A 56,541-nucleotide genomic window follows, 5' to 3' on the forward strand; every position below is an offset into this window, starting at 1 on the left:
CAGGTCACCGGCACCCTGACCAACGGCTGGCTCAAGATCGCTGGCGGGCAGTACATCAGCTCCGTCGTGCTCTCCTCCACCCCCGTCGACGGCGGCGAGAACCCCGGCGATGTCACCCGCTACGTCAGCGCGAACTACGCGGCCAACGTCCGCTCCGGCCCGAGCACCGGCTACGGCGTCGTCGACACCGTCCCGCGCGGGACGAAGGTCACCGGCACCCTCACCTCCTCCGGCTGGCTCAAGATCGGCAGCAACCGCTACATCGGCCCGTCGGTGCTGTCCAGCACCCCGGTCTGACCGAGGCGCTCAGACCCAGCGGTCCTGCGCCAGACGGACCGCGTCCACCACTTCCTCGGACAGGCCGGGCGGCCCGTTCGGCCTGCCGAGGGAGATCACCGGCCACCACCGCACGTCGAGCGACTCGGCGCTGACCGCGTGCTCCGCGCCCGGCGGCGCCACGGCGACGAAGCGCACGTCCAGGTGGTGCACGCCGCCGCGGTCCCCGCAGAACGGCACCGGGTGCTCGTCCAGGTGGATCGGGACCTCGTCGATCTCCAGGCCCGCGATCCCCGACTCCTCGGTCGCCTCGCGCAGCGCCGCGTCCACCAGGCGGGCATCCTCCGGCTCGCAGTGCCCGCCGAACTGGAACCACCGGCCGGCGCGTGCGTGCAGCGTGAGCAGCACCCGCAGGCCGTCCTCGGAGAGCACGACGGTGCTGGCGGTGATGTGGTCGGGATAGCAGGAACGCTCCAGCCCGTCCGGGAAGTCGTGCAGGTGCCCGCCGAACCGGTCCCGCAGCGCCGCCTGCCCGGCGTCGGGCGGCACCCAGGCGGTCAGGGTCGCCAGGGCGTCGCGATGCAGTCCTGCGTTCCTCACTCGGGCAGTATGCCGTGCGCTCGCGCCCGTGCGCTCCGGCCCGTGCGCTCTGGCCCGTGCGTTCGAGCCCACGCGCTCTGACCCGCTCACTCGAGCCCACGCGCTCTGACCCGCGCACTCGAGCCGCCGACGCCGACAACCCGCGCCCTCCCGACGTCTTCGAGCGCCCCGCGGTTCTTCGGGCCGACTGCAACCAGCCCGAGGATCACCGAGGCGCTCGAAGACGCCCGGGTGAGGCCGCAGCGCACGCTCGGTCGACGGGTCGTCAACGGGTCAGCGCCAGGCTCACCCAGACTACGAGGGCTCCGGCAGCCAGGCCGGCCAGCGACTGGGCGGGGTGGGTCTGGTAGCGGCGGGCGGCCGGGATCAGCTCGCGCAGGCTCAGCGCGATCATCATGCCGGCGACCAGGGACAGGGTCAGCACGAGCAGCTCGGGCGGCAGCAGGGCCCGCAGCGCGAAGTAGCCGATGAGGGCACCGGCGGGCTCGGCGACGCCCGCGACGGCGGCCCACCCGAGGGCAGGAGCGCGCCGACCGGTGGCGGCATAGAGCGGTGCCGCGACGGCCATGCCCTCGGGGATGTTGTGGATCGCGATCGCGACGGCGAGTCCGACCCCGAGCTCGGGCGACTCGAGCATCGCCAGGAAGGTCATCAGACCCTCTGGCGCGTTGTGCGCCCCGATGACCAGCGCGATCAGCAGACCGCTGCGCAGCAGGCCGTGGCTGCCGGTGAGGTCCCCGTCGAGGTCCAGGGCGTCGGCCTGGACAACCCGCTCCGGCAACAGGGCGTCGATCAGCAGCACCGCGCCGCACCCCGCGAGGAACGCCCCGGCCGTCCACCACACCGCCGCGTCCACGCCCGAGTCCCGCAGGGTGGACAGGCTCAGCGGCAGGATCTCCACGATGGACAGCACGATCATCAGCCCGGCGGCGAAGGCCAGGCCGACCGCCAGCGGCCCCCTCTGTCGCATGCCCGGGTGCAGCGCCAGGAACCCGCCGACCACGGTGGCCGACCCGGCCAGCGCCGTCGCCGCGACGGCCCAGATCACCTGAGTCCCGGCATACTGCGTGCGCTGTGCATGCGGTCACTATCTCACCGGCTCCGACGGGCCGCGGATCCCCCGACCTGGGATGATGGCGACCATGACCGAGCTGCTGCCCGTCGACTCCTGGCTGACCGACATGGACGGGGTCCTCGTCCACGAGGAGCGGGCCCTGCCCGGTGGTGCCGAGTTCATCGCCGAGCTCATCGCCTCCGGCAGCCGGTTCCAGCTGCTCACCAACAACTCGATCTTCACCCCGCGCGACCTGCGCGCCCGGCTGGCCGCTGGCGGCATCGAGGTGCCCGAGGAGGCGATCTGGACCTCGGCGCTGGCGACCGCGCAGTTCCTGGCCGAGCAGCGTGAGGGCGGCTCGGCCTACGTGATCGGCGAGGCGGGGCTCACCAACGCCCTGCACAACGTGGGCTACGTGATGACCGACCGCAGCCCGGACTACGTCGTGCTCGGGGAGACGCGCACCTACTCGTTCGAGGCGATCACACGCGCCATCCGCCTGGTGCAGGACGGCGCCCGGTTTATCGCGACCAACCCGGACCCGACCGGCCCTTCGGCGCACGGCCCGCTGCCGGCGACCGGCTCCGTGGCCGCGCTGATCACGCGGGCCACGGGTGTGGAGCCCTACTTCGTCGGCAAGCCCAACCCGCTGATGATGCGCAGCGCGCTGCGCCGGATCGAGGCCCACTCCGAGCACACCGTGATGATCGGGGACCGGATGGACACCGACATCATCAGCGGGCTGGAGGCCGGGTTGCGCACCATCCTGGTGCTGACCGGGTCGACCCGCGCGGACCAGGTCGAGCGCTTCCCGTTCCGGCCGACCCGGGTGTGCGACTCGATCGCCGACGTGGTCCCGCTCGTGCGGGAGTTCGCGCGGGACTGACGCCGGCGGACCCGGCCCGCACCTCGTCACCCTTTAGCGTATTCCGCTGACCTGCACGTCTATGCCCCAGATTGACGATGTCGCGGTTCTTTGCATAGGTTAACTGAGGCGCCCGTGGGGGGCGTCAGGCAGATTCGCTGGCAAGGGGCACGTCTCGCGACGTCTCGGCGTCAGCACGATCGAATGGGGATATCTTGTCCAACAAGAAGAAATTCACGCGCGGCTCCGTAGCCGCCGTCGCGGGGATCGGGGTGGTCGTCGGCATGATGCCGGCGGTGACCGCGAACGCCGCTCCGGGACAGAGCGACGACAGTGGCCCGGAGATCAGCAGCGAGGTCACGGCCGAGCTCAAGGCGACCGGCTCGGCCGACGTCTGGCTGACGCTCAGCGACCAGGCGGACCTGTCCGCCGCCTACACCATGTCGTGGGAGGACCGCGGTCACTACGTCTACGACACGCTCCGCGCGCACGCTGCGGAGTCCCAGGCCGACCTCGTGGCCGACCTGGAGGCTCAGGGCGCTGACTACCAGACCTTCTGGGTCAACAACTCCATCCTGGTCAAGGGCGCCAGCGCTGACCTGGTCAGCTCGGTGACGTCTGATTCCACCCTGAGCGCCGTGACCCCGGACCGGACTCCCGAGCTGATCGACGGGGCTCCCGCGTCGAGCGAGGTCAACTCGACTGCTCCGCTGGCCACCGAGTGGGGCCTGGACTCCATCGGCGCCCCGGAGGTCTGGGACACCTACGGGACCACCGGTGAGGGCATCGTCGTCGGCACGTTCGACACGGGCGCCGACACCACGCACCCGGCGCTGAACGCCGCCTACCGCGGCACCGCGACGGGCAGCCACGACTACAACTGGTTTGACAGCACGGGTGCCAGCGCCACCCCGGTGGACCACGGCATCGACATCGGTGTCCCGCACGGCACGCACGTGACCGGAACGATGGTCGGCGAGGACGGCGCGAACCAGATCGGTGTCGCCCCCGGCGCCCAGTTCATCGTCGCGGCCGGCTGCTGCGTCGACGAGGCTGACGTCTTTGAGAGCTTCGAGTGGTTCGTGGCTCCGACCCCGGTCGGCGGCACCGAGGGCGACCCGGACATGCGTCCGCACATCGTCAACAACTCGTGGGGCTTCGTGGACTACCAGGGCACGGACCCCGTGCTCGAGGCCTCCCTTGACGCCTGGGACGCCGCCGGCATCTTCGGCACCTTCGCCTCCGGCAACGAAGGCCCCGGTGCCCAGTTCCCGGGCCCGGACTGTGACAACGTCATGTCCCCGGCCTGGAACGACGCGGCGCACTACGTCGTGGGCAACCACCAGCAGAACGGCGCGATCAACCCGAGCTCCAGCCGTGGGCCGGGCGAGGACGGTCAGCCGGCCGTCGACATCGCGGCACCGGGCACCAACGTCCGCTCCTCGGTCCCCGGTGACGGCTACCAGAACTGGGACGGCACGTCGATGGCCACCCCGCACGTCTCCGGCGCCGTCGCGCTGCTGTGGAGCTACTTCCCCGACCTCGTCGGCAACCAGGCGGCCACGGTCGCCGCGCTGGACGCCACGGCGATCGACAAGGCCGACCCGACCTGTGGTGGCGACGCCTCCAACAACGAGACCTGGGGCGAGGGTCAGATCGACCTCGTCGCAGCCTTCGAGTCGCTGGAGGAGCCGCCCGCGGATGGCCCCTCGGTGTCCCGCGCTGCTGGTGTGGACCGCTACGCCACCGCCGGCGCCGTCTCCGAGCTGTTCGAGGCCGAGGTCGACACCGTCTACCTCGCCTCCGGTCAGAACTACCCTGACGCTGTGACCGGCTCCCCGGCCGCTGCCCAGGGCAAGTTGGCCGTGGCCGGCATGCTGAACACTCCGGACGGCAACCCGGCTCCGGTGCTGCTGTCCAAGTCCGGCAAGCTCACCAACGCGACGACTGCCGCGCTGACCGAGCTGGCCCCGAGCAACGTCATCATCCTGGGTGGCGAGTCCATCATCAACGCCGACGTCGAGGCCACCCTGGCCGAGGACTACACCGTCACGCGCGTCGCCGGTGCGGACCGCTACGAGACCGCCGCCAACCTGGCGGCCATGTTCACCGGGACCGACACGGTCTACGTCGCGGCGGGCACCGACAACGCCTTCTCCGACGCGCTGACCGCCTCGGCGCTGGCCGGTGCCGAGAACGCACCCGTCCTGCTGACCAAGCCGGACTCGGTGCCGAACGTGACCGCGGAAGCCATCGCGGAGCTCGCTCCCTCCCAGATCGTCGTCATCGGTGGCAGCGCGACCATCAGCGACGAGGTCTACACCGAGCTGGGCGCGACCGGTCGTCTCGGTGGCGCCAACAAGTTCGAGACCGCTGCGCTGATCTCGGCCGAGTTCGGTGCTGACGTCCCCGTCGTCTACGTGGCTTCGGCCAACGACTACCCGGACGCCCTGGCGTCCTCGGCGCTCGCTGGCTCGCAGGGCGCGCCGGTCGTCGTCGTCAAGGGCACGCACGACGCCGCTGAGGACAAGATCCCGGCCGTCATCGAGGACGCGTTGAAGACCCTCTCCCCGGAGCAGGTCGTCATCGTCGGTGGCGACAACGCCGTGGACGACAGCGTTCAGGCCTGGCTTGAGGACCCGGCCAACTGGGGGTGATCACCCCTTGGGTGACCAACCCTTGACGCTATGAGCCCTCGGGCCTAGCACCTCACAAACCGCCGGTCGGAGCATCAGCTCCGGCCGGCGGTCTTGTGTGTGCGGGCGCCTACGTTCGGGTGCAGCCACGCGACTTCTGTCGGGCACCGCCTGCAGGTGCGGACCAGCCCCGTCTTCGAGCGCCCTCGTGTTCTTCGGGCTGGCTGCAGTCGGCCCGAGGATACGGACGGCGCTCGAAGAAGGCGGGCAGGCCAGCGGAGTGCATCCGCGCGCTCGGTGGGTGGAGGCGCTGCGGGAGGAAGGCTCGGCGAGAGGGAAACGGTGGGAGGGGAAAGCGGCGCTCGGCGCTCGGCGGGGCGGCACGGCGCTCGGCGGGGAGGCGGGGCGGCACGGCGCTCGGCGGGCGGCACGGCGCTCGGCGCGGCGCTCAGAAGGGCAACGGACGCCAGAGCGCGACGGCGGTGGTGGTCGACTCCTGCCGGGGGCGGGTGCCGGGGCGCATCACGACGGCCTCACCCGACGGCCCGGCGGCGAAGACGCGGCTGCGGACGTCCAGGGCCTCCCGGAGCACGCGGTTCTGCTCGAGCAGCTCGGCGGTGCGCTCACGCAGCGCGTCCACCTGGTGCTCCAGCACCATGATCCGCTGGATGCCGGCCAGGCTGACGCCCTCGTCCTGGGACAGCCGCTGCACCTCGCGCAGCCGCGAGACGTCGCGCGCGGAGTACCGACGCACCCCGCCCCGGGTCCGCTGCGGCGTCACCAGGCCAAGCCGGTCATACTGCCGCAGCGTCTGAGCGTGCATCCCCGCGAGCTCGGCCGCGATGGAGATGACATAGACGGGGGTGTCCTCGTCCGGGTTGCTCTGCCGTGCCATCGCCTGCCTCCTTCGCAGTATGTCGTCGGGTCTGGTCTCAGGGGCAACTCGCCCACGCAGGTGGTTACTCCCGGGCGCGTTGCAGCAGGTCGGCGCGCGGGTCGGCGCCGTCCTCCTCGGCCGCGAGCACCTGCACGGCCTCGCGGGCCGCGTCGGACAGGCGCTGCGGGACCACGATGCTGACCCTGGCCAGCAGGTCCCCGGTGCCGTTCTTGGTCTGGATCCCCCGGCCCTTCACGCGCAGCACCCGGCCGGACGGCGTCCCCGGGGCCACCTTGACCCGCACGGTGCCGCCGTCGAGCGTCGGCACGGTGACCGTGGCGCCGAGGGCCGCCTCGGCGAAGGTCACCGGCAGGTCCACGGTCAGGTTGTTGCCGTCCCGCTCGAACACGGGGTGCGGCCGGACCGTGACGACCAGCATCAGGTCGCCGTTCGGCGCGCCCGGATCGCCGGGCATGCCCTTGCCGCGCAGGCGGATCTTCTGCCCGTCCTTGACGCCGGCGGGGATCCGGGTGGTGATGCGCCCGCCCTCCGGGGTCTGCAGGGTCACCGTGTCGCCTGTGGCGGCCTGCGTGAAGTCGATCGTCGTCCGCGCCTCCACGTCCCGGCCCCTGCGCGGGCCGCGCGTGGCCCCGAAAGGCGAGCCCCCGGCATACTGCCCGCCACCACCGAAGCCACCCAGCAGGTCCTCGATGTTGATGCCCTGCCCACCGGAGGTGGTGAACCGGGTGCCCCCACCGCCACCGCCGCCGAACATCTGGGCGAAGACGTCCTCGAACCCTGCTCCGCCGCCCCCGCCCGGACCGCCGGCGGTGAACCGGGCGCCGCCGCGGGACATGGCGCGGACCGCGTCGTACTGCTTGCGCTGCTCAGGGTCGGAGAGCACCGCGTAGGCCTCACCGATCTCCTTGAACTTCTTCTCCGCCGCGGTGTCGCCGGGCTTGGCGTCGGGGTGCCACTCTCGGGCGAGCTTGCGGTAGGTGCTCTTGATCGTCTTGTCGTCCGCGTCCGACGGCACACCGAGGATCGCGTAGAAGTCCTTCTCGAACCAGTCCTGGCTCGCCATGTGCCCTCACCTCCCTGACAGCATCCCAATTTTCGTAGTGGTTTTGTCGGTCCCACCCGCATTTTTGTAGTGGTTTTGTCGGTCCCGTGCGCCGGGCCGACGGTGTCCTGCAGTATGCCGTGCGCCCGGTGAGCGGTCGCCGGGGCGGTGCGGGTGGGCACCGCCCCGGCCACCTAGCTGCTCACGCGGGGTCGGCCACCGCGACGCGCGCGGCGCGCACCACCCGGTCACCGACCTTGAAGCCCGGCTGCATGACCTGGACGATCGTCGTCTCGGTCGCGCCCTCGGGCAGGTCGGCCTCCGGCAGGTGCATCAGCGCCTCGTGCACGGTGGGGTCGAAGGTCTCGCCCACCGCGCCCAGCCGCACGACACCGAACCGGCCGAGCGTCGCCTCGAGCTTGTCGGCGATGGCCAGCAACGGCCCCTCCGGCAGCTCACCGTGCTCCTTGGCCATGTGCAGGTCATCGAGGACCGGCAGCAGGGCCTCGACCACGGTCGCGGCACCGGCCTCACGGTCGAGTGCCCGGTCCCGGTCGACGCGGCGCTTGTAGTTGACGTACTCCGCCTGGAGGCGGCGCAGGTCCTCGAGCCGGTCGGCCGCGAGCTGGGTGTCCGGGTGGGCCTCGTCGTCGGACCCGGCCGACCCGTCCTGGGCCTCCACGTCCGCCGCACCGGCCTCACCCGGCAACGCCTCGCCCACGTCACCAGCGAAGGCGTCGTCGCCCTCGGCCAGCACCTCGGCGTCCACCTGCTCCGCAGGCTCGGCGGGCCGCCGGACCTGACCGGTCTCGGGGTCCAGCCGCCGCTTGTCCCGGATCACCGGGCCGGTGGGGCCTTCGGACTCGGGGTCCCGCGGCCCACCGGCACCGGTGTGCTGGGTCACTTGGCCTCCTCGTCGTCGACTACCTCGGCGTCGACGACGTCGTCATCCGCGGAGCCCTGGGCACCGGCGTCACCGCCGGCGGCGCCGGGGAAGCCGTCGCCACCCGGGAAGCCACCCTCAGCACCGGGGAAGCCACCGCCAGCACCCTCGCCACCCTCGGCCTGCGAGGCGGCGTAGATCGCCGAGCCCATCTTCTGGCTCTCGGTGGAGAGGGTCTCCATCTTGGCCTTGATGTCCTCGACGCTGGCCTCGGACTCCGGCTTCAGCGCCTCCTTGAGGTCGTTGAGAGCGGTGTCCACCGTGCCGCGCAGGTCCTCGGGGACCTTGTCGCCGGAGTCGGTCAGGAACTTCTCGGTGGAGTAGACCAGCTGCTCCGCGGTGTTGCGGGTCTCGGTCTCCTCGCGCCGCTTCTTGTCCTCCTCGGCGTGCGCCTCGGCGTCCTTGACCATGCGCTCGATCTCCTCCTTGGGCAGCGCGGAGCCGCCGGAGATCGTCATCGACTGCTCCTTGCCCGTGCCGCGGTCCTTGGCGGAGACGTGCACGATGCCGTTGGCGTCGATGTCGAAGGTGACCTCGATCTGCGGGATCCCACGCGGGGCCGGCGCGATGCCGGTCAGCTCGAAGTTGCCCAGCGGCTTGTTGTGCTGGGCGATCTCCCGCTCACCCTGGAAGACCTGGATGCCCACCGACGGCTGGTTGTCGCTGGCCGTGGTGAAGACCTCGCTGCGCTTGGTCGGGATCGCGGTGTTGCGCTCGATCAGGCGGGTCATGATGCCACCCTGGGTCTCGATGCCCAGGCTCAGCGGGGTGACGTCGATCAGCAGCACGTCCTTGCGCTCGCCCTTGAGGACACCGGCCTGCAGGGACGCGCCGACGGCGACGACCTCGTCCGGGTTGACGCCCTTGTTGGGCTCCTTGCCGCCGGTGAGCTGCTTGACGAGCTCGGTGACCGACGGCATACGGGTGGAGCCACCGACGAGGACGACGTGGTCGATCTCGCTCAGCGAGATGCCGGCATCCTTGATGACCTGCTCGAACGGCGCCTTGGTGCGCTCCAGCAGGTCTGCGGTCATCTGCTCGAACTGCGCGCGGGTGAGCGACTCGTCCAGGTGGATCGGGCCGTTCTCGCTCATCGACAGGAACTGCAGGTTGATGCTGGCGTTGGTGGAGCTGGACAGCTCCTTCTTGGCCTGCTCCGCGGCGTCGCGCAGACGCTGCATGGCGATCTTGTCCTTGGACAGGTCGACACCGGTGGTGTTCTTGACCGTGGTCAGCAGGTGGTTGACGATGCGCTCGTCCCAGTCGTCGCCACCGAGCTTGTTGTCACCGTGGGTGGCGCGGACCTGGATGGTCGCGAAGCCGTCCTCGGCGTCCTTGCCCACCTCCAGCAGGGACACGTCGAACGTGCCGCCACCGAGGTCGAAGACGAGGATGAGCTCGTCCTCCTTGCCCTTGTCCAGGCCGTAGGCCAGCGCAGCCGCGGTCGGCTCGTTGACGATGCGCAGCACGTTCAGGCCGGCGATCTCGCCCGCCTCCTTGGTCGACTGGCGCTCCGCGTCGTCGAAGTAGGCCGGCACGGTGATGACCGCGTCGGTGACGTCCTCGCCCAGGTAGGACTCGGCGTCCCGCTTGAGCTTCATCAGGATGCGCGCGCTGATCTCCTGCGCGGTGTAGGTCTTGCCGTCGATCTCCGGGCTCTTCCAGTCGGTGCCCATGTGGCGCTTGACCGAGCGGATGGTGCGGTCGACGTTGGTGACCGCCTGGCGCTTGGCGATCTCACCGACGAGGATCTCCCCGCTCTTGGCGAAGCTGACAACCGACGGCGTGGTGCGCCCGCCCTCGGCGTTGGCGATGATGTGCGGCTCCCCGCCCTCAAGGACGGCGACCGCCGAGTTGGTGGTGCCCAGGTCGATTCCGACTGCACGTCCCATGCGTGACTCTCCTGTATGTCGTGTGGCTGGCCGCAGCGTCTCGCCCCGGCCGGGTCTTCGGTCACCAACTTGCTCCTTCGACCCGGTCATTGTCAAACCGAGACTCAGTGAAGTTGAGTACATCACGCTCAACTTACCCCCGCGACGGTTTGTTCCCCTGCCGACCGTCCAGCCGGTCCACCTGCTTGTAGGTTCCTGCGCATCTTGTCGGATTCCTGATTACTTGTCGGCCGCGTGTCGGATTCCTGGCATCTTGTCGGTGGGTGCCGTCTGGACGTGTGGAGCAACGCAGGCAACGGGCGACGGGAGCTGAGCTCTTGCAGCGCCGGCTGTACGCGCGACCCACGGCAAGAGCGGATGGTTGGCGACAGGGCCCAAACCGTATTACGATTTGAGGGTGGAGAAGATCAAAGGAGTGCCGGTCACCGACCAGATGATCCAAGAGTGGGCCGACGAGGCTGAGCAGGGCTACGACGTCGAACAACTTCGCAAGCGGGGCCGCAAGCCGATGGGCGACGGACCCGCTCGGGTGGTGCCCGTCCGCCTCGACGACACCCTGCTCAGCGCGCTGGACGAGCGCGCGGAGCGAGATCACACCACCCGCTCCGAGCTGATCCGTGCTGCCCTTCGTGCCTACGTCGCGTGAAGGTCAACCCCTCCGCACTCAAGCATGAACTGAGCGAACTCGACATCCTCTACGCGGCCGAGAACTGGGCCTACGCCAGCGAACCGGACGATGACATACCGGCCAAGCAGTTCGTGTTGGGCTTCGACCGAAGCGGCCGCCTCCTCGAGATGGCGATTCTGACTTTCGACAACGGGCACCAACTCGTCATCCACGCCATGAAGGCGCGGCGCCAGTACCTGCATCTCCTCGAATGACCATTGGGCCAGCGATAAGGGCCGACCGACCAGCAGAGTTTTCGGCGATGCGGTTCCCTGACGCGACGTACGTCCTGAGTTTGTTGCGTCCGCGGACCCGGAGCATCACGAACTCTGTCCGAAGAGTCGTTTACGTTCCACACGGGTCATCGCGTCAGTCACGCCCAGACACTATCTGTGCGGGTCAAGTTCGACCGCGAGGTGGCGGCCACCACGCTCACGAGACGCGGCATGTCCCGTGATCAGCTTGCGCCCCAACTAGGCTGGCACGTGTCCAGAAACTACTCACTCTCCGCCGCGCGGCGGGGTAGTTTCCGGCCACGTGCCCGCGTGGCTGTGACCTGAGTGGCGGGTGTGGCTGGTGTGTCGTTAGTTGGCTCGCCCACATCGGCATGAGCGCGAGATACCGCGCAGCGGAGTGGAGGGCGAGACCGCCCGAGGATCTCGACAAGTTGGCAGGACTGGCGTGGCCCACGATCTTGTCGGACCGCAGGTCAGGCGCCGGCTCACCCGACAGATCGAGTGAGAACCTACAGTGGCACAACTGGAGTTGTGCCCAAGGTTTTGGCTACACTTGGGCATGACTGCTGTACCCCTTGGCGACGCGCGAGACCGGCTCTCAGAGTACGTTTCGGAGGTCGAACGCACCCATCAACGCGTGACAATCACCCGTCACGGCCATCCGGCCGCGGTCCTCATCTCCGCGGACGATCTCGCTGCCATCGAGGAGACCGTGGAGATCCTTGGAACACCTGGCGCCGCCGAAGCCATCAATGAAGGCCTCGCCGACGCCGCCGCCGGCCGCTTCGCCGACAACGACGCCATCAAGTCCCGCTACGGGATCGCCTGAGTGGAGGAGCGGTACTCGATCCGAGTCACGGCTCGAGCCGAACGCGATCTACAGCGGTTGCCAGAGAAGATCGCCACGGCCTGCGTCGAGTTCATCTTCGGGCCTCTCGCCGACAAGCCACGGCGAGTAGGCAAGCCCCTCCGGGGCAAGCTTGGCGGCCTGCACTCTGCTCGCCGGGGTGACTACCGGGTGATCTACGGCGTCGTTGAAGACGCCCGCACCGTGGAGATCGTGCATATAGACCGACGCAGCGACATCTACAGGCGATGAAGGGACCTTCGCCGTCCCGCTCACCGATCCACTTGCCGAACACCGTCGGCTCAAGCTCAACTGCGAACAGCCCTCTCGTGCGAGGATCCGGACAAGATACTGAGAATCTGTGAGCGCCACAAAGGTGTCACACTGCTGGTCACGGCGGTCTCCCATCTGACAAATCGCGCGAAAACCTACAGGCTGCGGCTGTGCGGCTCTCGTCGCAGCACTGGATGCGGCCCACGCCAACCCGGAGTCGCTGCTTGAGTGGACCGACGTCCGCAAGACTCTCCCAGGTCGACGTTGAGGATTGTCCTCACCCGGCATGCGGTAGGTGACGTCGAAGAGGCCCCTGACTACTACGCCGGAATCGGCCGGAAGCTCGGTTCACGCTTCGCCGGAGACGTCGACGCGGCCTGCGAGCGGATCGTGAAGTTCCCCGAGGAGTATCCCCCGTTGAAGGATTCGACGAGCTCCCCAGGGCCCGGATGAGCCGGTTCCCCTACGCAATCTGCTACCAGCAGACCCCTCGCGACCTGCTTGCCGTCCGCGTGCTGCATTCCGGCGCCAACAGCCCTCGCGGCATTCTGGGCCGAGGCGCTTGGCTACGCAATGGCGCCGCCTCCCGACGGCTTCGAGAGCAGGGCGGCGTGGTTCGCCGAGCACGCGGTCCCCGAGGGCGAGTGGGACGACGGTGCGTTCCTCCACGACCCGAGCGTGCGCGGGCCCACGATCTGGTTCCTGCGCGTGCCCGAGGCGAAGACGGTCAAGAACCGGCTCCATCTCGATCTCCAGGTCGGTGGAGGTCGTCAGACGCCATGGGAGCAGCGGTGGCCGCGCGTGACCGGCGAGGTTGCGCGCCTGGGCAGGCTTGGCGCACAGGTCGTCCAGGAAGTTCCTCCGGGCGAGCGGCCAGACCATGTGATCATGGTCGATCCAGAAGGCAACGAGTTCTGCGTCGTCTGATCCCCGAGATGTCAGCCCACCACAGAGGAGTCACGAGCCATGAGCTTTCAGGTCTATCTTTCTGGCGAGATCCACACCGACTGGCGTGAGGAGATCCAGCGCGGCGCCGAGGCCGCCGGGCTGAACGTCACCTTTACCGCGCCCGTGACCGACCACTCCGCGAGCGACGCCGCGGGCGACTACCTGGGAGAGACCAGCAACGAGTTCTGGCGTGATCACCAGTCCGCCAAGGTGAACGCAATCCGCACTCGCACCCTCATCCAGCAGAGCGACCTGGTGGTGGTGCGCTTCGGGGACCAGTACAAGCAGTGGAACGCCGCCTTCGACGCCGGCTACTGCGCCGCGCTGGGCAAGCCCTACGTCACCCTGCACGAGTCCGACATCGTCCATCCCCTGAAGGAGGTCGACGCGGAGGCCCAGGCCTGGTGCACGACGACCGACCAGGTGGTGGAGATCCTGCGCTACGTGCTCACGGCCTGAGGCGTTCGACCGCCACGTCAACCACGTCGGCGGTCGGCTCGGGGAGCGGGAAGTCGGCCAGCCGGACCCAGCGGGCGAAGTCCGTCGTCCCGTCCTGCTCGGTCGTGCCCAACCGACCTCCCACGATGGTCGCCTCGAAGAGCAGTCGCTGGGAGCGGAAGGGGCGCGACGCCCGTCGGCTCGCCGGCCCCGTGAAGTGGTGCGTCGCCAGGAGCGGCCCGACCTGCACGTCATACCCCGTCTCCTCGTAGGTCTCGCGCACCACCGCGTCCTCGATGCCCTCGTCGAACTCCACCCCGCCCCCCGGCACCGACCAGCACGCGTTGGCACGGTCTGCCCCGCCGTTGAACCAGGTCAGCAGGATCTCTCCCGCGTCGTTGACCAGCACCGCATAGGCGGCGAGCCGGGTGTCGTACTCGGTGAAGTGCACCCGGTGACCCTACGTGAGTCGCCGCACCAGGGTCAACGCGTGCGGGTCCGCGCCACCGATTGCGGCCGAGATGTCCCGCACCTCGCCCCCGCTGAGCACCAGCCGACCACCGACGTATGCCGTGGGGCCGGACACGAGCAGGAGCCGTATGCCGTGGAGCCGGACAGCGCGAAGGCCCCCGACTCTGCGTCGAGGGCCTTCGTCAGGGTGAGCGGCTCAGGCCGCGTCGGTCTCCTCGGAGACCTCGCCCTTCACTGGCTCGTCCAGGCCACGCTGGCCCTCGTGGGCCACGGTGATCTTGCGCGGCTTGGCCTCGTCGGCGACCGGGATGACCAGCCGCAGGACGCCGTCGGCGTACATCGCGTCGATCTTGTCGGTCGCCAGACCGCGACCCAGGGTCAGCTGCCGGGCGAAGGAGCCGGTCGGGCGCTCCCGGGTCAGCCACTTGCCGTTCTCGGTGGAGCGGCCCACGCGCTCGGCCCGGATCGTCAGGCTGCGGTCGTCGACGTCGATGTCGATCGTGCTCGGGTCAACGCCCGGCAGGTCGACCTCGACGACGAAGCGGTCCCCGTCGCGGTAGAGGTCCATCGGCATGCCCGGTCCGGCCGGCCCGCGGCTGACCGAACCGAAGACGCGGTCGATCTCGCGGAACGGGTCGAAGGTGCTGAAGGTGTTCACGGTTCCTCCTCAGTGATCAGCCAATCCGCCACCCTGGCGGGTTAACTTGAGTCTATATCAGTCAACTTTCTTGATGCCGCGCGTATTCCGCGACTGGTCGGGCAGCTTCGAACCGTCAGCGGGCGGCCGGCTCCCACGAGCGGTGCGGGCGTTCCTGGTCGACGAGGACGACGCGCGACTGATGCGGACGCGCGAGGCGTGTCAGCGGACGGGCGAGGCGTGTCAGCGGACGGGCCCGCGCGACCCGCCACCGCCGGCAACTTCGAGCGCCTTCCGGTTCTTCGGGGCGACTGCAGTCGTCTGTAGGAACACGACGGCGCTCGAAGACGGGGCGAGGTCGCCCTCGAAGACGATGCGCGGTCGACCGACCTGGCCAGACGCTGGCCAAGCGCTGGGCGGGCGGAGCGTCCGGGACTGGCAGCGGCGCGGCCACCCGCTGCACTACGGTCGGAGACATGACCTCCCCCTGGCCCGAGATGCCGCTCGCGAAGTGGCAGCCGACGAAGGACACCTTCCTGCTGTGGACGCAGGTCATCGGGAAGATCCGGCTGGCCCGCGAACCCCTGCTGAACCACTGGTGGAACGCCCCGCTCTACGTCACCGGTCGCGGGCTCTCCACCTCGCTCATGCCGGCCGGACCGGGGCGGGGCTTCTCCATCGACCTCGACCTGCTCGACCACCGGCTCGAGGTGACCACCACGACCGGCCCGAGAGCCGCCATGGAACTCGAACCCATGACCGTCGCGGACTTCTACGCCCGGCTCGCCGGCCTGCTGGACCAGCTGGACCTGACCACAGAGATCTGGCCGGTGCCGGTGGAGCTGCCTGACGCCATACCGTTCGCCGAGGACACCACCCACAGCGACTACGACCCCGAGACGGTGACCAGGTTCTGGCACAGCCTGGTCGAGGCCCAGCGCGTCTTCGCGACCTTCCGGACCGGCTTCGTCGGCAAGTCCAGCCCGGTCCACCTCTTCTGGGGCGCGCTGGACCTGGCGACCACGCGCTTCTCCGGCAGGACCGCGCCCCCGCACCCCGGCGGCGCGCACAACTGCGGACCGCACGTGATGCACGAGGCCTACTCCCACGAGGTCAGCAGCGCGGGCTACTGGCCGGGTGGTGCAGAGGAGGGGATCTTCTACTCCTACGCCTACCCCGAGCCGGCGGGCTATCGCACGATGCCGGCCGGCCCGGCCGGCGCGCGCTTCGACGAGGAGCTCGGCGAGTTCGTCCTGCCCTACGCCGCCGTCCGCACCGCCGTCGACCCCGACGCGGTGCTCCTGGACTTCCTGCAGAAGACCTACGAGGCGGCCGCGGTCGCCGCCGGCTGGGACCGCGCGGCGCTGGAACGCCCGCGGTCCTAGAACGTCTGGCTGCGCGCCGGCTCCCGCACCAGAGGGACCAAGACCCACGCACTCAGCGTCCGGCGGGGTTCACTGCGTGGGATTGTGTCCACCAGAGGGATCAAGACCCACGCAATGAGCGTCACAGGCCGGCACGAGTGCTGCCTGTGCGCAGGCTCCCGGTAGCGTCCCAGCGCCCGCAGCGCCGCGGCCCGGTAGCTGCCGCCGAGCAGGATCGCGTGGACCAGCAGCGGGCCAGCTGGTACCACGCCACCCGGTCGCGCCAGCCGTCTGATCGCCGCCCCCGCCGCGGCGGCGCCTCCGGGGCCATCGGGCTGACCTCCTGGTAGGCCCCCAGGCACTTCGGCCCGAACCTGGCAGTTAGTGTCAGGCACATGGACGAGCCGATGGAGCCAGTGCCCTTCGAGGTCTACCAGACCGGTGTGTACCTGCACGGCACGAAGGCGGACCTTGACGTCGGGGACGTTCTGACTCCCGGCCGGGAGTCGAACTTCGAGGCCGGTCGCGTCATGAACTACGTCTACTTCACCGAGACCCTGGACGCGGCGACCTGGGGTGCCGAACTGTCCGCGGGTCAAGGGCCTGGCCGCATCTACATCGTCGAGCCGATGGGCGACTTCGAGGACGATCCCAACGTCACCGACAAGAAGTTCCCAGGCAACCCAACTCGATCCTTTCGGTCCCGCGAACCGTTGCGAGTTGTCGGTGAACTGCGCAGCTGGGTCGGCCACTCCCCCGACGCGTTGCAGGCCATGCACGACGGTCTCGCTGCGTTGAAGCGGGACGGCGAGGCCACCATCGACGACTGACGCGGGCCAGGAGGTCAGCCGACGAGGTCCTCGAGCGTCGGCTCAGGGCACTTCGTGCGCATGGCGGGCACCTGAGCCGGTGGGACCGCGGCGTGGGGACGCCAGGTCTCGACATTCGTCCCCACCGCCGCGGCATGGTGTGCCTCCACGAAGACGTCCTCGGAGGGAGGCGCAGGGACAGTGATGCCCTCGGCTTCCAGGCAGGCCGCGACCTCCAGGTTGAGCGCGAAGTATGCGCGGACCTCGGCATCGCTGAGTGGCTGAAAGGTCGGCAGCGGCCCAGCCTCCAGCGTGCATGCGTCGAGATCCTGGTTGTAGCGTTCGCCAACCTCGGGTCCCGGATCCACCCCGTCGTAGCTGATGCCTGCGCCGTCATCGGTGCGCTTCACTGGCCAACCACGCACCCCGGCCGGGTGGTCGATCAGGTGCACCGCAGGGCGCACCGGGCGTCTCTTGAGGTTGCCGCCGCAGTTGGGGCAGACCCCCTCCAGGCAGGTCTCGACGCAGGTCGCGCACCACGTGCACTCGAAGGTGCAGATCAGCGCATCCGGCGACTCGGGGGGCAGGTCGACGTCGCAGCACTCACAGTTGGGACGCAGCTCCAGCATGAGCAGAGTGTCGCAGGGCGCAGCCGACGCACCACGGTGACCGAGTCTGTGACGCACGGTTCACCAGCAGGACTACGACGAGGCAGTATGCCGTGAGGCCGGGGCCGGCCTGCCCGCTCGCGGGCGGCCAGGGGTCGACATAGGTTCCGCAGATGGGCGTCCTCCTGGCCCTGGCCTCAGCAGGTGCCTACGGAGTCGTCGACTTCGCGGGCGGGATCCTGTCGCGGCGCGTGCACTACGCCCTGGTGACGTGGCTGGGGCAGGTCGGCGGTCTGGTGTTCGCCGTCGTGGCAGCGGTGCTGATCCCGGCCGAGCGCGTCACCGCGGTGGACCTCGGCTGGGGTGCACTGTCCGGAGTTGGCAGCGCGGTCACCATGCTGTTCCTCAACCGGGCCCTGTCGCGCGGCTCGATGAGCACGGTCGTGCCGATCAGTGCTGTCACGGGCGTCGCGCTGTCGGTGCTCTGCGGCGTCTGGTTGCTGGGTGAGCAACCCGGTGCGGCGGCCTGGTGGGGGATCGTGCTCCTGCTGCCGTCGCTGTGGCTCATCTCGCGCACCACCGACCACGACCCGGCGCACCTGGGGGCCGTCCGGGACGGACTGGTCGCGAGCACCGGGGTCGCCGTGCAGTACATCGGGCTGGCCATGGCCGGGCCGGAGAGCGGGCTCTGGGCGGTGGCGGCCGGTCGCCTCCTGGCCGTCCTGATCATCTCGCCCGTTGGTCTCCGGGCGAGGGACCACGGGCACCTCACCTGGCGGGACCGGGCCAAGGCCCTGGCCATCGGGGCCGGCGCCGCGCTCGCCCTCTCGCTCTACCTGCTGGCCACGCGGGAGCAGCTGCTCGCCGTCGCGGGTGGTGCTGCTCAGCATCGCGTAGGCAGCACTGACTCAGGAGGACTCGGCCAGCACCTGCTCGATCGCGGCGAGAACGACGTCCGGCTCGTCCAGATAGACGTAGTGCGTGCTGTCCTCCGCGACGACCAGCTCGCTGTTGCTCGACAACGTCAGGAGGTCCTCCTGCAACCCGCGCCAGATGGTGTCGAAGCGGTCCAGCACCTCCGGGGTCAGCCCCACCGACCCCAGCGCCTCCGGCGGGAGCTGTCCCTCCAGGCCGATGCCGCGGGCGATGACCACGAGCGGCGTGTCGCCGAGAGCGCCCGGTCCACCGACCGCGGCCATGCCCTCCTCGAGCGCGGCGTACTCCGCCACCGCCGTCTCCAGCGACTCCGGCTGCGCCCGGTGCAGGGCCCACAGCTCGCGCGCCTTGCTCGGCAGCTCCGGGGCGGCCGACCGCAGCTCGTCCGGTCCCGACACGCCCGCCTCGATCGCGGTCGCGAGACGGGCCAGCCCGGCGATCTCTGCCTCCTGGACCGCGACGACCGCCGGCACAGCGGCCAGCGCCTGCCCCTGGTTGGGATGGGAGGAGTCCACCAGCACCACCCCGGCGGTGTCCTCGGGGTTGGCCTGCGCGAACGCCAGCATGGTCAGGCCGCCGAAGGAGTGCCCGACCAGGACAAACGGCCCCTCCTCGTCAGCGTTGTCCAGCAGCGTGCCCAGCTCGGTCACGATCTGATCGATCGACCGGGGCTCCGGGCCGGGTTGGCTCCATCCGTAGCCCGCCCGGTCGTAGCTGCACACCCGCACGGTCCCCGTGAGCTGCGCCTGGAGCGGCCAGAAGTTGACCGAGGTGTCCCCCAGCCCGGCATCCAGCAGCACCGTGGGGCTCCCCTCGCCCGCGCAGTAGAGGTGCATCGTGTGCCCGTCCACGTCCACCAGCTCACCGGGCGGCGCCGGCAGGTCGGGGTTGTAGGCGGCCTCCGGTGGAGCACTGGTGGCCGTGGAGTCCGGGGCGCCCGTCTCCCCTGCCGCGTCGGCGCCTGCCGCGTCGGTGCCGGCCGCGTCGCTGCCGGCCGCGTCGCTCTCCGCCGCCGCATCCTGCGTCCCGGTGTCCTCCCCCGTGTCCTCCGCCACGTCGGAGGTCACGGCTCCCCCGTCGTCCGGGCCGGCCGTCGGTCCGGCCGGGTCGTCCCCCTCGTCAGAGCTGCAGGCGCCCAGGGCCACCGCCATGAGTGCCCCGGCACAGGCCAGGGCGAGAGTCTTGCGTGCTGCACCGACAGGCATCGGCCCACCTCCGTGGTGTCGTGACCAGGAGCGGGTGCTCCGTGGCCCCCGACGCTAGAGGGATGGCGGACCGGTGGCAAGACCCGCGGCGTCGGGTGCGGGCCGGGCGCCAGGGTGGCAGCGTGGGCAGTATGCCGCACAAGCAGGGCCGCTCCCCGGCTCCGGGGGACTCTCAGGAACCGCTGGCGAAGTACCGCCGGATGCGCGACTTCGCCCGCACGCCCGAGCCCAGCGGCGCCCCGCCGGAGCGCTCCGAGGGAGGGGACCGGGTCTTCGTCGTGCAGCGCCACCGGGCCACGGCGCGACACTACGACTTCCGCCTGGAGGTCGACGGGGTGCTGGCCAGCTGGGCGGTGCCGAAGGGCCCCAGCCTGGACCCCGAGATCCGTCGGCTGGCCATCCACGTCGAGGACCACCCTATGGAGTATCTCCACTTCGAGGGCGTGATCCCCAGCAAGGAGTACGGCGGCGGCGACGTGATCGTCTGGGACACCGGCACGTGGGAGCCGGGGCACGACGAGGACCCGGCGGCGGCCATCCGCGCAGGCACGCTGCACGTCATACTGCACGGCGAGAAGTTGCGCGGCCAGTTCATGCTGGTGCGCACCGCGCGCCAGCAGGGTGACAAGGAGCAGTGGCTGCTGTTCCACAAGCACGACGAGCACACGGTGCAGGGTTGGGACGCCGAGGACTTCCCGCGCTCGGTCCTCAGCGGCCGCACCAACGAGGAGGTGCTCGCCGACCCCGACGAGGTGTGGCACTCCGACCGGCCGGCCGACCAGGCGGCCGAGTCGCTGCGGGTGGACGTCCCGGACCCGCTCACCGAGGACGAGCTGTCGACGCTGCGCGACCTGGGCACCTCGGGGACCTGGGAGGTCTTCGGGCGCACGGTGCGGCTGACCAACCTGGACAAGGTCATGTTCCCGGGCCGCGAGGGTGCGGGGCCGGTCACCGCCGAGGAGCCGGTCACCAAGCGCGAGTTCATCGAGTATGCCGGGCGCGTCGCCCCCGTGCTCCTCCCCTATCTCGCGGGTCGGGCGGTCAACCTGCACCGCTATCCCGACGGCGCGCAGGCGAAGGGGTTCTGGCACAAGGAGGTCCCGAAGCACGCGCCGGAGTGGCTGCCGCGGTGGGACAACCCGGACGCCGACCCCGGCGAGACGAAGACCTACCTGGTGGTGGACGAGGCCGCGGCGCTGGTCTGGGCGGCCAACTACGGCGCGCTGGAGTGGCACCCCTGGACGTCGCCGACGGACGCTCCGGACTGTCCGTCCTACGTCATGTTCGACATCGACCCGGGTGAGCGGACCTCCTGGGAGGAGACGCTGGAGCTCGCGCGGCTGCACCGGGCCGCGTTCGAGGCGCTGCAGCTGCGGGCCTATCCGAAGGTGACCGGTCGGCGCGGGCTGCAGGTGTGGGTGCCGATCCGGCGCGGCCCGAGCTTCGCCGACACCCGGGCCTGGGCCGAGAAGGTGTCCCGGAGCATCGGCGCGATGGTGCCCGAGCTGGTCAGCTGGCGCTGGGAGGTGCGGGCGCGCAAGGGTCTGGCGCGGCTGGACTACACGCAGAACGCGGTGAACAAGACGCTCGTCGCGCCCTACAGCCCGCGGCCGTCGGCGGGTGCACCGGTGTCGGTGCCGATCACGTGGGACGAGCTCGACGACCCCGACCTGCGGCCGGACCGGTGGACGATCCGCACCGTGCTGGACCGGCTGGCCGAGACCGGTGACTCGTTCAGCGGCGTGCTGCACCACGACCAGACGCTGCCGCGCGTGCGCTGAGCCGTCCCGGCAGCCCGCCGGTGGTGTCGGCGAAGCTACCCGCCCGCCACGTGTCGGGGACCTCGCACACCGCCGCCGTAACCGAACGGTCGGCTCGGGGGCCGGCGGACCAGGTCACGGCGGAACCCCGCCCGCGCGACCAGCGTCAGGGTGCAGGCCACCAGGAAGGACCCCGCCGCGACCAGCCACGCCTCACGGAAGCCCAGCCCCGAGACGACCAGCCCCAGCAGCACCGGCCCGATCGCGCCGCCGGTGAAGGCCCCCGCCTGCACGACCGACGAGGCCCGGGTGGGCGCGTCCCGGCCGACCCGCGCTACGGCATACAGGAAAAGCCCGGGCCAGGACCAGCCGAGCCCGAAGGCCAGGAACCCGAAGAGGACGACCGCCCACGGCACCGCGAACACACCGATGAGGAAGAGGCAGACCGCACCCGAGGCCATCTGGAGCGCGACCCACAGCAGGTTGCCGCCGTAGCGGCGGTCCGCCCGGTGACCCGCCACCACCCTGACGAGGATCGAGCTGCCGGAGCCGGCCGCCATCAGGAGCCCGGCCTGGCCGACCGTCAGCCCCACGTCATGGGCCCAGCTGGCCAGGTAGGCCCCGAGGAAGTTCGCGGCGGCGCTGGCGAAGGTGATCGCGATGCCGCACAGCAGGAGCGGCCCCCACGGTGCCCGGTCCACCGCGCCGCCGACGAAGCCACCCCGAGGCACCGTGCGCCCCACTCGCGGTTGCAGCAGCGCCAGCACGATCACCACCAACCCGGTGGTGCCCGTCACGACGAAGGTGCTCCGCCAGCCGAAGAGGGCGGTCATGGTCGGCACGGCCAGCCCGCCAAACATGATCGCGGCCGGCACCGCACTCTGCTTGATGCCGAAGCCGAGACCCCGCCGGTGGGCCGGCAGGACCGTCGCCACCGTCTGGTTCGCGGTGCCCTGACAGGCCGCATTGGCCAGGCCGAGCACCGCCATCACCGCGATGAGGGTCTCCCAGCGGTGCACGAGGAAGGCGAGCCCAAAACCTCCCAGCGCGACGAGGACGCCAGAGGTGATCTGGCCCTGGCGGCGCGTCCACCTCTCCAGCAGCCCTCCACCCAGGATGGTGGCCAGCGCGGCGACGGCGAAGAAGGTGCTGACCACCAGGCCGAGCACGGACGGACCGAAGTCGAGGTCGCGTTGCATCAGCACGGCCTGGGCACCGACGAGGAACGGCGGGATGGCCCCGAGGGTCGTCAGCGCGCTGGCACCCAGCATCACCATCGCGGTCGGCGACCGGTGTGGGCTCTGGACCACCTGGGCGCCCACCTCCTGACCAAATTGTTATCTACATGACATTGACGAAATGTACTGCCCTTTGCGATGGTAGTCCCCATTGTCTGCGCCGGACACCTCGTGCGCGCCACCTTGAGTCAACGGAGACCAGAGTATGTCGAGCAGCTCGCGCCGCGTGGAGGAGCCAGGTTATCGCCGCCTGGCCGGCCACCTTCGCGACGCGATCAAGGAGAAGCGCTGGGCCGAGGGCGAGGCGCTGCCCACCGACGGCGAGCTCGGCAGCGAGTTCAGCGTGAGCCGCCAGACGGTGCGCCGCGCCTACCTCGAGCTCGTCAACGAGGGCCTGGTCTATCGCGTGCCCGGCAGCGGCACCTTCATCACCCCGTCCCACCTGCGCTACCGGCGCCCGTTCGAGACCGTGGACGACCTGCTCGGGCTGGCCGACGACACCGAGCTCGAGGTGGTGCAGCCCCTCGAGGGCACCTTCGACCCCGACGCGGCCCGCGAGCTCATGCTCGACTCCCGGCTGATGTATGGCATGCAGTTCCTGCGCCGGCACCAGGGCACTGTCTTCTGTCACACCTCGGTCTTCCTGCCGCCGGAGATCGGCCGGCTGCTGGACGGCGAGGAGGCCTTCACCCAGGCCGGTGCCACGAGCACGGTCACCGTCATCGGAGCGCTCACCGCGCGGGGCATCCAGCTGAGCGGGGCCGAGCAGTCGATGACCGCGCGGTCCGCTACCGAGCTGGACCAGCAGCGACTCGGGTGCGCCATCGGCCACCCGCTGCTGCACGTCGAGCGCCTCTACGTCGACCCCAGCGGCCGGGCGGTCGAGTGGGCCGTCTCAGACTTTCTGCCCGAGCACTACACGCACCGGATCCACCTTGGACGCCGGCGCAGCAACCCTTCGTCGATCACGGCGGAGCGGATCACCAGGAAAGGAACACCCTCATGACCTCTCGCTCTCTGCGCACTCTCGCCATCGTCGCCGTCGGGGCACTGACGCTGGCTGGCTGCGGCGGCGCTCGCGGTGGTGGCGGCGACGGCGGTGACGCAACCGGTGGTGACGGTGAGACCTTCACGCTGAAGTTCTCCCACGTGACCACCGACAGCACCCCCAAGGGCACGGCGGCGCTCTGGTTCGAGGAGGAGCTCGAGAAGCGCACCGATGGTCGCATCGACGTGGAGGTCTACTCCAACTCCTCGCTCTACGGCGACAAGGACGAGATGCAGGCCATCCAGCAGAACTCGGTCCAGATGCTGGCACCCGCCTCCGCGAAGTTCACCACCGTCGCACCGGCGCTGCAGGTCCTGGACCTGCCGTTCCTGTTCGACACCCCGGACGACATCCCCAGCGTGGCGGCGCCGGACACCGAGGTCGGCAAGGCGATCTTCGCCAACCCTGACCTCGAGGCCAAGAACATGAAGGTCCTCGGCCTGTGGGACTCCGGCATGAAGCAGATCCACTCCAACAACCTCACCCAGTCGCCGGCCGACATGGAGGGCAAGAAGTACCGCATCCAGCCCTCCGACGTGCTCAAGAGCCAGATCGAGGCCTGGGGTGGCTCGGCCGAGGCGATCGCCTTCGCCGAGGTCTACTCCGCCCTCCAGCAGGGTGTCATCGACGGCGGTGAGAACACCTACTCCAACATCGAGTCGCAGAAGATGCACACGGTGCAGTCCAACATCGCCGAGTCCAACCACGGCTACATCGGCTACATCCTCGTGGTCAACACCGAGTTCTTCAACAGCCTGCCCGCGGACCTCCAGGAGATCCTGATCGAGACCGCCGAGGAAGCCTCGACCTACAACCGCGACAACGTCGTGGGGCTGAACCAGGAGTCCAAGGAGACCATCGAGGCCGAGGGCACCACCGAGATCAACGTGTGGACCGACGAGGAGCGTCAGGCGTTCAAGGACGTCGTCGTCCCCTCGATCTACGAGCAGTACCGCGATGTGATCGGTCCCGAGATCATCGACGAGCTCCTGGCCAACCAGTGACCTCTGCCCACCCTGCCGGGGCGGTCAGCGACCGCCCCGGCGCCCCACCCCACAGAAGGGTGTGAGAGACGTGAGACAGCTAGACAGAGCGCTCACGAACGTCGAGAACGTCATCGCGGCAGGCACGCTCGGCCTCGCGGCGCTGATCTCGATCGTGAACGTCTTCCTGCGACAGTTAGGCGAGTCCTGGTTCTGGACCGAGGAAGCCGTCATCTATCTGATCATCTACTCCACGTTCATCGGCGCGGTGATCACACTGCGCCACAACGAGCACGTCAGCGTGGACATCCTCGGTGTCTTCTTCAAGGACCGGGGCAAGAAGTGGCTGGCCCTGGTCGCCGGTGTCGTGACGATCATCTATCTGCTGATCATGGGCTACCTCGGGTGGCAGCTGCTCTTCGAGCCGTTCTCCCGCACCACCGTCACCCCCGTCCTCAAGCTGCCCCTGTGGGTCGTGGAGCTCGCCGTCCCGATCGGCATGACGCTCATGCTGCTCCGGGCTCTGGAGATGCTCTGGCGCACCTGGCGCCACGGCATCCCGACCAGCGAGGACCTGCTGGCCGCCGAGGCCGAGGCCACCGGCCTGACCCTCGAGGAGATCCGTGCCTCCAACGCCGAGATCTCCGGCGCGGGCGACACCTTCGGTGCCTCACCCCCTGAGGGAGATGCCCGCGACGACAGGGGCGACGACAAGGGTCCCGGCGAGCCGAAGGGAGACGGCCGATGAGCACCGAAGTCATCACACTGCTGGTGATCCTGTTCGCGCTGCTGTTCACCTCGACGCCGATCGCGATGGCGTTGGGACTGACGTCCTTCGTCTACCTCTACTACTTCACGACCATCCCGCTCACCCAGGTCGTGGAGCGCCTGTTCAACGCGCTCAACAGCTTCCCGCTGATGGCCATCCCGTTCTTCATCCTGGCCGCCAACATCATGACCCGCGGAGGCATCAGCCGAAGGCTCACCGAGTTCGGCAACGCTCTCGTGGGGCAGTATCGCGGCGGCATGGCGATGACGGCCGTGCTGGCCTGCATGTTCTTCGCCGCGGTTTCGGGCTCCAGCCCGGCCACCGTGATCGCCGTCGGCACGCTGATGATCCCGGCGATGATCCGCCACGGCTACTCCAAGCAGTTCTCCACCGGTCTGATCGCCACCTCCGGCTCGCTGGGCATCCTGATCCCGCCGTCAATCCCGCTGATCGTCTATGGCATCGCCACCGAGCAGAGCATTGGTGACCTGTTCATGGCCGGGATCATCCCCGGTGCGGTGGCCGGCGTGATGCTGCTCGGCATGGCCGTGTGGGTCTCGCGGCGCAAGAACTACGGTGAGCACACCGGCGAGCGACTGCCGAAGGGCACGCGCCGCCGCGCCCTGCGGGACGCCATACTGGCCCTGCTGCTGCCGGTCATCGTGCTGGGCGGCATCTACGGCGGCTTCTTCACCCCGACCGAGGCGGCAGCCATGGCCGTGGCCTACAGCCTGGTGGTCGCGCTGCTCATCTATCGCGAGCTGAGCCTCAAGGACCTCGGCAAGGTGCTGCTCTCCTCGGCGAAGACGTCGGCGATGATCATGTTCATCATCGCCAACGGCATCCTGTTCACCTTCGTCCTGGCGGCCGAGCGGATCCCCGACCAGATCACGACGGGCATCGCCAACATGAGTCTCGAGCCGTGGCAGTTCCTGGCCCTGGTCAACATCCTGCTGCTGATCGTCGGCTGCTTCATGGAGACCAGCAGTGCGATCCTGATCCTGGCGCCGATCCTGCTGCCGATCGCCATGGAGATGGGCGTGGACCCGATCCACCTGGGCATCATCATCGTGATGAACCTGGAGATCGGGATGATCACCCCGCCCCTCGGGCTCAACCTGTTCGTCGCCTCCGGCCTGTCCGGGATGAGTGTGCTGCAGGTGGCCAAGGCTGCGATCCCCAGCGCGGCGGCCCTGATAACCGCGCTGATCCTGGTGACCTACCTGCCGATCCTGTCGCTGGCGCTCATCAGATGACCCAGGAGTATGCCGGGGGCCGGCTCACCAGCCCGGCCCTCGGCATACTCCGCCACCGTCCCGCCCGTCGCCACACCTGATCCCGCACCACCTCATCACCGTGGCCCATCTCTCGTTGACAAAATGTGCGGCCCTTTGAAAATATAGCCTCACATCTTTGGAGGAATCCCCCTATGAACCCTCTCGACGGGATCACCGTCGTCAGCCTCGAGCAGGCCGTGGCGGCGCCGTTCGCCACCCGCCAGCTCGCCGATCTCGGCGCCCGCGTGATCAAGGTCGAGCGCCCCGGCCCCGGCGACTTCGCCCGTGCCTATGACGAGACCGTCAAGGGCATGTCCAGCCACTTCGTCTGGCTCAACCGCTCCAAGGAGTCGGTCGCGCTGGATCTGAAGAGCCCGCTGGGCCAGGAGGCGATCACCGCCCTGGCGCAGGAGGCAGACGTCTTCGTCCAGAACCTCGCCCCCGGCGCTGCCGAACGCCTCGGCCTGGGGGCCGAGGCGCTGCGTGCCATCAACCCGCGCCTGGTGCACGTGTCGATCTCCGGCTATGGCCCGGGCGGTCCCTACACGACCAAGAAGGCCTACGACCTGCTCGTGCAGTGCGAGGCCGGCCTGGTCTCGATCACCGGCACCGAGGACGAGCCGTCCAAGGTCGGCATCTCGGTGGCCGACATCGCCGCGGGGATGTATGCCTACACCGGGATCCTGACCGCCCTCTTCCAGCGCGAGCGCACCGGCGAGGGCGCCACTCTGGAGGTGTCGATGCTGGAGGCGCTGGCCGAGTGGATGGGCTTCCCGCTGAACTACGCGATGTATGGCGGCACGCCCCCGCGGCGCAGCGGTGCCCGGCACGCGGCAATCGCCCCCTATGGCCCGTTCCACTGCGGCGACGGGGAGCAGGTCTTCCTCGGCATCCAGAACGAGCGCGAGTGGGCGACCTTCTGCGAGCAGGTGCTCGGCAACGCCGGCCTGGCCACCGACCCCCGCTTCGAGCGCAACAGCCTGCGGGTGGAGAACACCGCCGAGCTCAACGCCGAGATCGAGCGGGCCTTCGCCGACCAGAGCGCCGAGCAGGCCGCGGACCGGCTCGAGGAGGTCGGGATCGCCAACGCGCTGCTGCGCGACATGGCCGGTCTGGCCGCCCACCCTCAGCTGCAGGCGCGTGAGCGCTGGGTTGACTACGACTCCCCCGTCGGGCCCCTCCGGGCGCTGATCCCACCGGCCACGCTGCAGGGCAGCACACCCGTGATGGGCCCGATCCCCACCGTCGGTGAGCACACCGACCAGATCCTGACCGAGCTCGGTCTGGCCCCAGCCGCAGGAGGCACCCCGTGAGCATCGACACCATCAGCACCGAGGAAGGCGCCCCCGACGCGACTGCAACCGGCACGCCCGCCGTGGCTGTGGCGCTCGCCACGTGGGCAAGCACCACCAAGCCGTCGCAGGCCGACCTCGACCTGGCGGACCGGAGCCTGCTCGACACCGTCGCCGTGGCCCTGGCCGCCCGCACCCATCAGATCAGGCCGGTCGTGGACGCCCTCGACGGCCAGGCTGCCCGGTGGGCCGCGCTGGCCCACGTCATCGACTTCGACGACCTGCACCTGCCCTCGACCACGCACATCTCGACCGTCTGCGTCCCCGTCGCCCTGACGAGCGGCGGGCACGACGGGCAGGTCGCTGCCCGGGCCTATCTCGCCGGCGCAGGGGTCATGGCCCGGTTGGGCACGGCCCTGGGCTGGTCGCACTACACCGCGGGTTGGCACGCCACCACGACCTCCGGGGCGATCGCCGCGGCCGTGGTCGCGGGCATCGCGCGCGGGCTGAGCCAGGAGCAGCTGACCAACGCCATCGCGCTGGCCGTCCCCGCCTCCGGCGGTGTCCAGCGCGCGTTCGGCACCGACGCCAAGAGCCTGCAGGTCGGGCTGGCCGCGCAGGCCGGGATCACGGCGGCCCAGCTCGCCGCGGCCGGCGCCACCGCCGACCCGCGGGCGGTCGAGGCCTGGATGGAGCTGCTCGGCGGTGACCCGACCCACCCGCTGGTCACCGACCCCTCGTCCGATCCCGCGATGATCCCCGACGGTCTGGCCATCAAGGTCTACCCCGCCTGCTATGCCCTCCAGCGACCGATCGGCGCGCTGCGCGAGACCGTCGGCGAGCCGATCAGCGCCGAGCAGGTCGCAGCGATCCGGCTGAGCACCCCGCGCGGCACGGTCACCCCGCTGGTCCACCACCAGCCGCAGACCGGCCTCGAGGGCAAGTTCAGCCTGGAGTATGCCGCCGCGACCGCCCTGCTCGACCCGCACTCCGGCTTCCGCGCCTTCGGCGACGAGGCCGTGCAGCGCGCCGACGCGCAGCGGCTCATCGACCTCACCGAGATCACCCTCACCGACGAGACCGGCGACGGCCTGCTGCTCGGCGCGGTCGAGGTCGAGGTGGACCTGAGCGACGGGCGCACCCTCACCGGCTCCCTGGACCTGCCGCCGGGCTCACCCGGCAAGCCGCCGACCGACGCCGAGATGGAGGCGAAGGTCACCGACTGCCTGCAGCTCGGCGGCATCGAGGGCGTCACGCCCGCGGAGATCACGTGGGACACCGGCGCCCACCTGCTCATCACCCACCTGGGGCCGAGCGTCCCAGCCGACCGTTCGGCATACGTCCTGGGAACCGATGGCACCTCTCCCTGACGTGCGGGAGGAGCAGCAAAACCACTACGAAAATTGCAGACAGACCAGCAAAACCACTACGAAAAATGATGGGACACGATGAGCACCGAGATGCTGTCCGAAGACGAGGTTGAGATCGTCCGCCTGGTGCGGGAGTTCGTCACCGAGCAGGTCAAGCCGACCGCCAGCGAGCTGGAGCACGCCAACACCTATCCCGAGGAGCTCATCGACGCGATGAAGCAGATGGGCATCTTCGGGCTCGCCATCCCCGAGCCGTGGGGCGAGGCTCAGGTGAGCCTGCCGGCATACTGCTTGGTCACCGAGGAGCTGGCCCGCGGCTGGATGAGCCTGGCGGGCGCGATGGGCGGGCACACGGTGGTCGCCAAGCTGATCCTGGCCTACGGCACGCAGGAGCAGAAGGACACCTACCTGCCGCGGATGGCCACCGGCGAGCTGCGCGCGACGATGGCGCTGACCGAGCCCGGCGGCGGCTCCGACCTGCAGGCGATGCGCACCACCGCCAAGGTCGACGGCGATGACTATGTCGTGAACGGCTCCAAGACCTGGATCACCAACGCCCGCAAGGCCGAGCTGATCGCCCTCATGGTCAAGACCGACCCCGAGGCGCAGCCGCGGCACAAGGGCGTCTCGATCCTGCTCGTGGAGAAGTCCGGCGAGGACGGGCTTGAGGGCTTCCACCTCTCCCGCGACCTGCCCAAGCTCGGATACAAGGGCGTGGAGTCCTGCGAGATCGCCTTCGACGGGATGCGGGTCCCGCGCTCGGCGCTGCTCGGCGAGACCGAGGGCCTCGGCTTCTCCCAGATGATGAAGGGCCTGGAGGTCGGCCGCCTGCAGGTCGCCTCCCGCGCGCTCGGTGTCGGCCGGGCGGCCCTGGAGGACTCGCTGCAGTATGCCCAGGAGCGCGAGTCGTTCGGCGTCCCCATCTGGAAGCACCAGTCGATCGGCAACTACCTGGCCGAGATGGCCACCAAGCTGGTCGCCGCCCGCCAGCTCACCCTGCACGCCGCCCGCGCGTTCGACGCCGGTCAGCGCGCCGACATGGAGGCCGGGATGGCCAAGCTGTTCGCCTCCGAGGTCGGCATGGAGATCGCCCTTGACGCGATCCGGATCCACGGCGGCTACGGCTACTCCACCGAGTTCGACGTGGAGCGCTATTTCCGCGATGCTCCTCTCATGATCGTCGGCGAGGGCACCAACGAGATCCAGAAGAACGTGATCGCCCGCCAGCTGGTCAAGCGCGGCAACGTGGACCCCGTATGACGCAGGTCCAGTCCGCGCGCTCCTTCCTGTTCGTCCCGGGTGACCGGCCGGACCGGTTCGACAAGGCCGTCGCCACCGGCGCCGACGTGGTGATCATCGACCTGGAGGACGCGGTCGCCCCCGAGACCAAGGCGGAGGCACGGCATGCCGCGACCATGTTTATCAGCGAGGGCGGCCGAGCGGCCGTGCGCCTCAACGGTGCCGACAGCACCGAGCATGCGGCCGACGTGCTGGCACTCGCCGGGACCCACAACGCACCCCGGCATCAGCTCGTGGCAGTGGTGCTGCCCAAGGCCGAGGACCCTGACGTGGCCAGCACCATCGCCGAGCAGATCGGGGTGCCCGTCATCGCCCTCGTGGAGTCCGCCCTCGGTGTCGCGCGGGCCCACGAGCTGGCACGTGCCCCCGGCGTGGCACGGCTGGCGCTGGGCCACCTGGACCTGGCCGCCGACCTGGGCAGCGGCAATGGCCGGGAGGCGATGCTGCTGGCCCGCTCGACCCTGGTGCTGGCCTCCCGTGCTGCCGGACTACCCGGCCCGATCGACGGCGTGACCACCGCCCTCGACGACACCGACGTGCTCGTCGACGACCTGGCCTACGCCCGAGACCTGGGCCTGACCGGCAAGCTCCTCATCCACCCCCGACAGGTGGAGCCCACGCACGCCGCGCACCGCCCCTCCGAGGACGAGGTCGCCTGGGCTCAGCGTGTGCTCGAGGCCGCGGCCGGTGGAGGCGCCGTGCGCGTCGACGGCGACATGGTCGACGCGCCCGTCGTGGCGCGCGCCGAGGACATCCTGCGACGGAGGGAGGGCTGATGACCGAGACCACGACCCGCACCGAGGTGATCTCCGCCGAGCCGGTCGAGTCGCTGGCCGCGGTGCTCGAGACCCCCGTGCCGTTCGAGGCCGGATCACCCGTCCCGCCGCTGTGGCACTGGATGTACCTGCTGGACCGCCGCCGCCAGTCCGACCTCGGCCCCGACGGCCACCCGACCAGCGGCATCCCCGCCCCACCCGGCCCAGGACGCCGCCGCATGTTCGCGGGCGGGCGCGTGACGACATACTCCCCGCTGGTCATCGGCGAGCCCGCGACCAAGGTCACCTCCATCGCCAAGACCGTGGAGAAGGAGGGGCGCACCGGCCCGCTGACCTTCGTCACGGTCCTGCAGGAGATCAGCCAGGGCGGTCAGCTCGCCGTCCGCGAGGAGCAGGACATCGTCTATCGCGCTCCCGGCACCGGCGCCCTGCCGCCCGCCCCCGAGCCGCCCACCCCACCGGCCGGACCTAGGCTGACCCTGGCGGTCGACGAACGGCTGCTCTTCCGGTTCAGCGCGCTGACCTACAACACGCACCGCATCCACTACGACCTGGGGTATGTGCCGACCGAGGGCTACGACGGGCTGGTCATCCACGGCCCGCTGCAGGCCCTGCTGATGGGCGACCTGATGCGCCGCGAGGGCATCGACCTGGTGGGACAGACCTTCGGCTACCGGCTGGTCTCCCCGATGGTCGGCACGCAGACGCTGACCATCGTGCCCGGCCAGGACGGGCTGGAGCGGGGGGCGGAGTCCCGCAGCGCGGCCGGGGCGATCTGCGCGACCAGCACGCTGTCGCCCGCGGGTGAGACCGTTGGCTGACGCGGTCCTGCTCGAGGTCGACGACCGCGGCGTCGCGACGGTCACGCTCAACCGGCCCGAGGTCAACAACGCCTATGACGAGGCGATGCTGCGCGGCGTCCACGCGGCCGTCGACGCCGCCGAGGCGTCACTGACGACAGACTCCCCCGTGCGCTGCGTCGTGCTGCGCGGCAACGGGCGGCACTTCCAGGCGGGCGCCGACCTGCACTGGCTCAACGCCGTGCGCACCGGCAGCCCCGAGGACAACCTCGCGGCCTCCGACCTGACCGGCAGCGCCGTGCGCCGGCTCAGCCAGCTGAACGTGCCGGTCGTCGCCCTCGTGCAGGGCGCCTGCTTCGGCGGGGGCACCGGCGTGCTGGCCGCCGCCGACGTCGTGCTGTGCGGCGAGGACTCGGTCTTCTCCATCGCCGAGGTCCGCTGGGGCCTGCACGCCTCGATCATCCTGCCGCAGCTGGCGGACGCGATCGGCGCGCGGCAGGTGCGGCGTTATGCCCTCACCGGCGAGCGCTTCGACGCCGCGGAGGCCCGTCGGATCGGGCTCGTGCACGACGTCGTGCCCCGCGAGGCGCTTGAGGAGCGCGGTGCCGCGGTCGTCGAGGCGATCCTGGCGAGCGGGCCAGGCGCCGTCAGCACGACCAAGCGGATCGCCCGCGACCTGTCCTGGACGGCCGTTGACGACGCCGAGTTCACCGACCTGGTCGCCGAGCACAGCGCCGCCCGCCAGTCGCCCGAGGCGGCCGAGGGTCTCGCGGCCTTCGCCGAGAAGCGGCCGCCGGCCTGGGCGGTCAACTAAAGACCCGTCCCCGGCCGCGGATCGGCTGACGGGCGATGGGCGAAGGACGGGACTAGCGTCGGTCACACGCCACTGTCGAGGGAGGGTTTGCCATGTCCGGACTGCACCTGCTGGCCGGGATCCGGGTCGTCTCGATGGAGCAGTTCATCGCCGGCCCCTACTGTTCCTCGCTGCTGTCCGACGCCGGCGCCGAGGTCATCAAGGTCGAGCGTCCCGGCACGGGCGAGCCGCGCCGGACCTACCAGCCCCGCCTCGGGCCGGAGGACGACTACGTCAGTGGCGGCTTCGCGTCATACAACCGGGGCAAGCGGTCCGTCGAGATCGACCTGCGCAGCGACGAGGGGCGCGAGTCGTTGCTCGGCCTGCTCGCCGACGCGGACGTCTTCCTCTGCAACAACCGGCCCGGGTCGCTGGAGCGCCTCGGCCTGGGCGTCCCGGTGCTGCGCGAGCGCTTCCCCCAGCTGGTGATCTGCGAGATCACCGGCTTCGGGGTCTCTGGTGGGCCGTATGCCGAGTGGCCGGCCTTCGACTCCGTCATCCAGGCGATGAGCGGGCTGAGCAGCCTCCTCGGCACCGCCCCGGAGGAGCCGCCGCTGCTGGCGCCGATGGGGACGATGGACCTGCTCACCGGGGTCTATGCCTGCCTCGGCATCCTCACCGCGCTGGTGCACCGCAGCCGCACCGGCGAGGGCACGCACGTGGACGCGGCGATGTATGACATCGGTGCCGCGTTCCTCGAGCGTCCGCTGACCCTTCACGAGTTCACCGGTGAGGTGCCCACGCGCGGCATCGACCGGTTCAGCCCGGTCGGGGCCTTCCGTGCGGGCGACGGCGGCTGGATCTCGATCGTCATCCCCACCGACGAGATGTGGCAGCGCTGTTGCGCCGCGATGGGCCGGCCCGACCTGGTCGACGACCCGGCCCTCGACACCGTGCTGAAGCGGGCCGAGCGGATGCAGGACCGGGTGCTGCCCGCCCTCGAGGAGTGGGCCGCGAGCCTGGGTCAGCACGAGGCGGTCGAGGCGTTGCGCGGCGCGGGCCAGCCCGCCGGGGCGGTGCAGACGATCGCGGACGTGCGGGACTGTCCGCAGCTGGCGCACCGCGGGCTCTTCGTGCCGATGCAGGACGAGCGCCTCGAGCGCGAGGACGGCAGCCACCCCGCCCTGCCGCGGCTGCCGCTGCTCTTCAACGGCCAGGCCGCCGACCCCGGCACCGTGCCACGGCTCGGCGAGTCCAACGGACTGCTGAACCCGCCACCGGACGCGTCCTCTCCGGGCTGAGTCATCGGCGTCGGCGGCGGCCGTGCTTCCGGCCAGCGCCGCGCTTACCCCGGCGCGCGCCTCCGGCCGCCTCTTCGAGCGCCCCGTCGTTCTTCGGGCCGACTGCAGGGCCTGTTGCTAAATGGAGAGTGCTGGGCGGGCCGCCGGACGATCTCCCGCACGATCGCTCCGGGCGCCCTGGATTCGCCTCGGTAGCGCGGTATTTGGACACTGTCCGGCCCAGTTCCGGGCCCCGCGACTCGCGTGACCGGAAATTTTCCGGTCACGCCGCGAGCGCCGTCCATTTTGCAACAGGCCCTGCAACCGGCTCGAGGAACCGTTGGGCGCTCGAAGACGAATAGGCGGAGATGGAGATAAGGCTCAGGAAGTGCTCGTCGGCACCCGCGGGACCGCGGCAAAGCTCGACAGCTTCAGCCACGAAGGGAAGGCGCGCCGCAGGTCGGGTGCGCCCGTGACGCGCACGGTGCCGTCGCGGAGGGTCCGGCTCCACGACAGGTCGCCGCGCCACACGTGGACCAGCGTGGGCAGGTCGGCGCTCACCGTGACGTCGACCGGGAAGCCAGGGTCGGCGTCGCACAGGTCGACGACGCGGTCGGCCTCCACCACGATCCACCAGCGCCGGGTCCGGGGCTCCACATCCGGGAACTCGAAGGCCAGCACGGTCCGCCCACTCGGCATGGAGGCCAGGTCGAGATTGCGCTGCATGTCCCACATGAGCAGCGAGGGGTCGTAGTCCTCCTCGCCGAGCGCGGTGCGCCACTGGACGCCCCACGCGCCCAGCGCCATCACGATCGGCTCGAGCGCACGACCGCCGGGCGTGAGCTCGTAGCGGATCCGGTTGCCGTCGTCCCGGCGCAGCACGATTCCGGCCTTCGCCAGACTCCGCAGCCGCTTGGAGAGCAGAGCCGGGGACATCTTGGGCACCCCGCGGCGCAGCTCGTTGAAGTGCTGACTGCCGCTCAACAGCTCCCGGATGATCAGGACCGTCCACCGCTCGTCCAGGATCTCCATCGTCTTGGCGACCGGGCAGAACTGGCCGTAACCCGCCACGAGCCTCGCCTCCTTCGAACGATCCGACGCTACGCCCGGCCCGCACGCCCAACAAGTACACATCGTGAACCGGAACAGTTCAGGTTCAGAACTATCGGCCCCGGGCGCACCGACCGAGTCTGGAGAGGTCAGCCACACCACCAACGAAAGGACCTGGCATGACCACCACCGAGAGCCGCACAACCACCCCGACCGCCACCACCGAGAGTCGCGCGACCAGCCCGACCGCCACCGCCGAGACACCTGCGACCGCCACCACCGAAACCCCCGCACCCGAGGTGCCACTGCCCCAACAGGCCGGCACCGTCCTGACCCACATCGCCGGCTACATGGCCACTCGGGTCACCCAGATGGGCCTGCAGTCCGGGCTCCTCCGCGCACTCGCCACGACTCCCGGAGCGACACCCGGCGACCTGGCGGACGCGCTGGAGATGGACGAGTTCTTCGTCTCCGTCTGGTGCCGCGGCGCCTTCGGCGCCGGCCTCCTGGAGCGCGCGGGAGCCGGCTATCGCCTCGCGCCGCACATGGACACGCTGCTGCTTGACGAGACCTCCCCCGCGTTCGCGGGCGGCATGTTCGGGGTCGTCTCCCAGCCGGAGATGTTCGGCCGATTCGCCGACAACCTGCACACCGGCGAGCGCTTCTGGTGGGACGACACCAGCCCCGACTGGATCGCCGGCGTCGCCGGCACCGGCCGTCCCTTCTACACCCGCCTGGTCCCCGGCGGGCTCGCCCGGGTGCCCGGCCTCGAGGAGGTGCTGACCTCCGGTGCCCGCGTCGTGGACACCGCCTGCGGGGCCGGACTGGGAGTGCTCCGGCTCGCCACGACATACTCCTCAGCAACCGTGATCGGCGTCGACGGCGACCCTCACTCGATCACCCGGGCGCAGTATGCCGTGGAGCAGGCCGGTCTGTCCGACCGGGTCGAGCTGCTGGTCAGTCCGCTGGAGGAGTTCGCGCTGGCGGAGCCCGCCGACGTCGTGATCAACAACATCTCGATGCACGAGTGCCGCGACATCGACCAGGTGGCAGAGCGGGTGCTCGCCGCGCTGCGGCCGGGCGGGTGGTTCGTGATCTCGGACTTCCCGTTCCCGGACACCGACGAGGGGCTGCGCTCGGTGCCGGGCCGGCTGATGTCGGGCATCCAGTTCTTCGAGGCGCAGATCGACGACCAGCTGCTGCCGCGTCGTGCCTACGACGACCTGCTCACCCGGCACGGCTTCACCGACCTCGGCTCGTTCGAGATCTCGCCGGTGCACGCGGTGACGTACGGCCGTCGGCCTGCGTAACCCCCGCTCACGCTTGTCAGCCCCTGGGACACGCGCGTCTTCGAGCGCCTCCGCGTTCTTCGAGCCGACTGTAACCGTCGGAAAGATGAAGTGGGCGCTCGAAGACGCGTCTCCCACAGCCGTGCGCCTCAGACTTCATGCACACTTCATGCATGCGGCGTAGACTGTCGCTATGAGCACCGAGATCCTCCAGGTCCGTGATGTCCCGGCGAAGGACGCACAGACCCTGCGGGCCCGGGCCGCCGCCCGCAACATGTCACTCTCGAGCTATCTGCGTGAACTCATCCACGATGACGTGTCCCGCCCGGCGATGAACGAGACTCTCGCAAAGATCGCCGCACGGGAGAGCATCGAGGCCAGCACCGAGGACATCCGGTCGTTCATCGACGAAGACCGCCACTGAGATGACGGTCGTCGACGCGTCGGTCGTCGTGCGGCTCCTGCAGAACCGGCGCGGGGACGAACGGTTGCGCGAACGGTTTGGTCGGCAGCGGCACATCCACGCGCCAGCGCTGATCGACGCCGAGGTGGCCTCGGCGATCCGGGGGCTCATGATGACGTCGAAGTCCACCATCAGGGTCACGAGCGAACGCGCGGGACAGATGCTCGAGGACTTTGCGGACCTCCCCCTCTTTCGCCACCCGATGCAGCCGTACCAGCGTCGCGTGCTCAGCCTGCGAGACAACCTCACGGCCTACGACGCGTTCTACGTCGCCCTGGCCGAGTCCCTCGACATGCCTCTGCTCACCGACGACCAGAAGTTCGCCGGGTCTCCGGTGGAGTCGGTCGTGGTGGAGACGTGGCGCTAGCCGGGCGACCTCACAGCCACTTGCATGGGCGCACGACGCCGCGGTCGCGGGCTGCTGGTCGCGCTCGCCTGCCTGGTCGCGTTGGCCGTGGCGGCCGGGGGCGGCTGGTGGGCGGCACGCGCCACCCTCGAGCCTCAGACGCCGGAGACCGCGACGACGACGCCCGACATCGTGTGGGCCGAGGCGACGACCTCCAGCGTCGGTCGGTCCCTCCCGCTGTCCACGACGCTGCGGCAGCCGGCGCGCACGGTCGCCTCCAACGCCGTGCCCGGGGTGGTGCTCAGCACCTCGCCGGGCGAGGTCGCCCATGGCGACACGATCTACGTGGTCGCTGGCATACCGGTGCGGGTGGTGCAGGGCGAGGTGCCGTTCTATCGGGACCTGGCCCGCAACCTCGAGGGCGACGACGTCGCGCAGCTGCAGCAGGCGCTCATCGACCTTGACTACCTGGACGCCGACGAGCCGGACGGCGACTTCGGGTGGCGGACCGAGCGGGCGGTCAAGGACTGGCAGGACGACCTCGGTCTGGACGACACGGGGAGGATCCCGCTGGGCCGCCTGGTGGCGGTCGACCGGCTCCCCACGGTGATCCAGCTCGGCGACTCGATCGTGCGCGGCGCCACCCTCGGCGGCGGTGAGGAGTCGGTCCTGGCGCCCACTGGCGAGCAGCACTTCGTCCTGGTCGTCACGCAGGAGCAGGCGCGGATGATCCCGGCCGAGGCCACGGTGCAGATCACCTGGCAGGACCAGACCTGGGAGGCCGTGATCGGCGGCTCGGAGCAGGACGAGTTCGGCAACACCGAGTTCACCCTGACCGCACCCGACGGCGGGCCCGTCTGCGGGGACGCCTGCGACACCCTGCCCGGTGACAGACTGGTTTCATGGCAGCAATGACGTCGAGCAAGGAGATTGACCGGGCGTATGTGCGGGCGTACCGACAGGTCCCCGTGGACACGCCCGACGCCTGGGGCGATCTGACGTCCTTCCTGGACGCGGCCGCACAGACACAGACGGCCGAGCCGGGCTGGCCGCGTAGGCTGGAAGCCATGAGCCGTCACCTGGAGGTCCCGATCCGGGACGAGTCGATCCGCCTGGGGCAGTTGCTCAAGCTCGCCGGCGTGGTGCAGGACGGCGCGATGGCCCGGATGGTCATCGAGAACGGCGAGGTCACCGTGGACGGCGAGACCGTGATGCGCCGCGGCATCCAGGTCCGACCCGGCGCGGTCGTCTCGTATGCCGGGGAGTCCATCCTGGTGACCAGCTCACCTGAGTGATCGCTCGCCGGAGCCACGGAGCCAAGACCCACTCGGCACGCTGATCGCTCCTCCCTACAGGAGGCCGCGCTCCCGAGCCACGGTGACCGCACCGGTGCGGTTGTCGACACCGAGCTTCTCGTAGGCGTGCACCAGGTGGGTCTTCACCGTGGCCTCACTGACGAAGAGCGCCTTGGCGATGGCCCGGTTGCTCGCGCCCTGAGCCACCAGCCGGAGCACCTCGAGCTCGCGCGGCGTGAGCGTCGGCTCGGCCGGGGCACGCATCCTGCTCACCAACCGTTGGGCCAGTCCGCTGGCCAGCACCGTCTCCCCGCGGGCAGCGGCCGCGACGGCATCGGCGATGGCCTCGGGTGAGGCGTCCTTGAGCAGGTAGCCGGAAGCACCCGCCTCCACCGCCCGCACGATGTCGGCGTCGTGGTCATAGGTCGTCAGGATCAGCACGACGGGAGTCCGGCTGCGCTCTCCGCGAGCGCCAGCGGATGTCACGACCCTGGCCGCAGTCCCAGTCCCAGTCCCAGTCCCAGCCAGGATGCGGGTGGTGGCCGTGACACCGTCCATCCCTTCCCCCAGGTTGAGATCCATCAGCACCACGTCGGGTTCGGTGGCTGGCACGAGGGCCAGCGCCTGCTCACCAGAGCTGGCCTCCCCGACCACCTCCACCCGGCCGGTGGCCTCCAGCACTGCCCGCAGGCCGGACCGGACGACCGGGTGATCGTCCACCAGCAGCACCCGCAGGATCCTGGCCTGCTCACCCCTCCCGCTCACGATCCGTCGCCCGCTTTCCGGCTCGGCTCCGCGCCGGGCACCGACACGGGCAGGTGCGCACCGAGCACCGTGCCGTCCCCGGGGGCCGACTCCACCACCAGGTCACCGCCCAGGTCGCGCAGCCGGTCCCGCATCGAGCGCAGGCCGTAGCCGCCCCGCGGCGCCGGCAACGGCGCGGCGTCCTCCCACGCCGCGGCGTCGAACCCGACGCCGTCGTCGGCCACGTCGAGGCGCACCTGGTCCGGTGCCGTCGTGAGGGTGACCATCACCCGGCTGGCCCCGGAGTGCTGGCGGACGTTGGCCAGCGCGCTCTGGGCGACGCGGAGCAGGGCCACCTCCTGGGCGGTGGCCAGCGGTGCCTCCGGCCCGTCGACGGTGAAGTCCGCGACGATGCCGCTCTCCGACGACATGCTCTCCACCAGACGGGACAGGGCTGCCGACAGCCCGGAGCCCTCCAGGGCCGCGGGCGTGAGGGCGTTGACCACGCGGCGGGACTCCTCCAGGTTGTCCCCGGCCGTCTCCTCGATCCGCCGCAGGAGGGTGTGCAGCTCCGCCGGATCCTGCTGGTGCTCACCCGCCCGGGCCAACAGCAGGATGGAGGAGAAGCCCTGCGCCAGGGTGTCGTGGATGTCGCGGGAGAGCCGGGTGCGCTCGGCCAGCGCACCGCTCTCGCGCTGGGTCCGCGTGAGGTCGTCGTGCAGCACCACCATCTCCTCCTGCGTGGCGACCAACCGGTCCACGAGCTCCTGCCGCTCAACGGCCTCCCGTGCCAGGAGCTGCTCGCCTCGCGAGGCGGCGAGCGCCACCAGGCACCCAATGGCGGGCCCGAGGATCGCCCCCGCGAGGTGCGTGCCGAGGTCGATCTGGACGCCGATCACCACCGCGAGGACCAGCACGGAGTAGGCCATCGCCAGCGGGAAGGCCATCAGATGCACGGACAGCAGCCACAGGGCGAAGGCCACCCAGACGAAGTCCGGCGACAGCACGACCAGCCCACCCCAGAGAAGGGTCAGCCCCAGCAGCCACCAGGGCCCGGCCCCCGCCGTGACGAACGGGGCGCGCCAGGCCGTGCCCACGACATACCAGGCCGCCGTGACCAGGACCAGAGGGATGAGCCACCGCAGCTCGGTGTCCGAGCCGACCGCGCGCACCGTGCCGATCACCAGCAGCAGCGCGAACAGCGTGTGCCGCCCCACCGCCAGCCACCGCGCCACCCCATTTTTGGGGAGTTTTTGCAGGCGCCACACGCCTTTTTGGGGAGGGTTTGCACGCCCTTCTCCCGGCACAGGGTCGCTCGGCGGGCCTTCGATCATCGCTCCGATCCCATCCGGCGCCGCGCTTCCAGCTCAGGGTCGAGGAAGCGGCCGAGCGTGATCGTCCCCTGGTCGGTGTAGCCCAGCGCCGCATAGAACTCGACGACCGCGGCGTTGCCCTGCCGCACCATGAGCTGGACCTTCGGCGCACCGCGGTCCCTGAGCCACTGCTCGCAGGCCTCCATCAGACACCGACCTACACCGTCGCGCCGCCGGCCGGGAGCGACCGCCAGGTAGTAGACCCACCCGCGGTGCCCGTCGTGGCCGACCATCGCGGTGCCGACGAGCTCCTCGCCCCGGACCGCAGCGAGCACGGTGGAGTTCGCGCCGCCCAGGGCTCGGGCGAGGTCGGCGTGCGGGTCGTTCCACGGACGGGTCAGCCCGCACTCCGCCCAGAGCTCGACGGCCCGATCCGCCTCGTGCGGCTGCAGCTCGCGAATCTCCACGCCCCGAGTGTGCCGCATCGCCACCCCCGAGCCCGTCACGCCCGAGTGCGACCAACGGCGGCGGCCGGTTGACTCGGCCGCTCAACCGGCTCGGTCGGCAGACGTCGGCCAACCGGGTCGGCCGGCAGAGGTCGGCCACCCCGGGCCACCGGGTGACTCGGCCACCAGATCCGGTCACCCACCAGCGCGAAGATCGCCGGCACGAGCACGGCCCGCACGAGGAGGGTGTCCAGCAGCACCCCGACCCCGACGATCAGACCGAGCTGGCCGAGCGTGACCAGCGGCAGCACACCCAGTGCGGCGAACACCCCGGCCAGCACGATGCCCGCGCTGGTGATGACGGCGCCGGTGTGCGCGACGGCGCGGACCATCCCCTCGCGCGTCCCGTGCGCCACCGCCTCGTGACGGGCCCGGTGCACCAGGAAGATCGTGTAGTCGATGCCCAGCGCCACGAGGAACAGGAAGGCCAACAGCGGCACCATCACATCCAGCGCTGGGAAACCGAACAGCACGCGGCCCAGCCAGGCGCCGGCCCCGATCGCCGCGGCCGAGCTGGCCACGTTGACCACCAGCAGCAGCAGGGGCGCCAGCACCGAGCGCAGCAGCACCACCAGCACGGCGAGCCCGACCAGCAGCACCAGCGGTGCCACCACCAGGAAGTCACGGTCCGCCGCGGCCGCCTCGTCCAGGTCCTCGGCGTTGGCACCACCGACCAGCACGGCACGCTCCTCGACCGGCACCTCAGGGTCGGTGACGGCGCCCCGGATCGTGGTGACCAGTGCCTCGGCCTCGGGCGTCCCGGGCGCGGCCTCACCGACCACGGTGAACCGCGTCCACCCATCGGTCTGCGTCGGCTGCACGCGCACGATGCCGTCCAGCCGGCCCAGCTCCGTCGCCACCCGGTCGGTCTCGGCGGGGCGCGCATAGACCTGCAGCGGCGCCGCCTCACCAGCCGGGTAGTGCTCGGCCAGGACCTCCAGCCCCGTCGCCGACTCCGAGGCGACCCGGAACTTCTCGGTCTGCGTCAGCCCGACCTGGGTGCCCAACAACCCGGAGGCCAGTATGCCGAGGGCCAGGACCGCGGCCACCACCACCTGGGTGGGGCGCCGGACCACGGCGCGCGCGATGCGCGACCAGACACCGGTCGCCTGCGGGTCGGGCTGGCCGGCACGCGGGATGAACGGCCAGAACACCCTGCGCCCGCAGACCGCGAGCGCGGCGGGCAGGGCGAGCAGGGCGGCCACGAGTGCGACCACGAGACCTGCGGCTGAGGCGACACCCAGGCCCTGCGTGCCGGGCAGGGTCGCCAGGGCCAGGGTCAGCAGCGCGAGCACGACGGTCACGTTGCTGGCGAGGATGGCCGGTGCCGCACCCCGCCAGGCGGTGGCCAGTGCCGCACGGTGGTCCTCGTCGCGGCGGAGCTCCTCGCGGTAGCGGCTGATCAGCAGCAGCGCATAGTTGGTGCCGGCGCCGAAGACCAGCACGCTGATGATCCCGCCGTCGAACTGGAGGCCGAAGGTCGTGCCGAGCCACCTGGTCAGGACGGAGGCGACCTGGTCGGCCACCCCGACCACCAGCAGCGGCACCAGGAAGAGGACCGGCGAGCGGTAGGTCCCGATCAGCAGCACCGCCACGATCCCGATGGTGACCATCAGCAGGGTGATGTCCGCCCCGTCGAAGCTGGAGGCGATGTCGGCACCGAACGCGGGACCGCCGGTGACGGACGCACTCAGGCCTGGCACGGCATACTCAGCGACGGTGTCGCGCACCTGCTGGACCACCTCCGCCGTGGCCGAGCTGTCGGCCCCGAGCGTGACGGGGACCGAGAGCATCGCGGCGGCGCCGTCCTCGGACGGGATCACCGGCGACACCTCGTGACCGGTCACGCCGGCCAGCGCCTCGCCCATCGTGGCGGCGGCCTCGAGGTCGCCGCGCTGCAGGGCGTCGCCACCGCGGTCGAGGACGACCAGCACGGGAGCGACGTCGCTGTCCGGGAAGGTCTGCCCGACCTGCGCCGCCACCGCCGACTCGGCGGCGGCCGGGACGGAGTCACCGCGGGGCGGCGCCTCGGTGGCGCGGATCGGGCCGAGCACGATCGCGCTGATCGCCAGGGCGACCGCGAGCACGATCCAGGCGCCGCGGCGCGTGCTGAGGAATCGGGTTGTGCGCTGGGACATCTCTCTCCTGGGATCGGGAGATCCCAGGACATCCCCGATCCAGGCTCAGCACATCGACCGTGCGGTCACAGCTGACGTCAACCGTTCGGATGAGGCCCGCCGCTTGACGGCTCCGCACCGCTCAGGTAGGCGCCCACGCCGGGTCGCGGCCGAGCAGCGCGACGAGCTGGTCGACCCGGCTCTCGGACTCGGTGGGCACCGGCGCGGCAAAGATCCCCGGCACCTCGCCGGCTCCGACGCGGGGCTTCTCGTAGGCCAGGCACTCCTCGACGGCGTCGGCCACCAGGTGCGGCCGGACGCCGACCGCCCGCGCCAGGTCCCAGGCGTGGACCGTGAGGTCGACCAGCATCTGGGAGGCGTACTCCACCAGCGGCGTCCGCCCCACCGAGGTGTGCACCGTGCCGTCCGGGTCGGCCTGTCCCCACGCAAGGACCGACGCGGAGATCGCGCGCCGCCAGGCCCCGACCGGGTCCTTGCCCAGCACGTCGCCGTCATAGCGCGAGCCCACTTGCTCCAGCGTCTCGCCGCGCAACAGGTGTGGTGCCCAGAGGTGCTCGGACGTCAGATGGTTCAGCAGATCGCGCACGTTCCACCCCTCGCACGGGGTCGGCCGGGACCACTCTCCCTCCAGCGGGAGATCGGTCACGACGCGCGAAGCCTCGGGGATCAACTCGATTGCTCTGCTCACGTGAGCCACACTAGGTGTCATGGCAGGCCGGAGCGATCGCGACGCGGTGGCTCGTGCCATGGACGCGACCCCGCGCACTCAGTTCCTGCCGCCCAGCGTGCGCCGCTCCGCGGACGAGGACCGCGCCCTGCAGATCGGCTTCGGCTCGACCTGCTCCCAACCCAGCACCGTGCTGTCGATGCTGCGCTTCCTGGACCTGCAGCCCGGGCACCGCGTGCTCGACGTCGGCAGCGGCTCGGGGTGGACCACGGCGATCATGGCCCGTCTGGTGGGCCCTGACGGCAGCGTCCTCGGCGTGGAGCTGGAGGCCCCGCTCGTCGAGCGCAGCGCTGTGGCGCTCCGGGACGTGCCCAATGCCGAGGTCCGGGTCGCCACCAAGGGCCAGCTCGGTGCACCCGACGCTGGTCCGTTCGACCGGATCCTGGTCTCTGCGGCCACCTCCAAACTGCCCGAGTCCCTGGTGGAGCAACTGACCCCCGACGGCGCGATGGTGCTCCCGCTCGCCGGCCGCCTGGTCCGGGCGACCCGGGAGGGCAAGGAAGTCGCGCCGGGCTACTACGCGTTCGTGCCGCTGCGCTGATCTGCTCCACGCCCTCTTCCGGTCACACCCGCCGCCCCAACAACCCCACTGGTCCCACTGGTTCGCGCCGGACGCTCCGCCCGCCGCCCCTCAGCGCGGGTCAAGCAGCGGCTGGAACTCTGGGTGCCGGTGGACGTACTTCTTGACGAACGGGCACGTCGCGACCAGCGTGAGCGCCGGCTTCTCCTCCTGCAGGCGCTCCAACACCCCTCGCACGAGCTTGGAGCCGATGCCCTCGCCCTCGTGGCCGGGCTCGACCTCGGTGTGCGTCAGGTCGATGGTGTTCGCGCCCGTCACGTAGTCGATCCAGCCGACGGTCTCACCCTCGACCTGCGCCTCGAAGCGGGACTCTGCCGCGTTGTTGACCACGATGACTTCGCTCATGACAGCCACTGTCCCATGTCCGGCGGGCGGGGGCAGCCTGGAGTGCGACACGGCGGGCGGTGGCAGGAGGGAGGCGACACGACGGGCCCGGTCAAGGGCGGGACCGGAGGACGGCGCGCCCGGTCAGGCGCTGGGCGCACCCGCCGGAGGCTTGGCATCACGCTTGCGGCGCACATACAACTGCTTGCGCACGCGCGCGATGAGCGCGCCGTCCTCGGCCACCACGTCGGTGTCGAACCAGCGCAGCACCTTGGACCCGTCGGCCGCGGCCTCCCGCAGCTCGGTCAGGTGCTCCTCGGTCAGCCGGAACTCCGCGCGCACGGTGGTCCGCCCCGGGGCCACAAACTCGATCTCGCCGGCCTTGTCCCACACGACATACTCCCGGCCGATGTTGTGCATCACCATGAGCATCCAGAACGGGTCGACCATCGCGAAGAGCGAGCCGCCGAACTGGGTGCCGACGTAGTTGCGGTTGAACACGCCCTTGCGCAGCGCCACCCGGACATAGCGGTAGTCCGCGGACATCTCCTCGATGCGGATGCCTGCCGCGGCGAACGGCGGCCACAGGTTCATGCCGTGCCGCAGGACGCGGTGGTCGCCCCCGAGGTTCTGCCAGGTCGGCACCTTCACGTGCTCTGCTCCTTCTCGGCCTCGGAGGCCGCCTCGTCCGGTGATCCGGTGAACATCTTGATCAACCGCTCGACAACCAGGCCGAGCAGCACGCCACCGGTGACGGCCACGGCCATCGCCAGCAGCGGGTTGTCGTGCAGCCAGTTGCCGGCGACGGTCCCGATCGCGATCGAGTAGGCCGCCCAGCTGACCGCCGCGATCGCGTCCAGGATCATGAAGAGCGGCCGGGGGAAGCGGGTCGCGCCCGCGGTGATGTTGACCGCGACCCGCCCGACCGGGATGTAGCGCGCGGCCATGATGATCACCGCGCCGCGCCGGTCCAGCTGGTGGGCGGCCCAGGCCATGGCCCGCCGGATCCGGGGGTGGTTGCTGCGCGCCAGCCCGGTCAGCCAGTGCCGCCCGATCGTGTAGGCCAGGTTGTCGCCGATGAACGCCCCGGTGGCCGCGGCCAGAAAGACCAGCCACAGGTTGGGCTCCCCCACCGACACCGACACGGCGGCCAGCCCCACGATGATCGACTCGCTCGGCAGGGGCGGGAAGATGCCGTCGATGATGCACAGCCCGAAGACGACCCACAGCACCCACGTCGAGTCGGCGTGCGTGCTGACGAACTCGTTGATCGCATCGATCACCGGCGCACTCCTCTCCCTCGACCTGCAGTCAACTCACCGGACGTCCGCGGCGTTCCCGGCCTCACGGCATACTGCCCGGGCTCACAGCCACGACACGTGCGGGGCCAGCAGGGCATAGCCGACGAACGCCACCACGTCCAGGACAGTGTGGGCGATCACCAGCGGCATCACCCGCTTGGTGCGGGCGAAGACCAGGCCCAGGATCAGCCCCATCGCCACGTTGCCGATGAACCCGCCGAACCCCTGGTAGAGATGGTAGCTGCCGCGGACCAGTGCGCTGGTGACGATGATCGTGGCCGTCGACCACCCGGCCTGCGCCCACCGCGTGAACAGGTAGCCGACCATCACCACCTCCTCCAGCAGGGCGTTGCCGACCGCCGCGAGCACCAGCACCGGGACGCCCCACCAGATGTCCGGCAGGCCGGCGGCGCTGATCGTGGTGTTGACGCCGAGCTCGCGCGCCAGGAGATAGAGACCCAGGCCGGGGAGCCCGATGAGGGCGGCCAGCCCGAGTCCGGCGACGGTGTCGTGGCCGGGACGGGTCAGGTCCAGCCCCATCGCCCGGTGCGCGCTCGTGGCTCCCCGGGGCAGGTCCTGCGCCAGCAGGAACAGGGCCAGGGCGACAGGCACCAGCGGCAGCAGTATGTCGGCGAGCTGGTAGGCCAGGTCCAGCCAGGGCCGATCTGGGACCCGGGAGGTGTTCATCGCCGTGGTCTGCGCGGACAGTGGAGCGGGCTGGGTGAGCTTGTTGATCAGCGAGAGCAGCGCCCAGACCGCCGAGGCCCCCAGACTCACGCCGAGGACGAGCACCGTCTCGGTGACCAGCCGGTTCCGATGGGTCACAGGGCAGCCCGCACGGACGTGAGGACCGGTCCGGAATCAAGGCGCATGGACCAAAGGTAACGATTGGGCTACACCTCTAGACAACTGCCGTACCGCCGGTGAGACTGCGAACGCAACCCGTGTCCCTGCGCCGATTTGTTGTGCGTCGACACGACCGGTTGCGGCGTATCCCCTCGAGTAAGGACACCAAGTGCGTACCACTTCCCCGGGAAAGCGAGCGCGGATCGCCGCGTTCGCCGCCTCCGCGGTCGTCGTATCGCCACTGGCGATCGGGACCATGTCGGCGCAGGCCGACGAGGTCCCCGAGCTCCAGCTAGGCGAGACGAAGACCTATATCGTGCAGCTGGCCGACGACCCGCTGGTCGCCTTTGACGGGGGTCATGGGCTGACCGGCACCGCCCCCAAGGAGGGCGAGAAGGTCGACGTCAACAGCGCGGCCGCTGCCGCCTACACGGACTTCTTGGCCGCCCAGCGCGCCGAGGTGCTCGCGTCGGTCGGTCTGAGCAAGTCCGACCTGGTGACCACCTACGAGGTGGCGCTGAACGGCTTCGCCGTGAAGATGAACGGCGCCGAGGCGATCCACATGAAGAGGGCGCCGGGTGTCCTCAACGTCTGGGAGGACGAGGTCCGCTACGCCGACACCGTCCAGACCCCGGACTACCTGGGCCTCTCCGGTGAGACCGGCGTCTGGGCCGAGCAGTTCGGTGGGGTCAACAACGCCGGTGACGGGGTCATCGTCGGTGTCATCGACACCGGCATCGACCCCAACAACCCGAGCTTCGACCCGACCGGCATGCCTGCGGCTCCTGCGGACTGGGAGGGCATCTGCCAGGAGAGTGGCGTCGACGAGGGCGGCGACTTCGAGTGCAACAACAAGATCATCGGCGCCCGCTGGTATGGCACGGAATTCGGCAACGACGTGATCCCCTCGGAGTACGAGTCCGCGCGTGACCGCAACGGTCACGGCTCGCACACCGCCGGCACCGCCGCCGGCAACAACGGCGTTGACATGAGCATCCTGGGCGCCGACCTGGGCACCGGCTCGGGCATGGCCCCGAGGGCCCACATTGCCGTCTACAAGGGTCTCTGGCAGACCGAGGACGGTCGCGGCTCCGGCGCCACCGCTGGCCTGGTCCAGGGCATCGACGACGCCGTCGCCGACGGTGTCGACGTCATCAACTACTCGGTGTCCGGCTCCTCGCAGTACGTCGTGAGCGCGGACGAGGTCGCTTTCATGTTCGCCGCCGACTCGGGCATCTTCGTCTCCACCTCGGCCGGCAACTCCGGTGACACCGTTGGTGTCTCCTCGGTGGCCCACAACGCCCCGTGGACGATCACCGTCGCGGCCAGCACCCACAACCGGGGCGCCCTGAACAGCGTCACCCTGGGCAACGAGGTGACCTACGACGGCGTCGGCTACGGCGGACCGCTCGAGTCGACCGCCCTGGTCGACGCCGAGTCGATCCCGGCCACTGGCATTCCCGCCAGCGAAGCCAACCTCTGCGCCCCGGGCTCCGTGGACGACGCCGAGGCCGCAGGCAAGATCGTGGTCTGCACCCGTGGCGCCTACGCCCTGGTCGACAAGGCCGACGAGGTCATCAATAGCGGTGGTGCGGGCATGATCCTGATCAACGACCCGGCGGGCGCCGGCGGTCAGAACGCCATCATCTACGGTCTCCCCGCGACTCACCTGTTGGCGGAAGATGGCGTCGAGGTCAAGGCGTACGCCGCTAGCGAGGGTGCGACCGCCTCGATCTCCGCGACGACCCCGACAGAGGTCAACGCGCCGGAGATGGCTGCCTTCTCGTCGTTCGGCCCGGCGATCGCTGGTGGCGGCGACTTGCTCAAGCCGGACATCACGGGTCCTGGTGTCGACGTCGCGGCGGCCTACCACGGCGACTACGAGACCGGTGAGCCCACGTTCAACCAGATCTCCGGCACGTCGATGTCGGCCCCCCACATCGCCGGTCTCGGTGCGCTGATGAAGCAGAAGTACCCCGACTGGAGCCCGATGGCCATCAAGTCAGCCATGATGACCACCGCACGGGACACGGACGACTCCGGTGGTCCGATCCAGCGTGGCGGCGCCGACGCCAGCCCGCTCGACTTCGGTGCCGGTGAGGTCCAGCCTGCCCCGTCCTACAACCCGGGTCTGGTCTATGACTCCGACCTCACCGACTGGGCGGCCTACGCCTGCGCCATCGGTCAGCTGGAGCTGGCGTTCGTGCCCGGGACCTGCGATAGCTTCCCGGTGATCGACCCGAGCGACATGAACTACCCGAGCATCTCGATCGGCGACCTGCCGGGCCGGCAGACGGTCACCCGCACGGTGACGGACGTGACCGGTGCCGGCGGCACCTACACGTTCGACATCGACGCCCCGGCCGGCACCACCGTCAGCGTCTCCCCGGAGACCCTGACGGTCGAGCCGGACGGCTCGGCGACCTACACGGCGACCATCACCGCCACCGAGGACGCGGTGATGGGTGAGTGGACGTTCGGTCAGCTGCGACTGGTCAGCGATGACGTCACGGTGGAGAGCCCGATCGCGGTTCGTCCGCTAGACGTCGGTGCACCCGGCGACCTGCTCGGTGAGGGCCCCTCGGGCAGCATCGACTACCAGGTCACCCCGGGCTTCAACGGGACCCTGGACACCGACATCGACGGGCTGATCCCCTCGTCCGCGACGCCGGTCGAGGTCATCTCGGACGGCCCGTCCGGCGGTCCTGGCTTCGCGGATCACGTCGAGACGATCACGGTGCCTGAGGGCACCAGGACCCTCCGGGTCTCGATCTACGACTCGGAGATCACCCCGTCGGGGACAGACATGGACCTGTTCCTGGCGACGTCGGCGGGCGCGGTCATTGCCCAGAGCGCTGCCGGTGGCTCGGACGAGAGCATCACGCTGCACGACGTCCCGGCCGGCACCTACCTCGTGGCACTCGACTACTGGAACGGCGCAGCCGGTGCCGCGGCGAACATGCCGCTGCACGTCTGGTCGGTGACCGACGCCGACGAGGGCAACATGACTGTCTCTCCGGAGTCGTCGCCCGCCTCTATCGGCGAGGCGCTCGACCTCACGGTGAGCTGGAGCGGTCTGTCGGCCAACACCCGCTACCTGGGCAACGTCAACTACGTCAACACCGGTGAGGTGGTCGGCAAGACCGTCGTCCAGGTCGACGTGGCTGACGCAGGAGACGTCGCGGTCGACCGTGTCTACGGCGAGAGCCGCTACGGCACGGCCGCGGCGATCGCGGCGGAGTACCCCGAGGGTGCTGACACCGTCTACGTCGCCTCCGGCCAGGCCTTCGCCGACGCCCTCACGGGTTCGGCGGCTGCGGGCTCCGGCATCACGCCGGGCGGCAAGCTCATGACCACGCCTGACGGCCAGGCGGCCCCGGTGCTGCTGGTCCAGCAGGACCGGATCCCGCTGGACACCCAGGCGGCGCTGACCGCGCTCAGCCCGAGTAACGTCGTCGTCCTCGGTGGCACGGCTGCCGTGTCGGCCGGTGTCGAGGCTGACCTCGGCGCCTACGGCACGGTCTCCCGCATCGGTGGCGTGGACCGCTACGAGACTGCTGCGCTGCTGGCGCAGGAGTTCACCGGCGTGTCCAAGGTCTACGTCGCCGTCGGCGAGGGCAACAACTTCGCTGACGCGCTGTCGGCCTCGGCCCTGGCCGGGTCCGAGGGTGTCCCGGTGCTGCTCACCAAGAGCGGTCACGCCCCCAACTCCCTGCTCGACGCGCTCGACGCGCTCGCGCCGGCCGAGGTGGTCGTGATCGGTGGCGAGGGCGCCGTGTCCGGGTCCGTGGCCGACCAGGTGGGCGCGACCTCGCGTCTGGCTGGTGTCGACCGCTACGCGACCAACGCGGAGATCACGGCGGCCTACCCGGCCGACGTGGCCCAGGCCTTCGTCGCTTCCGGTCAGAACTGGCCGGACGCCCTGTCCGGCGCCGCACTGGCCGGCTACATGGACGCGCCGATGGTGCTGACCAAGGCCAACGCGCTGCCGAACGTCACCGTGACCGAGCTCAACCGGCTCTCGCCGGCCGCGGTCACCCTGTTCGGTGGCACCGGTGCGGTCAGCCAGGATGTGGAGGACGCGCTCAACGCGTTGCTCCCCAGCTGGCAGTGACTCCACGGAGGTGAGCAGACGCCGGTGACCCACCGGCCCTGACACCACCAGGACGGGCCCATCCCCCTCACGGGGGGTGGGCCCGTTCCGTTGTGCGGGTGTCAAACGCCCCTCGTTCCCCTTCGTCCCCACGTCGCGACCGTCCCGAAGCGGCGCTAGCGTTGGGAGACGGCATGGTGGACCTGACCGCGAGCCCTTACCTGGCGCTGACGACGTTCCGTCGCGACGGCGGACCCGAGCTCGCAGGCACCGCCCGGGTGCTGCCCGACGACCGCTCCCGCGCCGCGCGACGGGCGTTGGGGCGTAAGTACGGCTGGCGGTTCCAGTGGTTCCGGCTCGTGCTCCTGCTCAGCCGGGCGCGGAAGCGCGGCGGGCGTCCTGTCCTGGTGGCGGTCGACCTCGAACGGCCTGGGCGGGCGGGGGTCGGTTGATGGGCAGCTACTTCTGGGCAGTGGTGGTCGTCGCGGTCTACACCCTGGTGGGCCTGCGCCCGCTGCACGGGCCGCTGCCGCTGGGGGCGGTCAGCGGGATGCTCGGCTACCTGATCGACGAGCTGCCGTTCCTGGCGATCTACTGGCTCGTCGGCTGGAGCGTGGTCATCGTCGTCGCGGGCGACCCCGGCACGGTGCAGTGGGTCACCCTCGGCATCGCTGGGCTGACGGTGCTCGGCCTGCTCGAGATCATCCGCCGCGCGGCACTGACCGGACCGGCCGTCCGGACCACGCTGGCGCACGACCTGGGCAGGACGCCGCCGGCACGATCCTGGCTCCGCCGGTGGTGCCGGATCCTGCTGGCGCCGGTGCCGCTGTTCGACCCCAGGGTGGAGCGGACCGCCAACCTCTCCTACGGCGACGCCGGCCGCCGGCACCGCCTCGACCTCTACCATCGGCGGGGCGGCCACGAGCCCGGCGCGCCGGTCCTGATCCACTTCCACGGCGGGCACTTCCGGACCGGCGGGAAGAGCCGCGAGGCACGACCCCTGCTGCACCGCTTCGCCCGCCGGGGCTGGGTGTGCGTCAGCGCCGCCTATCGGCTCGGTGCGGCAGGGGCGTTCCCGCGCTCGCTGGTCGACGCCAAGGCGGTGGTCGCGTGGGTGCGACGTCACGCGCAGGAGTATGGCGTCGACCCTTCCGTGGTCGTCGTGGCGGGCAGCTCCGCCGGAGCCCACCTGGCGTCGATGGTCGCGCTCACCCCCGACGAGCCCGCGTTCCAGCCGGGCTTTGAGGACGAGGACACTTCCGTCGCCGGTGCCGTCTGCCTCTACGGCTTCCTCGGGGAACGGGACCCGTCGTCGGCGCTGCCGTCGTCGCCGACGGCCTACCTGGGGCCGGACGCCCCGCCGTTCTTCGTCGCCCACGGCACCGACGACACGCTCGTCCCAGTGGCCTGGGCCCGTCGCTTCGTGGATCGGCTGCGTCGGGCGTCGACCAACCAGGTCGCCTACCTGGAGCTGCCGGGCGCGCAGCACTCCTTCGACAACTTCCACTCCCTGCGCTTCGAGCAGGTGGTGGACGCGATCGAGGTCTTCACGGACGAGGTCTGCTGAGACCGGGCCGCAGGTGGAGTGCCTGGAGCGGATGTGCCTGAGCTGCTGCGGAGCGCCTGCAAAACCTCCCCAAGAATGCGTGGAGGGCGTGCAAAACCACTACAAGAATTGGTGGGTGGTGGCGAGCAGGAGGAAGCTCACCAGCCAGTGGGTCGCCATGAAGTCGCCGTCGGTCACGTGGGGCAGGACGGCCGCGACCTGGGTGTCGGCGGACTGCCGCAGTATGTCGGCGCGAGGGCCGGGCAGCGACGTCGCCAGGGCGCGGAGCTGCCAGGCGCGGGAGAGCGCGAGGCCGAGCAGGTGGGCGCACTGCCCGTCGGTCGGGTCCAGGACCGTGGGCGGCTCGAGCAGGTGCTGGTGGGCGCCCTCGCCGAGGCCGGGCAGGAAGGCCTCCAGCCACGGCACGAAGTCCTCGGCCAGGACCACCTGCATGAGGGCCGCCTCGGTGAGCGCCGGGGAGAGGAAGTCGCTGCCGGACGGCTCGTCCGCCGTGCTGGCCGGCCCGTCGTCGGCGAACCAGTCGCGGGCCCGGGCGGCGACCGCGGCCACGACGTCCTCCCGTCCCAACTCGCCGTAGGCACTGTGGAGCAGCAGCAGCGCGAAGGCGTCGTTCTGGTGCTTGCCGTGCCGGATCGGGTAGGCCTGGCGCGGCAGCCAGGCCAGCACGTGGTCCGCGATCGTGTCGAGCAGCGGGGCCATGGCGGCCGACCAGGCGGGTTCCCCACGCACCGCGGCCCCGAGCATCGCAGCCCACGCCCAGCCGTAGGGCCGCTCGAAGGCCGGACGCTCCCGCAGGTAGGCCGCCTCCACGGCCAGGTGCTCGACAGTGAGACGCGCGTCCAGGAGCTCCCGAGCGGCCTGCGCCTCACGTCCCGATGCCGCCCCCGGCACCTCGGGACGCCGCCCGAGAAGCTGCACCAGGGACCACTGCATGTGGACCGACGAGTGCCAGTCCAGTGCACCGTGGAAGCTGGGATGGAGGCGCTGCGGGGTGATGTCGGTGTCGTCCGGGCCGGTGGCGACGTGGCCGGAGACATAGGGATAGGGCGTGTTCAGGACGTCGACCGCGACGGTGAGCAGGTGGCGGTCGAGCAGCTCGTGATCCATGTGCCCATCCTGCCCTCCGAAGCCAGTGTGACCAGGGTCACAGGGCGTTCGTGCAACGGCCCCGGTGTGCGCGACGTCTGTTTGGTATACGGGCCTGGGGCAAGGCCCGCAGGGTGCTGGGGACCTCCTCGGAGGGAGCACCGCGGGGATCAGGGGCAGGGGCGCCGGCGCAGGGGGCCGGCGCCCCTCCTCCCTGTCCGGGACGGGACGGACCCTGTTCGAGACGGAACAGACCCCTGCGGGACGGAACGGAGCGGGCCGCCCACACGTCATACACTCGGGACCCGACGAGAGGTGAACGAGGATGACCATCATGCGACTGCGTGCCGCGGCACCGCTGCTGGCGCTGACGATTGCCCTGGGGCTGGGGGGCTGCGGCACCGAGGCCGACGACCCGGCCGGGGGCACGGGGACAGAGACGACCAGCGAGGCCGGTGACGACAGCACGGCGACCGACGACGCCCCGACGACCGAGGAGCCTACGATGACCCCGACCCCGACCGACCCGGCTGACCCGACCGGCGGCACCGCGCTGCCCACCGGACCGGTCAGCGACGAGATCATCGCCCGCGACAACGTGCAGGCGGCCATCGCGGACCTGGCCGAGCGGGAGGGTGTCGACGCCGGGCAGGTGAGCGTGGCCGGCTTCACGGCCGTCACGTGGAACGACGGCAGCATCGGCTGCCCGGAGCCGGGGATGATGTACACCCAGGCCCTGGTGCCCGGCCACATGCTCGTCCTCGAGCTGGACGGGCAGTTCTTCAGTTATCACTCGGCCGACCGGGGCAGCCAGGAGGGTGTCTTCAACTACTGCGCGAACCCCAAGATCCCCACCAACCTCGGACAGGACGGCCCGGGCGCCACGATGTGACCAGGGGGCCGTGTCCGGGGCGCCCCGTCCATCTGCAGACTGACGATCACGTAGTCCCACAGGCTGATTCAGCACATCGTCGCTGGTGGAGGGGTGCGCAAAAGTACCCATTGACGGTTCCGCTGATCGGCGGGAGTCTGGGAGCGCGCCGACGGGCACCCGTGGCGGGAAAACCTGCCTACCCGTGGCGCACCCCTGGAGGGAACCATGGCGCCACATCGCAGCCGCCTGTCCGCACCACCCACGACCCGACCCGATCACCGCAGATGGCGCCCCATCGCCGCGATCGGTGCCGCGGGTCTGCTGGCCGTCGCAGCGGCCGTCCCCGCCTCGGCGGTAGACCTCGGTGACTGGGACGTCACCGGAATCCAGTTCGTCAACGTCGACTGCTCCCGCAACGAGTATGTCGTGGACCTCACCCTCACCGGCACCACCGATGACGGCGGCGGTTTCGACAAGGTGATCGTCTCCGTCTGGGATGACCAGGTGGAGAAGGACGCTCGGACCCTCGAGGTCCCGGTCGGGTCGACCGTCGACCGCACCGCCTTCCTGTCCTTCGTGGGGACCTACGGCTCCGGCGCGCCGGGCGTCGGGATCTATGTCTACGAGGCGGACTCGGCCGGCACGCAGGGCTCGCTCATCGACTACATCGACCCGTTCTATCCCGAGGACCAGGAGGGTCCGTGCGACTTCGACGTCGAGCGGATCGGCGGCCCGGACCGGATCGCGACGGCCGCGCTGCTGGCGCAGCGGTTCATCGTGGCCGACACCGTCGTGGTGGCCAAGTCCACGGACTACCCGGACGCCCTGACCGCGGCGCCGCTGGCCGACCAGGAGGCCGGCCCGCTGCTGCTCACCAAGCCGACGCACCTGCCGAGCGCGACCGCCGCGGAGATCACCCGGTTGCAGCCCACCACCGTCATCGTGGTCGGCGGCACCGCCTCGGTCAGCCAGGACGTGGTCGACGACATCCAGGACCTGGCGCCCGGGGCGACCATCGAGCGCCTCTACGGCTCCGACCGCTACGGCACGGCCGCGGCGGTGGCCGCCGAGATCACCCAGGACAGCACGCAGCAGGTCTTCCTGGCCACCGGCCAGGGCTTCCCGGACGCGCTCGTGCTGAGTGCCCTGGCCGCCCGCGAGAACGCCCCGCTCGTGCTCGCCAAGGCCGACTCGCTGCCGGCCGCCACGGAGGCCTTCCTGGAGTCGACGACCTATGACGACCTGTATGCCGCGGGCGGCACCATGGTGCTCAGCGACGCAGTGGTCGACGAGGCCGCCATGATCGGCGGTGCCACCGCCACCCGCTACTCAGGCGCGGACCGCTATGAGACCGCGGCCGACGTGCTCGCGCAGTTCCCTGCCGAGGGCAAGGTGATGGTCGCCACGGGCGAGGAGTTCGCTGACGCACTCACCGCCGTCCCGGTGGCGGGCCGGACGGGCGCGGGCATCGCGCTGTCCCGACCCGACTCGGTGCCGGCGAGTGTCATGACGGAGATCGAGCGGTTGACCGACGGGTTCTCCTACCCGCTGGTCAGCATCGTCGGCGGCGAGGCCGCGCTCAGCTCGGACGTCTACGACCAGCTGCTGGCGCTGTTCCCCGTCTCGGCACCGCCGGAGCCGGCAGCACCGGGCAGTATGTCGAGCAACA

58 protein-coding genes (1 of these 58 only partly in view) are annotated in these 56,541 nt (G+C 70.4%); 34 read left to right on the forward strand and 24 right to left on the reverse strand.

The window, feature by feature from the left end; all coding sequences use genetic code 11:
* A partial coding sequence (locus MWU75_RS11175; protein WP_247090606.1) for an SH3 domain-containing protein occupies window positions 1-297 on the forward strand: 297 nt, incomplete at its 5' end.
* Window positions 298-306: 9 nt separating this feature from the next.
* Here the strand turns inward: MWU75_RS11175 and MWU75_RS11180 are convergent.
* Window positions 307-876 carry an NUDIX domain-containing protein gene (locus MWU75_RS11180; RefSeq protein WP_247090608.1) on the reverse strand — a complete coding sequence of 190 codons (570 nt, stop codon included), beginning with the start codon at window positions 874-876 and terminating at the stop codon, window positions 307-309.
* 265 nt (window positions 877-1,141) lie between these two features.
* The gene (locus MWU75_RS11185; RefSeq protein ID WP_247090610.1) at window positions 1,142-1,924 is read right to left on the reverse strand and encodes a ZIP family metal transporter; all 783 of its coding nucleotides are present in this window, start codon (window positions 1,922-1,924) and stop codon (window positions 1,142-1,144) included.
* Between the two features lie 94 nt (window positions 1,925-2,018).
* On the opposite strand from MWU75_RS11185, the gene MWU75_RS11190 reads away from it, so the two are divergent.
* Window positions 2,019-2,816 (forward strand): HAD-IIA family hydrolase, encoded by a 798-nt coding sequence (locus MWU75_RS11190; RefSeq protein WP_247090612.1) that lies wholly within the window; start codon window positions 2,019-2,021, stop codon window positions 2,814-2,816.
* A gap of 194 nt (window positions 2,817-3,010) precedes the next feature.
* Window positions 3,011-5,452 carry a cell wall-binding repeat-containing protein gene (locus MWU75_RS11195; protein ID WP_247090614.1) on the forward strand — a complete coding sequence of 814 codons (2,442 nt, stop codon included), beginning with the start codon at window positions 3,011-3,013 and terminating at the stop codon, window positions 5,450-5,452.
* Window positions 5,453-5,879: 427 nt separating this feature from the next.
* Here MWU75_RS11195 and MWU75_RS11200 read toward each other — a convergent pair whose 3' ends face one another.
* From MWU75_RS11200 to dnaK, 4 genes are all read right to left on the reverse strand, one after another.
* Window positions 5,880-6,326: a helix-turn-helix transcriptional regulator gene (locus tag MWU75_RS11200; RefSeq protein WP_247090616.1), complete on the reverse strand. Its 447-nt coding sequence runs from the start codon at window positions 6,324-6,326 to the stop codon at window positions 5,880-5,882.
* 64 nt (window positions 6,327-6,390) lie between these two features.
* Complete coding sequence (locus tag MWU75_RS11205; RefSeq protein WP_247090618.1) at window positions 6,391-7,392, reverse strand: DnaJ C-terminal domain-containing protein; 1,002 nt, start codon at window positions 7,390-7,392, stop codon at window positions 6,391-6,393.
* Between the two features lie 181 nt (window positions 7,393-7,573).
* Window positions 7,574-8,275 carry a nucleotide exchange factor GrpE gene (locus MWU75_RS11210; protein ID WP_247090620.1) on the reverse strand — a complete coding sequence of 234 codons (702 nt, stop codon included), beginning with the start codon at window positions 8,273-8,275 and terminating at the stop codon, window positions 7,574-7,576.
* Window positions 8,272-10,206, reverse strand: a complete 1,935-nt coding sequence (gene dnaK / locus MWU75_RS11215) for a molecular chaperone DnaK (protein WP_247090622.1) — start codon at window positions 10,204-10,206, stop codon at window positions 8,272-8,274. The genes MWU75_RS11210 and dnaK overlap by 4 nt, the downstream gene beginning before the upstream one ends.
* Before the next feature lie 397 nt (window positions 10,207-10,603).
* Here dnaK and MWU75_RS11220 point away from each other — a divergent pair, with 397 nt between their 5' ends.
* The 6 genes from MWU75_RS11220 to MWU75_RS11245 all read left to right on the forward strand — a co-directional run bounded on the left by MWU75_RS11220 (window position 10,604) and on the right by MWU75_RS11245 (window position 13,636).
* On the forward strand, window positions 10,604-10,852 hold the full coding sequence (locus MWU75_RS11220; RefSeq protein ID WP_348647760.1) for a ribbon-helix-helix domain-containing protein: 249 nt from the start codon (window positions 10,604-10,606) through the stop codon (window positions 10,850-10,852).
* Window positions 10,849-11,088: a toxin gene (locus tag MWU75_RS11225; protein WP_247090626.1), complete on the forward strand. Its 240-nt coding sequence runs from the start codon at window positions 10,849-10,851 to the stop codon at window positions 11,086-11,088. The genes MWU75_RS11220 and MWU75_RS11225 overlap by 4 nt, the downstream gene beginning before the upstream one ends.
* Window positions 11,089-11,668: 580 nt before the next feature.
* Window positions 11,669-11,938: a type II toxin-antitoxin system Phd/YefM family antitoxin gene (locus tag MWU75_RS11230; protein WP_247090628.1), complete on the forward strand. Its 270-nt coding sequence runs from the start codon at window positions 11,669-11,671 to the stop codon at window positions 11,936-11,938.
* Entirely contained in the window at window positions 11,939-12,208 is a 270-nt protein-coding gene (locus MWU75_RS11235; RefSeq protein ID WP_247090630.1) for a type II toxin-antitoxin system RelE/ParE family toxin, read from the forward strand.
* A 522-nt stretch (window positions 12,209-12,730) separates the two neighbouring features.
* On the forward strand, window positions 12,731-13,156 hold the full coding sequence (locus tag MWU75_RS11240; RefSeq protein ID WP_281497136.1) for a VOC family protein: 426 nt from the start codon (window positions 12,731-12,733) through the stop codon (window positions 13,154-13,156).
* 39 nt (window positions 13,157-13,195) lie between these two features.
* Window positions 13,196-13,636, forward strand: a complete 441-nt coding sequence (locus MWU75_RS11245) for a YtoQ family protein (RefSeq protein ID WP_247090634.1) — start codon at window positions 13,196-13,198, stop codon at window positions 13,634-13,636.
* On the opposite strand, the gene MWU75_RS11250 is transcribed toward MWU75_RS11245, so the two are convergent.
* The 3 genes from MWU75_RS11250 to MWU75_RS11255 all read right to left on the reverse strand — a co-directional run bounded on the left by MWU75_RS11250 (window position 13,626) and on the right by MWU75_RS11255 (window position 14,744).
* On the reverse strand, window positions 13,626-14,066 hold the full coding sequence (locus MWU75_RS11250; RefSeq protein ID WP_247090636.1) for an NUDIX domain-containing protein: 441 nt from the start codon (window positions 14,064-14,066) through the stop codon (window positions 13,626-13,628). The two genes, MWU75_RS11245 and MWU75_RS11250, sit on opposite strands and share 11 nt — an antisense overlap.
* Before the next feature lie 9 nt (window positions 14,067-14,075).
* A complete protein-coding gene (locus MWU75_RS19975; protein ID WP_281497137.1) occupies window positions 14,076-14,201 on the reverse strand; it encodes a hypothetical protein in 126 nt (41 codons plus the stop codon).
* Between the two features lie 81 nt (window positions 14,202-14,282).
* A complete protein-coding gene (locus tag MWU75_RS11255; protein ID WP_247090638.1) occupies window positions 14,283-14,744 on the reverse strand; it encodes an Hsp20/alpha crystallin family protein in 462 nt (153 codons plus the stop codon).
* A gap of 455 nt (window positions 14,745-15,199) precedes the next feature.
* Here MWU75_RS11255 and MWU75_RS11260 point away from each other — a divergent pair, with 455 nt between their 5' ends.
* Together MWU75_RS11260 and arr are read left to right on the forward strand one after the other, a co-directional pair.
* Window positions 15,200-16,108, forward strand: coding sequence for a DUF5996 family protein (locus tag MWU75_RS11260; RefSeq protein WP_247090640.1), 909 nt, complete (start codon window positions 15,200-15,202; stop codon window positions 16,106-16,108).
* A 374-nt stretch (window positions 16,109-16,482) separates the two neighbouring features.
* Entirely contained in the window at window positions 16,483-16,917 is a 435-nt protein-coding gene (gene arr, locus MWU75_RS11265) for an NAD(+)--rifampin ADP-ribosyltransferase (protein ID WP_247090642.1), read from the forward strand.
* Between the two features lie 14 nt (window positions 16,918-16,931).
* Here arr and MWU75_RS11270 read toward each other — a convergent pair whose 3' ends face one another.
* The 3 genes from MWU75_RS11270 to MWU75_RS11280 form a co-directional block, all read right to left on the reverse strand.
* A complete protein-coding gene (locus tag MWU75_RS11270) occupies window positions 16,932-17,525 on the reverse strand; it encodes a DUF1272 domain-containing protein (RefSeq protein WP_247090644.1) in 594 nt (197 codons plus the stop codon).
* Window positions 17,526-17,760: 235 nt separating this feature from the next.
* Entirely contained in the window at window positions 17,761-18,234 is a 474-nt protein-coding gene (locus MWU75_RS11275) for a hypothetical protein (RefSeq protein WP_247090646.1), read from the reverse strand.
* Between the two features lie 178 nt (window positions 18,235-18,412).
* Window positions 18,413-19,645: an alpha/beta hydrolase gene (locus MWU75_RS11280; RefSeq protein ID WP_247090648.1), complete on the reverse strand. Its 1,233-nt coding sequence runs from the start codon at window positions 19,643-19,645 to the stop codon at window positions 18,413-18,415.
* 62 nt (window positions 19,646-19,707) lie between these two features.
* On the opposite strand from MWU75_RS11280, the gene ligD reads away from it, so the two are divergent.
* Window positions 19,708-21,426 (forward strand): non-homologous end-joining DNA ligase, encoded by a 1,719-nt coding sequence (gene ligD / locus MWU75_RS11285; RefSeq protein ID WP_247090658.1) that lies wholly within the window; start codon window positions 19,708-19,710, stop codon window positions 21,424-21,426.
* Between the two features lie 35 nt (window positions 21,427-21,461).
* On the opposite strand, the gene MWU75_RS11290 is transcribed toward ligD, so the two are convergent.
* On the reverse strand, window positions 21,462-22,715 hold the full coding sequence (locus MWU75_RS11290) for an MFS transporter (RefSeq protein WP_247090660.1): 1,254 nt from the start codon (window positions 22,713-22,715) through the stop codon (window positions 21,462-21,464).
* Between the two features lie 133 nt (window positions 22,716-22,848).
* On the opposite strand from MWU75_RS11290, the gene MWU75_RS11295 reads away from it, so the two are divergent.
* The 11 genes from MWU75_RS11295 to MWU75_RS11345 all read left to right on the forward strand — a co-directional run bounded on the left by MWU75_RS11295 (window position 22,849) and on the right by MWU75_RS11345 (window position 34,351).
* The gene (locus MWU75_RS11295) at window positions 22,849-23,649 is read left to right on the forward strand and encodes a GntR family transcriptional regulator (RefSeq protein WP_247090662.1); all 801 of its coding nucleotides are present in this window, start codon (window positions 22,849-22,851) and stop codon (window positions 23,647-23,649) included.
* Window positions 23,646-24,695 carry a DctP family TRAP transporter solute-binding subunit gene (locus MWU75_RS11300; RefSeq protein WP_247090664.1) on the forward strand — a complete coding sequence of 350 codons (1,050 nt, stop codon included), beginning with the start codon at window positions 23,646-23,648 and terminating at the stop codon, window positions 24,693-24,695. The genes MWU75_RS11295 and MWU75_RS11300 overlap by 4 nt, the downstream gene beginning before the upstream one ends.
* Before the next feature lie 70 nt (window positions 24,696-24,765).
* Window positions 24,766-25,422: a TRAP transporter small permease gene (locus MWU75_RS11305; RefSeq protein WP_247090666.1), complete on the forward strand. Its 657-nt coding sequence runs from the start codon at window positions 24,766-24,768 to the stop codon at window positions 25,420-25,422.
* Window positions 25,419-26,699, forward strand: a complete 1,281-nt coding sequence (locus tag MWU75_RS11310; protein WP_247090668.1) for a TRAP transporter large permease subunit — start codon at window positions 25,419-25,421, stop codon at window positions 26,697-26,699. Before MWU75_RS11305 ends, MWU75_RS11310 begins: the two co-directional genes overlap by 4 nt.
* Before the next feature lie 173 nt (window positions 26,700-26,872).
* Complete coding sequence (locus MWU75_RS11315) at window positions 26,873-28,033, forward strand: CaiB/BaiF CoA-transferase family protein (protein WP_247090670.1); 1,161 nt, start codon at window positions 26,873-26,875, stop codon at window positions 28,031-28,033.
* Entirely contained in the window at window positions 28,030-29,382 is a 1,353-nt protein-coding gene (locus MWU75_RS11320; RefSeq protein WP_247090672.1) for an MmgE/PrpD family protein, read from the forward strand. The genes MWU75_RS11315 and MWU75_RS11320 overlap by 4 nt, the downstream gene beginning before the upstream one ends.
* Before the next feature lie 78 nt (window positions 29,383-29,460).
* On the forward strand, window positions 29,461-30,642 hold the full coding sequence (locus MWU75_RS11325; protein WP_247090674.1) for an acyl-CoA dehydrogenase family protein: 1,182 nt from the start codon (window positions 29,461-29,463) through the stop codon (window positions 30,640-30,642).
* A complete protein-coding gene (locus MWU75_RS11330) occupies window positions 30,639-31,457 on the forward strand; it encodes a CoA ester lyase (protein ID WP_247090676.1) in 819 nt (272 codons plus the stop codon). Before MWU75_RS11325 ends, MWU75_RS11330 begins: the two co-directional genes overlap by 4 nt.
* Complete coding sequence (locus MWU75_RS11335; protein ID WP_247090678.1) at window positions 31,457-32,278, forward strand: mesaconyl-C4 CoA hydratase; 822 nt, start codon at window positions 31,457-31,459, stop codon at window positions 32,276-32,278. The genes MWU75_RS11330 and MWU75_RS11335 overlap by 1 nt, the downstream gene beginning before the upstream one ends.
* Window positions 32,271-33,071: an enoyl-CoA hydratase-related protein gene (locus tag MWU75_RS11340; RefSeq protein WP_247090680.1), complete on the forward strand. Its 801-nt coding sequence runs from the start codon at window positions 32,271-32,273 to the stop codon at window positions 33,069-33,071. The genes MWU75_RS11335 and MWU75_RS11340 overlap by 8 nt, the downstream gene beginning before the upstream one ends.
* Window positions 33,072-33,163: 92 nt before the next feature.
* The gene (locus MWU75_RS11345) at window positions 33,164-34,351 is read left to right on the forward strand and encodes a CoA transferase (RefSeq protein ID WP_247090682.1); all 1,188 of its coding nucleotides are present in this window, start codon (window positions 33,164-33,166) and stop codon (window positions 34,349-34,351) included.
* A 360-nt stretch (window positions 34,352-34,711) separates the two neighbouring features.
* Here MWU75_RS11345 and MWU75_RS11350 read toward each other — a convergent pair whose 3' ends face one another.
* On the reverse strand, window positions 34,712-35,401 hold the full coding sequence (locus tag MWU75_RS11350; protein ID WP_247090684.1) for a helix-turn-helix domain-containing protein: 690 nt from the start codon (window positions 35,399-35,401) through the stop codon (window positions 34,712-34,714).
* A 158-nt stretch (window positions 35,402-35,559) separates the two neighbouring features.
* Here MWU75_RS11350 and MWU75_RS11355 point away from each other — a divergent pair, with 158 nt between their 5' ends.
* The 5 genes from MWU75_RS11355 (at window position 35,560) to MWU75_RS20320 (ending at window position 38,773) form a co-directional block, all read left to right on the forward strand.
* Complete coding sequence (locus MWU75_RS11355) at window positions 35,560-36,690, forward strand: class I SAM-dependent methyltransferase (RefSeq protein WP_247090692.1); 1,131 nt, start codon at window positions 35,560-35,562, stop codon at window positions 36,688-36,690.
* Window positions 36,691-36,862: 172 nt separating this feature from the next.
* A complete protein-coding gene (locus MWU75_RS11360) occupies window positions 36,863-37,093 on the forward strand; it encodes an antitoxin (protein WP_247090694.1) in 231 nt (76 codons plus the stop codon).
* 1 nt (window position 37,094) lies between these two features.
* Complete coding sequence (locus tag MWU75_RS11365) at window positions 37,095-37,499, forward strand: type II toxin-antitoxin system VapC family toxin (protein ID WP_247090696.1); 405 nt, start codon at window positions 37,095-37,097, stop codon at window positions 37,497-37,499.
* Window positions 37,500-37,523: 24 nt separating this feature from the next.
* Window positions 37,524-38,393 carry a peptidoglycan-binding domain-containing protein gene (locus MWU75_RS11370; RefSeq protein ID WP_247090698.1) on the forward strand — a complete coding sequence of 290 codons (870 nt, stop codon included), beginning with the start codon at window positions 37,524-37,526 and terminating at the stop codon, window positions 38,391-38,393.
* Complete coding sequence (locus MWU75_RS20320; protein WP_348647761.1) at window positions 38,381-38,773, forward strand: RNA-binding S4 domain-containing protein; 393 nt, start codon at window positions 38,381-38,383, stop codon at window positions 38,771-38,773. Before MWU75_RS11370 ends, MWU75_RS20320 begins: the two co-directional genes overlap by 13 nt.
* Window positions 38,774-38,827: 54 nt before the next feature.
* Here MWU75_RS20320 and MWU75_RS11380 read toward each other — a convergent pair whose 3' ends face one another.
* The 5 genes from MWU75_RS11380 to MWU75_RS11400 form a co-directional block, all read right to left on the reverse strand.
* Window positions 38,828-39,538 carry a response regulator transcription factor gene (locus MWU75_RS11380; RefSeq protein WP_348647762.1) on the reverse strand — a complete coding sequence of 237 codons (711 nt, stop codon included), beginning with the start codon at window positions 39,536-39,538 and terminating at the stop codon, window positions 38,828-38,830.
* Window positions 39,535-40,752, reverse strand: a complete 1,218-nt coding sequence (locus MWU75_RS11385) for a sensor histidine kinase (protein WP_247090700.1) — start codon at window positions 40,750-40,752, stop codon at window positions 39,535-39,537. Before MWU75_RS11385 ends, MWU75_RS11380 begins: the two co-directional genes overlap by 4 nt.
* Window positions 40,753-40,847: 95 nt before the next feature.
* Window positions 40,848-41,297, reverse strand: coding sequence for a GNAT family acetyltransferase (locus tag MWU75_RS11390; protein WP_247090702.1), 450 nt, complete (start codon window positions 41,295-41,297; stop codon window positions 40,848-40,850).
* 35 nt (window positions 41,298-41,332) lie between these two features.
* Window positions 41,333-43,474, reverse strand: a complete 2,142-nt coding sequence (locus tag MWU75_RS11395) for an MMPL family transporter (protein WP_247090704.1) — start codon at window positions 43,472-43,474, stop codon at window positions 41,333-41,335.
* Window positions 43,475-43,595: 121 nt separating this feature from the next.
* Complete coding sequence (locus MWU75_RS11400; RefSeq protein ID WP_247090706.1) at window positions 43,596-44,162, reverse strand: TIGR03086 family metal-binding protein; 567 nt, start codon at window positions 44,160-44,162, stop codon at window positions 43,596-43,598.
* Between the two features lie 19 nt (window positions 44,163-44,181).
* On the opposite strand from MWU75_RS11400, the gene MWU75_RS11405 reads away from it, so the two are divergent.
* On the forward strand, window positions 44,182-44,742 hold the full coding sequence (locus MWU75_RS11405) for a methyltransferase domain-containing protein (protein ID WP_247090708.1): 561 nt from the start codon (window positions 44,182-44,184) through the stop codon (window positions 44,740-44,742).
* A 90-nt stretch (window positions 44,743-44,832) separates the two neighbouring features.
* Here the strand turns inward: MWU75_RS11405 and MWU75_RS11410 are convergent, their stop codons facing one another.
* The 4 genes from MWU75_RS11410 to MWU75_RS11425 all read right to left on the reverse strand — a co-directional run bounded on the left by MWU75_RS11410 (window position 44,833) and on the right by MWU75_RS11425 (window position 47,231).
* Window positions 44,833-45,126 carry a GNAT family N-acetyltransferase gene (locus MWU75_RS11410; RefSeq protein ID WP_247090711.1) on the reverse strand — a complete coding sequence of 98 codons (294 nt, stop codon included), beginning with the start codon at window positions 45,124-45,126 and terminating at the stop codon, window positions 44,833-44,835.
* 123 nt (window positions 45,127-45,249) lie between these two features.
* Window positions 45,250-45,756, reverse strand: coding sequence for a DUF4442 domain-containing protein (locus MWU75_RS11415; protein ID WP_247090712.1), 507 nt, complete (start codon window positions 45,754-45,756; stop codon window positions 45,250-45,252).
* On the reverse strand, window positions 45,753-46,388 hold the full coding sequence (locus MWU75_RS11420) for a DedA family protein (protein ID WP_247090714.1): 636 nt from the start codon (window positions 46,386-46,388) through the stop codon (window positions 45,753-45,755). The genes MWU75_RS11415 and MWU75_RS11420 overlap by 4 nt, the downstream gene beginning before the upstream one ends.
* A gap of 81 nt (window positions 46,389-46,469) precedes the next feature.
* The gene (locus MWU75_RS11425) at window positions 46,470-47,231 is read right to left on the reverse strand and encodes a CPBP family intramembrane glutamic endopeptidase (RefSeq protein ID WP_247090716.1); all 762 of its coding nucleotides are present in this window, start codon (window positions 47,229-47,231) and stop codon (window positions 46,470-46,472) included.
* 190 nt (window positions 47,232-47,421) lie between these two features.
* Between MWU75_RS11425 and MWU75_RS11430 the strand changes: the two genes are divergently transcribed.
* From MWU75_RS11430 to MWU75_RS19980, 3 genes are all read left to right on the forward strand, one after another.
* On the forward strand, window positions 47,422-51,366 hold the full coding sequence (locus tag MWU75_RS11430) for a cell wall-binding repeat-containing protein (protein ID WP_247090718.1): 3,945 nt from the start codon (window positions 47,422-47,424) through the stop codon (window positions 51,364-51,366).
* A 173-nt stretch (window positions 51,367-51,539) separates the two neighbouring features.
* Window positions 51,540-51,797, forward strand: coding sequence for a hypothetical protein (locus tag MWU75_RS11435; RefSeq protein ID WP_247090720.1), 258 nt, complete (start codon window positions 51,540-51,542; stop codon window positions 51,795-51,797).
* Window positions 51,797-52,912 carry an alpha/beta hydrolase gene (locus tag MWU75_RS19980; protein WP_281497140.1) on the forward strand — a complete coding sequence of 372 codons (1,116 nt, stop codon included), beginning with the start codon at window positions 51,797-51,799 and terminating at the stop codon, window positions 52,910-52,912. Before MWU75_RS11435 ends, MWU75_RS19980 begins: the two co-directional genes overlap by 1 nt.
* 99 nt (window positions 52,913-53,011) lie before the next feature.
* On the opposite strand, the gene MWU75_RS11445 is transcribed toward MWU75_RS19980, so the two are convergent.
* A complete protein-coding gene (locus tag MWU75_RS11445; protein WP_247090722.1) occupies window positions 53,012-54,019 on the reverse strand; it encodes a DUF2891 family protein in 1,008 nt (335 codons plus the stop codon).
* Between the two features lie 313 nt (window positions 54,020-54,332).
* Here MWU75_RS11445 and MWU75_RS11450 point away from each other — a divergent pair, with 313 nt between their 5' ends.
* Together MWU75_RS11450 and MWU75_RS11455 are read left to right on the forward strand one after the other, a co-directional pair.
* Window positions 54,333-54,890 carry a hypothetical protein gene (locus MWU75_RS11450; RefSeq protein ID WP_247090724.1) on the forward strand — a complete coding sequence of 186 codons (558 nt, stop codon included), beginning with the start codon at window positions 54,333-54,335 and terminating at the stop codon, window positions 54,888-54,890.
* A 207-nt stretch (window positions 54,891-55,097) separates the two neighbouring features.
* Window positions 55,098-56,541, forward strand: the 5' portion of a protein-coding gene (locus MWU75_RS11455) for a cell wall-binding repeat-containing protein (RefSeq protein ID WP_247090726.1). Its footprint extends 14 nt past the window's final position; 1,444 of the gene's 1,458 nt are visible here — the first part of the coding sequence; its start codon is at window positions 55,098-55,100; its stop codon lies beyond the right edge, outside the window.

Source organism: Ornithinimicrobium sp. F0845 (assembly GCF_023015765.1).
GTDB lineage: Bacteria > Actinomycetota > Actinomycetes > Actinomycetales > Dermatophilaceae > Ornithinicoccus.

Coding starts and splice junctions, on each gene's coding strand:
- MWU75_RS11450 (WP_247090724.1), top strand. CDS start 54,333: ATGCGACTGCGTGCCGCGGCACCGCTGCTGGCGCTGACGATTGCCCTG.
- MWU75_RS11270 (WP_247090644.1), bottom strand. CDS start 17,525: ATGCTGGAGCTGCGTCCCAACTGTGAGTGCTGCGACGTCGACCTGCCC.
- MWU75_RS19980 (WP_281497140.1), top strand. CDS start 51,797: ATGGGCAGCTACTTCTGGGCAGTGGTGGTCGTCGCGGTCTACACCCTG.
- MWU75_RS11355 (WP_247090692.1), top strand. CDS start 35,560: ATGACCACCACCGAGAGCCGCACAACCACCCCGACCGCCACCACCGAG.
- MWU75_RS11370 (WP_247090698.1), top strand. CDS start 37,524: ATGGGCGCACGACGCCGCGGTCGCGGGCTGCTGGTCGCGCTCGCCTGC.
- MWU75_RS11230 (WP_247090628.1), top strand. CDS start 11,669: ATGACTGCTGTACCCCTTGGCGACGCGCGAGACCGGCTCTCAGAGTAC.
- MWU75_RS11405 (WP_247090708.1), top strand. CDS start 44,182: ATGGCAGGCCGGAGCGATCGCGACGCGGTGGCTCGTGCCATGGACGCG.
- MWU75_RS11365 (WP_247090696.1), top strand. CDS start 37,095: ATGACGGTCGTCGACGCGTCGGTCGTCGTGCGGCTCCTGCAGAACCGG.
- MWU75_RS11310 (WP_247090668.1), top strand. CDS start 25,419: ATGAGCACCGAAGTCATCACACTGCTGGTGATCCTGTTCGCGCTGCTG.
- MWU75_RS11335 (WP_247090678.1), top strand. CDS start 31,457: ATGACCGAGACCACGACCCGCACCGAGGTGATCTCCGCCGAGCCGGTC.
- MWU75_RS11330 (WP_247090676.1), top strand. CDS start 30,639: ATGACGCAGGTCCAGTCCGCGCGCTCCTTCCTGTTCGTCCCGGGTGAC.
- MWU75_RS11325 (WP_247090674.1), top strand. CDS start 29,461: ATGAGCACCGAGATGCTGTCCGAAGACGAGGTTGAGATCGTCCGCCTG.
- MWU75_RS11295 (WP_247090662.1), top strand. CDS start 22,849: ATGTCGAGCAGCTCGCGCCGCGTGGAGGAGCCAGGTTATCGCCGCCTG.
- MWU75_RS11300 (WP_247090664.1), top strand. CDS start 23,646: ATGACCTCTCGCTCTCTGCGCACTCTCGCCATCGTCGCCGTCGGGGCA.
- ligD (WP_247090658.1), top strand. CDS start 19,708: ATGGCGGACCGGTGGCAAGACCCGCGGCGTCGGGTGCGGGCCGGGCGC.
- arr (WP_247090642.1), top strand. CDS start 16,483: ATGGACGAGCCGATGGAGCCAGTGCCCTTCGAGGTCTACCAGACCGGT.
- MWU75_RS11280 (WP_247090648.1), bottom strand. CDS start 19,645: ATGCCTGTCGGTGCAGCACGCAAGACTCTCGCCCTGGCCTGTGCCGGG.
- MWU75_RS11395 (WP_247090704.1), bottom strand. CDS start 43,474: ATGTCCCAGCGCACAACCCGATTCCTCAGCACGCGCCGCGGCGCCTGG.
- MWU75_RS20320 (WP_348647761.1), top strand. CDS start 38,381: ATGGCAGCAATGACGTCGAGCAAGGAGATTGACCGGGCGTATGTGCGG.
- MWU75_RS11200 (WP_247090616.1), bottom strand. CDS start 6,326: ATGGCACGGCAGAGCAACCCGGACGAGGACACCCCCGTCTATGTCATC.
- dnaK (WP_247090622.1), bottom strand. CDS start 10,206: ATGGGACGTGCAGTCGGAATCGACCTGGGCACCACCAACTCGGCGGTC.
- MWU75_RS11260 (WP_247090640.1), top strand. CDS start 15,200: ATGACCTCCCCCTGGCCCGAGATGCCGCTCGCGAAGTGGCAGCCGACG.
- MWU75_RS11360 (WP_247090694.1), top strand. CDS start 36,863: ATGAGCACCGAGATCCTCCAGGTCCGTGATGTCCCGGCGAAGGACGCA.
- MWU75_RS11245 (WP_247090634.1), top strand. CDS start 13,196: ATGAGCTTTCAGGTCTATCTTTCTGGCGAGATCCACACCGACTGGCGT.
- MWU75_RS11345 (WP_247090682.1), top strand. CDS start 33,164: ATGTCCGGACTGCACCTGCTGGCCGGGATCCGGGTCGTCTCGATGGAG.
- MWU75_RS11410 (WP_247090711.1), bottom strand. CDS start 45,126: ATGAGCGAAGTCATCGTGGTCAACAACGCGGCAGAGTCCCGCTTCGAG.
- MWU75_RS11190 (WP_247090612.1), top strand. CDS start 2,019: ATGACCGAGCTGCTGCCCGTCGACTCCTGGCTGACCGACATGGACGGG.
- MWU75_RS11315 (WP_247090670.1), top strand. CDS start 26,873: ATGAACCCTCTCGACGGGATCACCGTCGTCAGCCTCGAGCAGGCCGTG.
- MWU75_RS11275 (WP_247090646.1), bottom strand. CDS start 18,234: ATGATCAGGACGGCCAGGAGGCGACCGGCCGCCACCGCCCAGAGCCCG.
- MWU75_RS11205 (WP_247090618.1), bottom strand. CDS start 7,392: ATGGCGAGCCAGGACTGGTTCGAGAAGGACTTCTACGCGATCCTCGGT.
- MWU75_RS11435 (WP_247090720.1), top strand. CDS start 51,540: ATGGTGGACCTGACCGCGAGCCCTTACCTGGCGCTGACGACGTTCCGT.
- MWU75_RS11445 (WP_247090722.1), bottom strand. CDS start 54,019: ATGGATCACGAGCTGCTCGACCGCCACCTGCTCACCGTCGCGGTCGAC.